The 54,763-nt window shown below is 63.5% G+C and carries 60 protein-coding genes and 1 pseudogene (2 of these 61 running past the window's edge); 33 read left to right on the top strand and 28 right to left on the bottom strand.

Translation table 11 applies throughout. The features are described 5' to 3' along the window. The 3 genes in view from ispE to PSV05_RS15000 are tightly spaced (each overlapping or abutting the next) and all read right to left on the bottom strand, a layout consistent with a single transcriptional unit that may run on beyond the window. Window positions 1-322, bottom strand: the start of a protein-coding gene (gene ispE / locus PSV05_RS15010) for a 4-(cytidine 5'-diphospho)-2-C-methyl-D-erythritol kinase (protein ID WP_300066953.1). 572 nt of this gene lie to the left of the window's left edge; only the first 322 of its 894 coding nucleotides appear in the window; it begins with the start codon at window positions 320-322; its stop codon lies off the left edge, out of view. Next, complete coding sequence (gene lolB / locus PSV05_RS15005; protein ID WP_300066950.1) at window positions 319-978, bottom strand: lipoprotein insertase outer membrane protein LolB; 660 nt, start codon at window positions 976-978, stop codon at window positions 319-321. The genes ispE and lolB overlap by 4 nt, the downstream gene beginning before the upstream one ends. Next, complete coding sequence (locus tag PSV05_RS15000; RefSeq protein WP_300066947.1) at window positions 975-2,654, bottom strand: tetratricopeptide repeat protein; 1,680 nt, start codon at window positions 2,652-2,654, stop codon at window positions 975-977. Before PSV05_RS15000 ends, lolB begins: the two co-directional genes overlap by 4 nt. A gap of 72 nt (window positions 2,655-2,726) precedes the next feature. Here PSV05_RS15000 and hemA point away from each other — a divergent pair, with 72 nt between their 5' ends. The 6 genes from hemA (at window position 2,727) to ppk2 (ending at window position 7,375) form a co-directional block, all read left to right on the top strand. After that, entirely contained in the window at window positions 2,727-4,010 is a 1,284-nt protein-coding gene (gene hemA / locus PSV05_RS14995; protein WP_300066944.1) for a glutamyl-tRNA reductase, read from the top strand. Beyond that, window positions 4,007-5,092: a peptide chain release factor 1 gene (gene prfA / locus PSV05_RS14990; RefSeq protein ID WP_300066941.1), complete on the top strand. Its 1,086-nt coding sequence runs from the start codon at window positions 4,007-4,009 to the stop codon at window positions 5,090-5,092. Before hemA ends, prfA begins: the two co-directional genes overlap by 4 nt. Before the next feature lie 125 nt (window positions 5,093-5,217). Then, the gene (locus PSV05_RS14985; protein ID WP_300066939.1) at window positions 5,218-5,664 is read left to right on the top strand and encodes a GNAT family N-acetyltransferase; all 447 of its coding nucleotides are present in this window, start codon (window positions 5,218-5,220) and stop codon (window positions 5,662-5,664) included. A gap of 72 nt (window positions 5,665-5,736) precedes the next feature. Further along, the gene (gene moaB / locus PSV05_RS14980; protein ID WP_300066936.1) at window positions 5,737-6,255 is read left to right on the top strand and encodes a molybdenum cofactor biosynthesis protein B; all 519 of its coding nucleotides are present in this window, start codon (window positions 5,737-5,739) and stop codon (window positions 6,253-6,255) included. A 2-nt stretch (window positions 6,256-6,257) separates the two neighbouring features. Then, on the top strand, window positions 6,258-6,602 hold the full coding sequence (locus tag PSV05_RS14975) for a helix-turn-helix domain-containing protein (protein WP_300066934.1): 345 nt from the start codon (window positions 6,258-6,260) through the stop codon (window positions 6,600-6,602). Next, entirely contained in the window at window positions 6,599-7,375 is a 777-nt protein-coding gene (gene ppk2 / locus PSV05_RS14970; RefSeq protein WP_300066931.1) for a polyphosphate kinase 2, read from the top strand. Before PSV05_RS14975 ends, ppk2 begins: the two co-directional genes overlap by 4 nt. Here ppk2 and PSV05_RS14965 read toward each other — a convergent pair. The 4 genes from PSV05_RS14965 to PSV05_RS14950 form a co-directional block, all read right to left on the bottom strand. Continuing rightward, on the bottom strand, window positions 7,365-9,191 hold the full coding sequence (locus tag PSV05_RS14965; protein WP_300066928.1) for a tetratricopeptide repeat protein: 1,827 nt from the start codon (window positions 9,189-9,191) through the stop codon (window positions 7,365-7,367). The two genes, ppk2 and PSV05_RS14965, sit on opposite strands and share 11 nt — an antisense overlap. A gap of 79 nt (window positions 9,192-9,270) precedes the next feature. Continuing rightward, complete coding sequence (locus PSV05_RS14960) at window positions 9,271-9,552, bottom strand: acylphosphatase (RefSeq protein WP_300066926.1); 282 nt, start codon at window positions 9,550-9,552, stop codon at window positions 9,271-9,273. A gap of 4 nt (window positions 9,553-9,556) precedes the next feature. Beyond that, entirely contained in the window at window positions 9,557-10,135 is a 579-nt protein-coding gene (locus PSV05_RS14955) for a TlpA disulfide reductase family protein (RefSeq protein WP_300066924.1), read from the bottom strand. A gap of 2 nt (window positions 10,136-10,137) precedes the next feature. Beyond that, window positions 10,138-11,421, bottom strand: a complete 1,284-nt coding sequence (locus PSV05_RS14950) for a YihY family inner membrane protein (RefSeq protein WP_300066921.1) — start codon at window positions 11,419-11,421, stop codon at window positions 10,138-10,140. Window positions 11,422-11,539: 118 nt separating this feature from the next. Between PSV05_RS14950 and wrbA the strand changes: the two genes are divergently transcribed. The 4 genes from wrbA to PSV05_RS14930 are packed head-to-tail and all read left to right on the top strand — an operon-like array spanning window position 11,540 to window position 14,575. After that, window positions 11,540-12,133, top strand: coding sequence for an NAD(P)H:quinone oxidoreductase (gene wrbA, locus PSV05_RS14945; RefSeq protein WP_300066918.1), 594 nt, complete (start codon window positions 11,540-11,542; stop codon window positions 12,131-12,133). Further along, complete coding sequence (locus PSV05_RS14940) at window positions 12,130-12,459, top strand: DUF2069 domain-containing protein (RefSeq protein ID WP_300066915.1); 330 nt, start codon at window positions 12,130-12,132, stop codon at window positions 12,457-12,459. The genes wrbA and PSV05_RS14940 overlap by 4 nt, the downstream gene beginning before the upstream one ends. Then, window positions 12,456-14,039 carry a sulfotransferase gene (locus PSV05_RS14935; protein WP_300066912.1) on the top strand — a complete coding sequence of 528 codons (1,584 nt, stop codon included), beginning with the start codon at window positions 12,456-12,458 and terminating at the stop codon, window positions 14,037-14,039. Before PSV05_RS14940 ends, PSV05_RS14935 begins: the two co-directional genes overlap by 4 nt. Before the next feature lie 47 nt (window positions 14,040-14,086). Further along, entirely contained in the window at window positions 14,087-14,575 is a 489-nt protein-coding gene (locus tag PSV05_RS14930) for an asparaginase domain-containing protein (protein ID WP_300066909.1), read from the top strand. A 179-nt stretch (window positions 14,576-14,754) separates the two neighbouring features. On the opposite strand, the gene PSV05_RS14925 is transcribed toward PSV05_RS14930, so the two are convergent. Together PSV05_RS14925 and sufT are read right to left on the bottom strand one after the other, a co-directional pair. After that, the gene (locus tag PSV05_RS14925) at window positions 14,755-16,968 is read right to left on the bottom strand and encodes a pre-peptidase C-terminal domain-containing protein (protein WP_300066905.1); all 2,214 of its coding nucleotides are present in this window, start codon (window positions 16,966-16,968) and stop codon (window positions 14,755-14,757) included. A 453-nt stretch (window positions 16,969-17,421) separates the two neighbouring features. Further along, window positions 17,422-17,973: a putative Fe-S cluster assembly protein SufT gene (sufT, locus tag PSV05_RS14920; RefSeq protein WP_300066902.1), complete on the bottom strand. Its 552-nt coding sequence runs from the start codon at window positions 17,971-17,973 to the stop codon at window positions 17,422-17,424. Between the two features lie 71 nt (window positions 17,974-18,044). On the opposite strand from sufT, the gene PSV05_RS14915 reads away from it, so the two are divergent. After that, on the top strand, window positions 18,045-18,455 hold the full coding sequence (locus PSV05_RS14915) for a hypothetical protein (RefSeq protein ID WP_300066899.1): 411 nt from the start codon (window positions 18,045-18,047) through the stop codon (window positions 18,453-18,455). A 30-nt stretch (window positions 18,456-18,485) separates the two neighbouring features. On the opposite strand, the gene PSV05_RS14910 is transcribed toward PSV05_RS14915, so the two are convergent. Then, window positions 18,486-19,946, bottom strand: a complete 1,461-nt coding sequence (locus tag PSV05_RS14910; protein ID WP_300066897.1) for an NAD(P)(+) transhydrogenase (Re/Si-specific) subunit beta — start codon at window positions 19,944-19,946, stop codon at window positions 18,486-18,488. Then, on the bottom strand, window positions 19,943-20,257 hold the full coding sequence (locus tag PSV05_RS14905; RefSeq protein ID WP_300066894.1) for an NAD(P) transhydrogenase subunit alpha: 315 nt from the start codon (window positions 20,255-20,257) through the stop codon (window positions 19,943-19,945). The genes PSV05_RS14910 and PSV05_RS14905 overlap by 4 nt, the downstream gene beginning before the upstream one ends. Window positions 20,258-20,423: 166 nt before the next feature. Here PSV05_RS14905 and PSV05_RS14900 point away from each other — a divergent pair, with 166 nt between their 5' ends. From PSV05_RS14900 to PSV05_RS14885, 4 genes are read left to right on the top strand one after another with little or no spacing between them, the layout of a single operon-like run. Beyond that, window positions 20,424-20,681: a hypothetical protein gene (locus tag PSV05_RS14900; protein WP_300066891.1), complete on the top strand. Its 258-nt coding sequence runs from the start codon at window positions 20,424-20,426 to the stop codon at window positions 20,679-20,681. 36 nt (window positions 20,682-20,717) lie between these two features. Next, window positions 20,718-21,275 carry an RNA polymerase sigma factor gene (locus PSV05_RS14895; RefSeq protein ID WP_300066888.1) on the top strand — a complete coding sequence of 186 codons (558 nt, stop codon included), beginning with the start codon at window positions 20,718-20,720 and terminating at the stop codon, window positions 21,273-21,275. Beyond that, a complete protein-coding gene (locus PSV05_RS14890; RefSeq protein WP_300066885.1) occupies window positions 21,272-21,634 on the top strand; it encodes a hypothetical protein in 363 nt (120 codons plus the stop codon). The genes PSV05_RS14895 and PSV05_RS14890 overlap by 4 nt, the downstream gene beginning before the upstream one ends. Window positions 21,635-21,637: 3 nt before the next feature. Beyond that, window positions 21,638-22,084 (top strand): DUF3106 domain-containing protein, encoded by a 447-nt coding sequence (locus PSV05_RS14885; protein WP_300066882.1) that lies wholly within the window; start codon window positions 21,638-21,640, stop codon window positions 22,082-22,084. A gap of 15 nt (window positions 22,085-22,099) precedes the next feature. Here the strand turns inward: PSV05_RS14885 and PSV05_RS14880 are convergent, their stop codons facing one another. After that, window positions 22,100-23,191, bottom strand: a complete 1,092-nt coding sequence (locus tag PSV05_RS14880; protein WP_300066879.1) for an NAD(P) transhydrogenase subunit alpha — start codon at window positions 23,189-23,191, stop codon at window positions 22,100-22,102. A 108-nt stretch (window positions 23,192-23,299) separates the two neighbouring features. Here PSV05_RS14880 and PSV05_RS14875 point away from each other — a divergent pair, with 108 nt between their 5' ends. The 3 genes from PSV05_RS14875 (at window position 23,300) to PSV05_RS14865 (ending at window position 25,459) form a co-directional block, all read left to right on the top strand. Then, window positions 23,300-23,872: a nitroreductase gene (locus PSV05_RS14875; protein ID WP_300067053.1), complete on the top strand. Its 573-nt coding sequence runs from the start codon at window positions 23,300-23,302 to the stop codon at window positions 23,870-23,872. Window positions 23,873-23,895: 23 nt separating this feature from the next. Continuing rightward, complete coding sequence (locus PSV05_RS14870) at window positions 23,896-24,798, top strand: 5'-3' exonuclease H3TH domain-containing protein (protein WP_300066876.1); 903 nt, start codon at window positions 23,896-23,898, stop codon at window positions 24,796-24,798. Window positions 24,799-24,916: 118 nt separating this feature from the next. Next, on the top strand, window positions 24,917-25,459 hold the full coding sequence (locus tag PSV05_RS14865) for an NUDIX hydrolase (RefSeq protein WP_300066873.1): 543 nt from the start codon (window positions 24,917-24,919) through the stop codon (window positions 25,457-25,459). Between the two features lie 36 nt (window positions 25,460-25,495). Here the strand turns inward: PSV05_RS14865 and PSV05_RS14860 are convergent. The 3 genes and pseudogenes from PSV05_RS14860 to prmC all read right to left on the bottom strand — a co-directional run. Beyond that, a pseudogene (locus tag PSV05_RS14860) lies at window positions 25,496-25,714 on the bottom strand (alkylphosphonate utilization protein); the annotation flags it as partial. Window positions 25,715-25,737: 23 nt separating this feature from the next. Next, window positions 25,738-26,682, bottom strand: coding sequence for a prolyl aminopeptidase (gene pip / locus PSV05_RS14855; protein ID WP_300066869.1), 945 nt, complete (start codon window positions 26,680-26,682; stop codon window positions 25,738-25,740). A gap of 88 nt (window positions 26,683-26,770) precedes the next feature. Beyond that, window positions 26,771-27,604 (bottom strand): peptide chain release factor N(5)-glutamine methyltransferase, encoded by an 834-nt coding sequence (gene prmC, locus PSV05_RS14850; protein ID WP_300066866.1) that lies wholly within the window; start codon window positions 27,602-27,604, stop codon window positions 26,771-26,773. A 164-nt stretch (window positions 27,605-27,768) separates the two neighbouring features. On the opposite strand from prmC, the gene ahpC reads away from it, so the two are divergent. The 3 genes from ahpC (at window position 27,769) to oxyR (ending at window position 31,025) form a co-directional block, all read left to right on the top strand. Continuing rightward, window positions 27,769-28,332 carry an alkyl hydroperoxide reductase subunit C gene (gene ahpC / locus PSV05_RS14845; RefSeq protein ID WP_300066863.1) on the top strand — a complete coding sequence of 188 codons (564 nt, stop codon included), beginning with the start codon at window positions 27,769-27,771 and terminating at the stop codon, window positions 28,330-28,332. A gap of 175 nt (window positions 28,333-28,507) precedes the next feature. Continuing rightward, on the top strand, window positions 28,508-30,094 hold the full coding sequence (gene ahpF / locus PSV05_RS14840; RefSeq protein WP_300066860.1) for an alkyl hydroperoxide reductase subunit F: 1,587 nt from the start codon (window positions 28,508-28,510) through the stop codon (window positions 30,092-30,094). Between the two features lie 19 nt (window positions 30,095-30,113). Further along, window positions 30,114-31,025: a DNA-binding transcriptional regulator OxyR gene (oxyR, locus tag PSV05_RS14835; protein ID WP_300066857.1), complete on the top strand. Its 912-nt coding sequence runs from the start codon at window positions 30,114-30,116 to the stop codon at window positions 31,023-31,025. A gap of 112 nt (window positions 31,026-31,137) precedes the next feature. On the opposite strand, the gene PSV05_RS14830 is transcribed toward oxyR, so the two are convergent. Both PSV05_RS14830 and PSV05_RS14825 read right to left on the bottom strand, forming a co-directional pair. Next, the gene (locus PSV05_RS14830; protein WP_300066854.1) at window positions 31,138-33,321 is read right to left on the bottom strand and encodes a GGDEF domain-containing protein; all 2,184 of its coding nucleotides are present in this window, start codon (window positions 33,319-33,321) and stop codon (window positions 31,138-31,140) included. Then, window positions 33,309-33,575 carry a DUF2007 domain-containing protein gene (locus PSV05_RS14825; RefSeq protein WP_300066853.1) on the bottom strand — a complete coding sequence of 89 codons (267 nt, stop codon included), beginning with the start codon at window positions 33,573-33,575 and terminating at the stop codon, window positions 33,309-33,311. Before PSV05_RS14825 ends, PSV05_RS14830 begins: the two co-directional genes overlap by 13 nt. A gap of 154 nt (window positions 33,576-33,729) precedes the next feature. Between PSV05_RS14825 and PSV05_RS14820 the strand changes: the two genes are divergently transcribed. Genes PSV05_RS14820 through rlmM form a run of 3 tightly spaced genes read left to right on the top strand, consistent with a single transcriptional unit; the run spans window position 33,730 to window position 37,125 of the window. Next, the gene (locus PSV05_RS14820; RefSeq protein ID WP_300067051.1) at window positions 33,730-35,490 is read left to right on the top strand and encodes a glutamine--tRNA ligase/YqeY domain fusion protein; all 1,761 of its coding nucleotides are present in this window, start codon (window positions 33,730-33,732) and stop codon (window positions 35,488-35,490) included. Beyond that, window positions 35,490-36,065 (top strand): nucleoside deaminase, encoded by a 576-nt coding sequence (locus tag PSV05_RS14815; RefSeq protein ID WP_300067048.1) that lies wholly within the window; start codon window positions 35,490-35,492, stop codon window positions 36,063-36,065. Before PSV05_RS14820 ends, PSV05_RS14815 begins: the two co-directional genes overlap by 1 nt. Before the next feature lie 10 nt (window positions 36,066-36,075). Next, a complete protein-coding gene (gene rlmM, locus PSV05_RS14810) occupies window positions 36,076-37,125 on the top strand; it encodes a 23S rRNA (cytidine(2498)-2'-O)-methyltransferase RlmM (protein WP_300066850.1) in 1,050 nt (349 codons plus the stop codon). A gap of 27 nt (window positions 37,126-37,152) precedes the next feature. On the opposite strand, the gene PSV05_RS14805 is transcribed toward rlmM, so the two are convergent. After that, a complete protein-coding gene (locus PSV05_RS14805; RefSeq protein ID WP_300066847.1) occupies window positions 37,153-38,367 on the bottom strand; it encodes an FAD-dependent oxidoreductase in 1,215 nt (404 codons plus the stop codon). Further along, complete coding sequence (ubiH, locus tag PSV05_RS14800) at window positions 38,364-39,599, bottom strand: 2-octaprenyl-6-methoxyphenyl hydroxylase (protein ID WP_300066844.1); 1,236 nt, start codon at window positions 39,597-39,599, stop codon at window positions 38,364-38,366. Before ubiH ends, PSV05_RS14805 begins: the two co-directional genes overlap by 4 nt. Before the next feature lie 44 nt (window positions 39,600-39,643). Between ubiH and PSV05_RS14795 the strand changes: the two genes are divergently transcribed. The 9 genes from PSV05_RS14795 to PSV05_RS14755 all read left to right on the top strand — a co-directional run bounded on the left by PSV05_RS14795 (window position 39,644) and on the right by PSV05_RS14755 (window position 48,761). Then, window positions 39,644-40,228 carry a DUF6580 family putative transport protein gene (locus PSV05_RS14795; RefSeq protein ID WP_300066842.1) on the top strand — a complete coding sequence of 195 codons (585 nt, stop codon included), beginning with the start codon at window positions 39,644-39,646 and terminating at the stop codon, window positions 40,226-40,228. A gap of 9 nt (window positions 40,229-40,237) precedes the next feature. Next, entirely contained in the window at window positions 40,238-40,795 is a 558-nt protein-coding gene (locus PSV05_RS14790) for a cob(I)yrinic acid a,c-diamide adenosyltransferase (protein WP_300066840.1), read from the top strand. A gap of 13 nt (window positions 40,796-40,808) precedes the next feature. Beyond that, window positions 40,809-41,720, top strand: a complete 912-nt coding sequence (locus PSV05_RS14785) for a histone deacetylase family protein (RefSeq protein ID WP_300066837.1) — start codon at window positions 40,809-40,811, stop codon at window positions 41,718-41,720. 96 nt (window positions 41,721-41,816) lie between these two features. After that, the gene (gene lptD, locus PSV05_RS14780) at window positions 41,817-44,114 is read left to right on the top strand and encodes an LPS assembly protein LptD (protein WP_300066834.1); all 2,298 of its coding nucleotides are present in this window, start codon (window positions 41,817-41,819) and stop codon (window positions 44,112-44,114) included. After that, window positions 44,111-45,544, top strand: coding sequence for a peptidylprolyl isomerase (locus PSV05_RS14775; protein WP_300066831.1), 1,434 nt, complete (start codon window positions 44,111-44,113; stop codon window positions 45,542-45,544). The genes lptD and PSV05_RS14775 overlap by 4 nt, the downstream gene beginning before the upstream one ends. Window positions 45,545-45,550: 6 nt before the next feature. After that, complete coding sequence (pdxA, locus tag PSV05_RS14770; protein WP_300066828.1) at window positions 45,551-46,525, top strand: 4-hydroxythreonine-4-phosphate dehydrogenase PdxA; 975 nt, start codon at window positions 45,551-45,553, stop codon at window positions 46,523-46,525. A 24-nt stretch (window positions 46,526-46,549) separates the two neighbouring features. After that, entirely contained in the window at window positions 46,550-47,353 is an 804-nt protein-coding gene (rsmA, locus tag PSV05_RS14765) for a 16S rRNA (adenine(1518)-N(6)/adenine(1519)-N(6))-dimethyltransferase RsmA (protein WP_300066825.1), read from the top strand. Window positions 47,354-47,411: 58 nt separating this feature from the next. Continuing rightward, on the top strand, window positions 47,412-47,792 hold the full coding sequence (gene apaG, locus PSV05_RS14760; protein ID WP_300066822.1) for a Co2+/Mg2+ efflux protein ApaG: 381 nt from the start codon (window positions 47,412-47,414) through the stop codon (window positions 47,790-47,792). A gap of 15 nt (window positions 47,793-47,807) precedes the next feature. Further along, window positions 47,808-48,761 (top strand): symmetrical bis(5'-nucleosyl)-tetraphosphatase, encoded by a 954-nt coding sequence (locus PSV05_RS14755; protein ID WP_300066819.1) that lies wholly within the window; start codon window positions 47,808-47,810, stop codon window positions 48,759-48,761. A gap of 98 nt (window positions 48,762-48,859) precedes the next feature. On the opposite strand, the gene PSV05_RS14750 is transcribed toward PSV05_RS14755, so the two are convergent. From PSV05_RS14750 to PSV05_RS14710, 9 genes are all read right to left on the bottom strand, one after another. Next, window positions 48,860-49,351: a dihydrofolate reductase gene (locus tag PSV05_RS14750; RefSeq protein WP_300066816.1), complete on the bottom strand. Its 492-nt coding sequence runs from the start codon at window positions 49,349-49,351 to the stop codon at window positions 48,860-48,862. Window positions 49,352-49,361: 10 nt separating this feature from the next. Further along, window positions 49,362-50,156, bottom strand: a complete 795-nt coding sequence (locus PSV05_RS14745; protein WP_300066813.1) for a thymidylate synthase — start codon at window positions 50,154-50,156, stop codon at window positions 49,362-49,364. Between the two features lie 74 nt (window positions 50,157-50,230). Beyond that, window positions 50,231-51,166 carry a prolipoprotein diacylglyceryl transferase gene (lgt, locus tag PSV05_RS14740; RefSeq protein ID WP_300066810.1) on the bottom strand — a complete coding sequence of 312 codons (936 nt, stop codon included), beginning with the start codon at window positions 51,164-51,166 and terminating at the stop codon, window positions 50,231-50,233. A gap of 55 nt (window positions 51,167-51,221) precedes the next feature. Then, the gene (locus tag PSV05_RS14735; RefSeq protein WP_300066808.1) at window positions 51,222-51,725 is read right to left on the bottom strand and encodes a TPM domain-containing protein; all 504 of its coding nucleotides are present in this window, start codon (window positions 51,723-51,725) and stop codon (window positions 51,222-51,224) included. Then, window positions 51,725-52,603 (bottom strand): TPM domain-containing protein, encoded by an 879-nt coding sequence (locus PSV05_RS14730; RefSeq protein ID WP_300066805.1) that lies wholly within the window; start codon window positions 52,601-52,603, stop codon window positions 51,725-51,727. Before PSV05_RS14730 ends, PSV05_RS14735 begins: the two co-directional genes overlap by 1 nt. A gap of 31 nt (window positions 52,604-52,634) precedes the next feature. Beyond that, window positions 52,635-53,237 (bottom strand): LemA family protein, encoded by a 603-nt coding sequence (locus PSV05_RS14725; protein WP_300066802.1) that lies wholly within the window; start codon window positions 53,235-53,237, stop codon window positions 52,635-52,637. Between the two features lie 87 nt (window positions 53,238-53,324). Continuing rightward, window positions 53,325-54,059, bottom strand: a complete 735-nt coding sequence (locus PSV05_RS14720) for a TerC family protein (protein ID WP_300066799.1) — start codon at window positions 54,057-54,059, stop codon at window positions 53,325-53,327. Window positions 54,060-54,074: 15 nt separating this feature from the next. After that, a complete protein-coding gene (locus tag PSV05_RS14715; protein ID WP_300066796.1) occupies window positions 54,075-54,461 on the bottom strand; it encodes a diacylglycerol kinase in 387 nt (128 codons plus the stop codon). Between the two features lie 136 nt (window positions 54,462-54,597). Continuing rightward, window positions 54,598-54,763 carry the end of an ABC transporter permease gene (locus tag PSV05_RS14710; protein ID WP_300066794.1) on the bottom strand. 1,070 nt of this gene lie beyond the right edge of the window, so 166 of the gene's 1,236 nt are visible here — the last part of the coding sequence; the start codon falls outside the window, past its right edge; the stop codon is at window positions 54,598-54,600.

Genomic DNA, 54,763 nt, shown 5'->3' with positions numbered 1-54,763 from the left:
CCAGACCCGCACCCATCGGAATATGTTTTTCGATGCAGATATCGACACCTTTGCTGCATTTGGCATCCTCTTGCAGGATTTTAGCTGCGCGTACCAGCAAGTCGTCCTGCTCGGACACACCGGCCGCAGCCTCGCCAATTCGGACTATCCGGTCATCGGTACGGAGCCGCAGGCCGATCCTGTCGCCCCAGTCCAGTAACCGGAACACGGTCTGCAGCGTGTGGTAGCCATCGGCACGGCGGCCGGTGATACGCAGGAACAGGTTGAGCTTGGCCGGGGCCGGCCAATAGCTCCAGCCCTCGCCTGCCGGCATCGTGTTCATTGCTTGTCCCAGCGATCCACTACCAGCCGAACCCGGTTGGACGCCTGCTCGGCATTGATGCGGGTCGGCAGTTCCACGCCACTGTCGGGATCTGGCTGCCAGTTGCTGTAGTCGATGACCCAGCCGCCCTGTTCGATTCGCAGCAAGCGAGTGTCGATGCCGAAAACCGAGCTCGCCTCGCCCATGGCGCCTGATTCGGCGGGCGCTCCGCGCAGCCAGCAGCCCAGCGCGGCGACCGGAATTTCCCAACCAGTGGATTGGCGCAACAACTGGCCGGCATCGGTACCACGCAGCGGGCCGCCGGAAACACCTTCCAGCGCCACGCCATCCGCATCTGCCGTCAGCGTCCAGCTCTGCCGGGTCACCGGCGCGGACAGCGTCACTTCGGTGCGACCGGCGCCTTGCGTCCATTCGATTCGTCCGCTGCCGCCATCCTTGCCATTGGACAGGGCGACCCGACCCAACATCGTCCAGGCCGGCGCATCGCAGGCCACTTGGCCCAGACCCAATGCGGCGATGCGGGCCTTCTGCGCCAGCTTGGCTGCCCGCACCTGCGCGTCGCCCACCAGCACATTGGTTGGAGCGGCAGCAGGCGGCATACTCTGGCAGGCCGCCAATAGCAGGCATAGCGCAGCGACGCCAATCCGCTGGATCACGCACCGACCTCGTGCAAGGCGCGCTGCAGTGAACGGTTTTCCGGGTCGATCTTGCGCGCCTCATCGAAATAGCGGCGCGCTTCATCCTTGCGCCCCATCACCCACAGCACCAGGCCAAGATGGCTGGCGATGTCAGGGTCTTTCTGCAACGTATAGGCACGTCGGAGGTGATCCAGTGCTTCGACATTGCGACCGAGCCGGAACAGCACCCAGCCATAGCTGTCGATGATCGCGGCGTTACTGGGCTCGGCCACGCGCGCGCGGTCAATCAGTTCCAGCGCTTCCTTGTAGCGGGTGGTGCGGTCGGCCAGGGTGTAGCCAAGCGCGTTAAGTGTGGTCACGTCATCCGGTGCGGAGACCAGGATGCGACGAAAATCGGCCTCGGCCTTGGCGATGTCGTCGCGGCGCTCCCACAGGATCGCACGCGAATACAGCAGGGCCTGGTCGTCGGCGAAGGCGGCGAGCCCACGCGCGTAGGCATCCAGTTCGCCGGCCGCATCCTTGTCCTTGAGGCGCAATTCGGCTTCCAGCAGGTAGGCGTCACGGCGGGTATCGTCCTGCAGTGCGGCTTCGGACTGCATTACATGCAAGCCATCGAATGCTTCGGCCTTGCGGCCCAGCGTGAACAGGACATTCGCACTGCGCAGCCGGGCGATTGCGCGCGCCTGTTCGCCAGGCACGCTCGCATACCAAGCCAGGGCCTCGTCGTTGCGCTCCAGTACTTCGGCCAGTTGGCCCAGCAGCAGGCGCCGGCTCGGATCCGGGCGGGTCGCCTCGCGCTTGGCTTCCTCGTAGAGCTTGGCCAGCCCGGCCTTGTCCTTGGCCTTGTCAAGCAGGCCTGCGCGCTGTGCATAACTGGACTCGTCCTGCGGGCCGTAGGCCAGCACCGCTGCGGCCTTGGCCGGATCGCCGAGCGCATCGTATTCACCGGCCAACGACCAGCGCAGCGGCATGGACAGCTTGGCGGCATCTTCCAGTCCTGCCAGCAGGCTGCGCGCCTGGTCCGGCTTGCCGTCTTCACGCAGCAGTTGCGCACGCAGCAGCGCAACGCGCGGCTCGCCTGGGAAGCGGGCGACCACCTGTTTGACGATGCGTTCCACCAACGCCGGCTGTTCCAGCCGCTGCGCTAGGCCGCCGAAGCCCAGCCATGGTCCCAGTTTGTTGGGCATGCTGCGGTCGTCGACCAGGTCGCCGAGTACGTCGACAACGAGCTTGGACTGCTGGCCGACCGCGCCGATCAGCGCCGCCAATACCTGCTTCCAGCCGTCATCACCGCTTGCCAGCAAGCTTTTCAGTTCGCGCCGCGCCGCACGTCGTTTGCCGGCGCGCAGATCCAGGGTGGCGGCCACCACTTGTTGGGATGCACTGATCTGCGGCTCCAACGACTTCCACAGGTCAAAACACTGACGCGCCAACCCATCTTCATTGGCGAGCAGGGCAATTCGAGTTGCCCGTTCAGCCAGTACCGGGTCATTGGCGCTGCGTGCTGCCTGCAGATACTGGCGCGCGGCTTCGCCCAAATGACCGGCTTGCAAGGCGAACTCACCTGCCATGCTTGCCTGCAACGGGTCTTCGGGCTTGGGCGACGAAGGTTTGGCCGCGTGCGCCAGACCCATGCAGGCCAGCAATACGGCAGACAACAACAGGCTGGAACGAAGGCGTTGCGGCGTGGGCATAAGGGCGGGCCGGTACACTATGCGGTTGTGCCGGCAGCTTAGCGCAGGCACCTGAATGGAACTGACCACCGCATGAAATTGCACGTCCTCGGCATCAACCACCAGACCGCGCCGGTTGCCCTGCGCGAGACGGTGGCGTTTGCCCCGGAAGCGCTGGGTCCGGCGCTGGCGGCCCTACGTCAAATCCCCGCGGTGCGCGAGGCTGTGCTGCTGTCCACCTGCAATCGCACCGAGATCTACGCGCAAACCGAGGACGACGGCCAGTCGCTGGCCGACTGGCTGACTACGCATCCGCGTACCGGCCATGACCTGCAGGCTTACCTGTACCGGTATCGCGATGCCGAAGCGGTGCGGCACCTGTTCCGGGTCGCGACCGGCCTGGATTCGCTGGTGCTGGGCGAGCCGCAGATCCTTGGGCAGGTGAAGCAGGCCTGGGCCGCATCGCGCGAGGCCGGGGTGCTGGGCGGCCCGCTGGATCGCCTGTTCCAGCAGGCCTTCGCCACCGCCAAGCGAGCGCGCACCGATACCCGCATCGGCGCCAACCCGGTGTCGGTGGCCTCCACTGCGGTGCGCCTGGCGCAAGAATCCTTCGCCCGGTTGAATGAGTCCACCGTGCTGCTGATCGGCGCCGGCGAAACCATCGAACTGGCCGCCCGGCACTTGGTCGAGGCGCGCGTACAGCGCCTGCTGATTGCCAATCGCACCTTGCCCCATGCACAGGATCTGGCCAGTCGCCACGGCGGCATTGCCCTGCCGTTGTCCGAACTCGACCGTCATCTGGATGAGGTGGACATCGTCATCAGCGCCACCGCCAGCCGCGAGCCGGTCCTGCAACGCAAGCAGATCGAGCATGCGATGGCCAAACGTAGACATCGGCCGATGTTGCTGCTCGACCTGGCGGTGCCACGCGACATTGCAGCCGATGTCGCCGGAATGCGCGATGTATTCCTGTACACCGTGGACGATCTGGAACGATCAATCGAGAACAACCGCCGCGGCCGCCGTGCTGCCGCCGAACAGGCCGAAGCAATCATCGAGTTGCAGGTCGCCCGTTTCGTGGAGCAGTTCCAGGCCAGCACGCGCCAGCAACCACTGCTGCACCTGCGTGCGCATGGCGAGCGTGCCCGCGCTGACGCGTTGGCCAAGGCGCGTCAGCAATTGGCCGCGGGCGTGCCCGCCGAGCAGGTGCTGGAGTTCCTCGCCCACACCCTGACCAACCGTCTGCTGCATGCGCCGACCGTGGCCCTGCGCGAAGCCGCGCTGAGCGGCGACGGCGAGCTCAGCCGTGCTGCGGAACGCCTGTTTCCGGATACCCCGACCGGCATCGCCCCCTCGGCGGACGACACATCCAAATGACGCCCGCACTGCGCCGCAAACTCGATGCGCTGGTCGAGCGCCGCGAGGAAATCGAGCGACTGCTGGCCGATCCTTCGGTCGCTGCCGACCAGACCCGCTTCCGGAACCTGTCGCGGGAGTTTTCGACCCTGCAACCGGTGGCCGATGCGCTGGCAGCTGAAGCACTGGCACGCGCCGACCTCGACGCCGCTGAAGCGATGCGCGCCGATCCGGAACTGCGCGAACTGGCCGAAGATGAAATCGCCTCCGCCAACCAGCGCCTGCAACAGCTGGAAGGCGAACTGCTCGCCCAGCTCGTCCCCCGTGATTCCCGCGACGACGGCGGCATCTACCTTGAAGTGCGCGCCGGCACCGGCGGCGACGAGGCGGCGATCTTCGCGGGCGATCTGTTCCGCATGTATTGCCGCTATGCCGAGCGCCATGGCTGGCGGGTCGAAGTGGAATCGGCCAGCCAAGGCGAGCATGGCGGCTACAAGGAAATCGTGGCCCGGGTCGAGGGTGATGGTGCCTACGCCAAACTCAAGTACGAATCCGGCACCCACCGCGTGCAACGGGTACCGGCGACCGAATCGCAGGGCCGCATCCATACCTCGGCGGCAACCGTCGCCATCATCGCGATCGAAGCCGGTGAAACCGAGATCGTCATCAACCCGGCTGACCTCAGGGTCGATACGTACCGATCCTCCGGCGCCGGCGGCCAGCACGTCAACAAGACCGAATCTGCAATCCGCATCACCCACATGCCATCAGGCGTGGTAGTGGAATCGCAGACCGAGCGCAGCCAGCACGCCAACCGCGACAAGGCGATGAAACGCCTGCAATCGATGCTGGTCGAAGCCGAACTGGAGAAACGCGCCGCCGCGACCGCCGCCGACCGCAAGCTGCAGGTGGGCAGCGGCGACCGCAGCCAGCGCATCCGCACATATAGCTTCCCGCAGGGACGCATCACCGATCATCGCGTGGAAGGCCTGACCCTGTACGACCTGCCGAACATCATCGAAGGCGACCTCGATGCATTGGTCCTGCGCCTGCAGCAGGAACAGCAGGCCGAGGAACTCGCGCAGCTGGCTCGCGAAGGCTGATTGTTGCGGTCATCGGGGGATTTCCCAGCCATCATTCCGGCGAATGCCGGGATCCAGCTTTTTGATGCCGCCGCATAGAATTGGTGCATAGGCTCCGGTATTCGCCGGAATGACGAGCAAAGCCCATGGCCATTTCCACCCACCGCGCGGGACCAGCCGACCTGGATGCGCTGGTTCCGCTGTTTGACGCCTATCGCCAGTTCTACGGCCAGCCCCCTGATGTGGAACGCGCGCGCGACTGGCTGCGCAGCCGCCTGCGCTTTGGAGAATCGGTGGTGTTCGTCGCCATGCGCGGCACTGCCATGGTCGGCTTCACCCAGTTGTATCCAATGTATTCCTCGGTACGCACCGCGCGTAGCTGGATCCTGAACGACCTGTTTGTCGACGCGACTGTTCGACGCAGCGGTGTGGGTCATGCGCTGCTCGAGGCGGCGGCGCAATTTGCTCGCGAGGACGGCGCCATGGGCATCTCGCTGGAAACCACACAGGACAATGCCGCGGCACGCGGGTTATACCGCGCCGCTGGCTGGAACGAAGATGCGACCCAGTGGTATTCACTGGCGTTCAAATGAAGTGCCGGGGCGCATCTGCTCGGGAGATGCGACGGGCGTACGATAGATTCAACCCCGCCCTACACTGCAGCCATGACTGCCTCCACTGAATTCAGGCCTCTGTCGCTGTGCGTACTGACCGTGTCGGATTCACGCACGCCGGCCAACGACAGCTCCGGCGACTATCTCTGCAATGCACTGGCCGAAACTGGCCACCACCTGCACGCACGCGCCCTGCTACCGGACGACAAATACCAGCTGCGGGCGCAGGTCAGTGCATGGATCGCCGATGCCGATGTCGATGGCATCGTGGTCACCGGCGGGACGGGATTTACCGGCCGCGACTCCACCCCGGAAGCGCTGCTGCCGCTGCTGGACAAGCAGATGCCAGGATTCGGCGAACTGTTCCGCGCGCTGAGCTTCGAAGAGATCGGCACCAGCACGATGCAGTCGCGCGCATTCGCCGGGCTGGCCAATGCCAGTTTCGTGTTCGCCCTGCCCGGCTCCACCTCGGCCTGTCGCACCGGATGGGAAAAGATCATCCGTGCACAACTCGATGCACGCACCAAACCGTGCAACCTAGTGAACCTCAAGCCAAGACTGAAGGAGTGACGATGTCCATCGACACCACCCTGCGTTTGTTGACCAAGGCCAGCGGCCTGAGCGTCACCGACATCGCCACCGCCATCCCACGTGCCGGGGTGAACACGGTCAGCGCCTGGCTCAAGGGCGACAAACTCCCAGGCAAGGAACAACTGGACGCGCTCGCGCGCGTGTTCGGCGTACCAGCGGGCGCGCTGCTTGGCGAGCTGGCCAGCACTTTGGATCCGGCACGAACCAAGGGCGAACACGAGCTGCTGGCGGCCTACCGCAGACTGAACACCAAGCAGCAGGGCGCATTGCTGGAAGTGGCGCGCAGCATGCGGCCCAAGCCCGCAAGCAAGGCCGCCAGGCGATGAGCAAGCTCAAGCGCAAGGACTACGACACCCTGCTGGAACCGATGCAACTGGAACTGGTGGCGATGTCGCGCTGGTTGCAGCACACCGGCAAGCGCCTGGTGGTGCTGGTCGAGGGCCGCGACACCGCAGGCAAGGGTGGCACGATCGACGCCATCAGCGAACACGTCAACCCACGTCAGTGCCGGGTCGTCGCCTTGCCGAAACCCAACGACCGCGAACAGAGCCAATGGTATTTCCAGCGCTACGTCACGCACCTGCCTGCAGCGGGCGAAATGGTGTTGTTCGACCGCAGCTGGTACAACCGAGCAGGCGTCGAAAAGGTCATGGGCTATGCCAGCGACGCGCAGGTCAAGGCATTCCTGCAACAGGCGCCAGTGTTCGAGAAGCAACTGGTCGATGACGGCATCCTGCTGTTCAAGTACTGGCTGTGCTGCGACCAGGACATGCAGGAAAAACGCTTCGCCGAACGCCGCGAGGATCCGTTGAAGGGCTGGAAGCTGTCGCCGATCGACCTCAAGGCGCGTGAACTGTATGGCGATTACACTCGTGCGCGCGAAGCCATGCTCAAGGCTACCCATACCGATGCCGCGCCATGGACCCTGGTCGACTTCAATGACCAGAAGCTCGGCCGCCTGACCCTGATCCGCGACCTGCTGGACCGGCTGCCGGATACCCATGTCGATGCGCCGTTGGCCGACCTGCCGGCCCTGGCCGGTAAACCGGCGAAGGAACGCTACAGCGTGGTGAAGCCGATCACACCGTTCAAGGCTTAGTCGCCGCTGGAGGTTTGGTAGCTGCAGGCGGAGCAGTGACTGCCGCGGGTGGGCTCGGCAAGCCGACTTCCTTCGCCAGCGCTGCGTAGCGCGGGTCGTCCCGGTAACGCAGCAGTAGTGCGTCGTAGAGCAGGGTCTGCATGCCCGGGTCGCGTGCCTCGCGCGCCTTGCCCAGCCACTCGAACATCCGATCGGGGTCGCCGCGTACCGCATACACCTCAGCGATCTGGAACGCGTAATCACTTGCGTATTTGTCAATGCATTCTTGAAGCAAGGCATCGGCCATCTTGCGGTCAGGCCCGATCTGCGCTGCAAGTGCCAGTGCGAAATCGTGCCAGCCGCCATCCGGTTCCGCCTCGGCCGCAGCCTGCGCCCCGGCGAAGTCCTTCTTCAGCACACTGTTGATCGCCAGCAGGTAGTGGTTATAGACCGCGCTTGGGTGCAGCTCGATGGCCTTGCCGATTGCCTGCGCGGATTCATCAAGTCGCTTCAACGGCATCAGGTAGGTGGCAAGTGCCTGGTACCAGACCTGGTTGAGTGGGTCTTGCTTCAATGCCCGCTTGGTCAGGTCCACTGCTTGCACCAGGTTGCCCTGGCTGGCCCGCACCACGCCTAACTGGTAGAGCGCATCCCCATCATTCGGGGCCAGTTCCACTGCCCGCTTGAACTCGATTTCGGCGCCGCGCCAGTCCAGATCCCGGGACATCAGCAGCCAGCCGCGCGCAATATGGGTCGGGGCCTGGCCGGGGGCATGCTGCATCGCCAACTTGATCGCCGCATCCGCCTGTACATAGGCGTCATCGGCCTCGCGGCCGGACAGCAGGCCACTAGAGACCGCATCGATCAGCACCCGTGCCTTCCACGAATAGGCCAACCCGTAGGCAGGGTCGAGCTTGGTGGCGCGGTCGAACTGCTTGATCGCAGCGCGGGTATCCGCTTCGGTCTGACGTCCACCCAAATCTACGCCTTGCATGTAGGCGTTGTAAGCCTCCAGGTTGCTGCTGGGCGGGCGATCTCCCTGCTGAGAGTGCGCGGGAGGGGGCGGTTTCAGTTGCGCCTTGAGTGCATTGGCCACCTTCCCGGTGATCTGGTCCTGCAGTGCAAACAAGTCCTTGTAGGGCCGGGTGTAGTTCTCAGCCCACAGGGTGCTGCCGTCTGCGGCCTTGATCAAATTGGCACTGATCCGCACGGTGTCGCCGACCCGGCGGACGCTGCCCTCCAGCAGGTGGCTGACGCCGAGCTTGGCTGCGATCGCCTGGCTGTCATCCTTGCTGTCGCGGAACTGGAACGAGGAATTTCGGCCGATCACGCGCACACCCCTGATCCGCGACAGCGCGATGATGAAGCCTTCCGACAACCCGTCCGAAAAATATTGCTGGTCCTTGTCGCCGCTTTCGTTTTCGAGCGGGAGCACCGCGATGGAATTGCCGGCGGCGGCGATCGTGGCCACGCGCGCAGGTTCGTTTCGATCCAGCAGGCGATCGGTCAGCAGCAGCACCACTGCGATTGCCAGCACGCCGATGATGGCCAGGTCGGTACCGCGGTTGGACTTGCGGTCGTTCGGCGTATTCTGCGCGAGCTCACTGTCGAGCTTGAGTCCACTGCTGGTGAGTTCGTAGCGCCAGGAGACTATGAGCCAGATCGGGAAACCGATGCCCGCGGCGATCAGGAACCAGCGGGTGGCCGATTCAGGCGCGCCCAACTCCGGGGCCAACTGGGCGATGCCCTGCGCCAACGCCCACACCGCACCGAGGTACAGCAGTGCTGCACGCGGAACGTTGCGTCGTTTCAGTTCACCAATGAACTTACCGGTCATGCCCCGCCCTGTGCATCTCCTCCATTGATTCTGGCATACGTCAGGAACGCCGCGAACAGGCCAGTCGCAACAAGCGCGTTCAGCGTATTCGGAAGTCCATGGCACCGCGCTCGGCTTTGGCAACGTCACCTGCATCACGACGCTCGACCGCTTCGACCTGCGCCAGCGGCGGGCCGGAATGCAACCAGTTCGCCAGCTGTTCGATCGCATCTGCATCACCCACCGCCAGCACCTCCACGCGACCATCGGCCAGGTTGCTGGCGTAACCACGCAGGCCCAGCCGCACGGCTTCTTCACAGGTGCTGGCACGGAACCACACCCCCTGCACCTTGCCGCTGATCAGGAAGCGCGCGTCCGCCATGGCATCAGCCCGCCTTCGGACCACCGGCAGCGGCAATCGCGGTTTCGATGTCGTGTGCGGTGACCGGTCCCGTAATCGTCTTGACCACCTTGCCATCCGGCCCGACCAGCACGGTCATCGGCAGACCGCGCGGGGTGTCGAAATCCTTCGGCGGGTTGTACACATCCAGCAGTGCGATCGGATAGACCACCGGGTGCTGCTTGAGGAAAGCCTGCATGTCCTCGACGGTGGTGTCCTCATAGGCCAGGCCGACCACCATGATGTGCTCGCGCATCGCATCAAGCGCCGACAGCTCTGGCATTTCCTTCAGGCACGGGCCACACCAGGTCGCCCAGAAATTGACCACGGTCCATTTGCCGCGCTGGTCGGCCAGGTCGAAGGTCTTGCCGTCGATCGTGGCGACCCGCAGCGACGGAATTTTCTTGGCGACGGGCATGTCGGCCTCGGCCGGTTTTGCCGGCGTAGCGACTTTCGCCGCCGGCGCATCGATGGGCGTTGGCAGCGCAGCGGGCTCTGCTTCGCGCTTGCACGCGGAGACTGCAATACACGACAGCAACAGCCATGACACATGACGCAAACGCATGCTTACTCTCCGGGGATATCGGGGGGGATATCGCGATAAATGTTTGCGACGCGCTGCTTGAGCAGCTCGCGCAGGGGCATGCGCAGTCCATCCAGCGCATGCATGACAGCCACCCCCAGCGCATCATCGCGATGCGGCAGGCGGGCTTCGGCCACCGGCACGCGCAGGCGGCCGGCTTCGTACAACTCACCCAGGCTGACATCGTCCAAGTCACGTGAGAGCATCCATTCGCCGCTTTCGGCGCGGCTGACCACGCCGATGTCGCACAACTGCCCCAGCAGTTCCTGTACCAGGTTGTCAGTAAGGATGGGTTCCAGTTTAAGGATCTCGTCGCTGTGCAGGCCACGTCCTTTGGCGCGTGCCAACTGGAAACGACCGAGCATCCGCAGCAATCCGTAAATCTCGAACCCATCCGGCAGGCGCAACTCGGCCGGCTGGTAGCGGAATGCCGACATCGACGATGCCAGCGAGGCGCCAAACAGGATCGAGGTCCAACCCAGGTAGATCCAAAGCATCAGGATCGGCAATAACGCGATAGCACCGTATATTTTCTGGTAGGAATCGAAGCTGCTCAAGTAGGCAGCCAAGCCGAATTTGACGCCCTCGAACAGCATCACCGACAGCGCTGCCCCGGACAGTGCATGTCGCCATTTCACCGTGCGGTGCGGCACCACCTTGAAGATCGCTGCGAAGGCGAACATTTCGATCGCCATGGGCGCCAACCTCAGCATCAAGGATTCCAGCCAGCGTCCCGGCAAGGTTTCGAAGATGGCCAGTGCGAAAAAGCGCGTGGATAGCGCCAGGCTGGTGGCCGCGACCAATGCACCCAGTGTCAGCACCGTCCAATAAACCAGGAAGCGGCTGAACTTGGGCCTCGCCGTGGGCACTCGCCAGATGCGGTTGAAGATGGCTTCCACGCTGGTCAAGGTCACCAGCAGTGACACCACCAAGGCAAATGCACCAGTCGTAGTCAGGGACTTCGTATTCGCTGAAAAGTCACTCAGGTACTTCTCGACTGCGTTGGCAGCATGCGGCACGAAGTTGGAAAAAATATAAGACCTTAGGCTGACGCTCCATTGGTCAAACACCGGGAACGCGGACAGCACCCCGAATACCACCATCGACAGCGGTACCAGCGCGAACACGCTGGTGTAGGACAGCGCGCCAGCCGCTTCGAACAGGCGGTCACCCAGGAACCGCTTCCACACGAAGCGCAGGAACGCGCCGATCCGCGCACGGTCGCGCAGGCGTTCGCCCAGCAGGTTAAGGGAGTCCAACGGTTCCATTGGCCAAGCCTAACCGATGGCGAAAAGGGCACGGGGTGAATTTCTAGCCAAACTTCACCCACCGGCCCGGCAATCTCCATGCGAAACTGCACACAAGCTCCCTTTCACGCGGTCACGCATGCCCGACATCCTGGTCCTGTACTACAGCCGCGGTGGCTCGGTGGCCAGGCTCGCGCGCCAGATCGCACGCGGTATCGGCGAAGTTGATGGCATGCAGGCGCGCCTGCGCACGGTGCCGCCGGTCGCCCCGGTCACCGAAGTCGCCAGCCCACCAGAACCCGAGGATGGCGCGCCCTACGTGGACAAGCAGGACCTGCGCGAATGTGCCGGCTTGTTGATTGGCAGCCCGACCCGGTTCGGCAACATGGCGGCGCCAATGAAGCATTTCATCGATGGCCTGGGCAGCGAATGGGCCAGTGGCACCCTGGTCGGCAAGCCCGCGGCGGCGTTCACCTCGACTGCCACCATGCATGGCGGCCAGGAATCGACTTTGCTGACGATGCTGCTGCCGCTGCTGCACCACGGCTGCGTGATCGCCGGCATTCCGTTTACCGAAGCCACGCTCAACACAACCCGCAGCGGCGGCACGCCGTATGGCGCCAGCCACGTAGCGGGCGCGCATGACCAGCCGGAGCCCACCGACGAGGAAGCGCAACTGGCACGCGCGCTGGGCAAGCGGATTGCGCAGCTGGCCCTGAAGTTGCAGCCATGACGCAGACTCGCCTACTCGCGCTCGCCCTGTTCACCCTGGCAGCGACCGATGCCGCCTGGTTCTGGGATGACCGCCATGCCTTGGCCGCGATGCTCGTCTTCGGCCTCCCACCCTTGCTGCTTGGCGTGGTCGCCTGGCGCGGCTGGACCCGTGCCGGGCTGAGTGCCGGACTGATTGCCCTGCTCTGGTTCAGCCATGGCGTCATGGTGGCGTGGACACGGCCACCGGAGCGTGCGTTCGCCTTCGCTGAAATCCTGCTCGCATTGGCGATCATCTACTTCGCCAGCATGCCTGGCTTGCGTGCGCGTTTCCGCAAGCGTCGATGACCACAACTGCGAGCGTGCGCATGGCTGGTCTTGGGCCGGAGGATGTCGAGGTCCTGCACGCCGCTGCGCGTGCGATCCGCGATCACTCGCCAGCGCAGGCAGAGCGCCTGCTCGGGAAGATACTGGCCCGCCATCCCACGCATGCAGAAGCACTTCGGTTGCTGGCGATCCTGCACTTGAATACCCGTCGCGGCGCCCTTGCGATCCAGACCCTGCAAGCTGCGATCTCGCATCATCCCGGCGACGCGTTGCTACAGTGCGATCTTGGCAATGCACATGCGGCATGTGGCGATCATGCCGGTGCCATCAACGCGTGGGAACACGCCTGCGTCCTGGCGCCAGACCAAGTCACGGCCTGGTTCAACCTCGGCCGCGCGCACCAGCAGCAGGGCGAGAGCCGTGCGGCCATCAATGCCTTGCAACAAGCCTGCGCATTGGCGCCGGACTTGCTGCCGGCAAAGATCCTGCTCGGCGATGCGCTGGTGCACATCGGCCGCTTCGAAGATGCCACCCAGCAGTATCGCGATGCAGTGCGCCTGCACCCGACCTGCGGCGACGCCTGGCGCGGCCTGTCCAGCATCAAGACAGTGGCACTGTCGGATGCCGACGCACTGCTGCTGTCCACGCAGCTGCAGCGGCGCGACACCGCTGACAGTGATCGCATCGCGATGGGCCATGCGCTAGGCAAGCTGCAGGAAGACCGTGGCTGCTATCCGCAGGCGCATGCCGCCCTGGTTGCCGCCAATGCGCTGCAGCGCAAGCTGACCCCGTGGCGTGTGCAGGACTTCACTGACTACATCGAGCAAGTACTAGTGATGACCAGTGAGTTGCCAGCCCCGATCGATCCGGAACTCGGTCGCGAAGCGATCTTCATCGTGGGGCTGCCGCGTTCGGGTTCTACCCTGTTCGAGCAAATCCTGGCCGCACACCCCGATGTCGAGGGAGCAGGCGAATTGCCGGATCTGGGCAACGTGATCCAGCGCGAATCCCGCCGTCGGCAGATGCCATTCCCGGCATGGATCCAGCAGGTCGATGCCGCGGACTGGCATCGCCTGGGCCTTGAATACCTGGAACGCACCGCACGCTGGCGCTCCTCCAAGTCATGCTTCGTCGACAAGATGCCGGAGAACTGGAAGCTGGCCGGCGTGCTGCGCGCGATGCTGCCGGGCGCGACCGTGATCGAGAGCCGGCGTGACCCGCTGGAAACGGCGTGGTCGTGCTTCAAGCAACAGTTCTACAACCAGCCGCATTTCGCCTGCGATGTCGGCGATATCGCCGCATACCTGCATGGCTGCGAACGGGCGATGGACCAGTGGCGCGCCCGTGATCCGGAGCACCTGCACCTGCATCGCTACGAAGATCTGCTGGCCGGTCCCGAGACCGGCATCCGCACACTGCTTGCCGACTGCGGCCTCGAATTCGATCCCGCCTGCCTCGACTTCCACGCCGCCAACAGAAGTGTGCGCACCGCAAGCGCCGCGCAGGTGCGCCAGCCCTTGCGTGGCGACACTGCGCGATCGCCGCACTATGGTGCCCTGCTGGATCCGTTCCGGCATGCATTGGGCCTGCCGGCCAGCTGACCGCTGCTGCTTTTGGCGGAAGCGATATTTTGGCGGACAATGGGTGCATGGACAACCTGCTGATCGTCACCACCGGCGGCACCATCGACAAGGTCTATTTCGACGACAAGTCGGATTTCCAGGTCGGCGAGCCACAGATCGGACGCATCCTCGAAGAACTCGGGGTGGCTTTCCGTTTCAACGTGATTCCCATCTTGCGCAAGGATTCGTTGCACATCGATGCCAGCGACCGCGACCTGCTGCGCGCAACCATCGAAGCGCAGGACGCGCGCCACGTGCTGATCACCCACGGCACCGACAGCATGGTCGATACCGCCCGCGTGCTGGCCAGCATCGAGGGCAAGACGATCGTGTTGACCGGCGCCTTGAACCCGGCACGCTTCCGTGGCTCGGACGCGGAGTTCAACATCGGCACCGCGGTCGGCGCGGTGCAGTCGCTACCGCCTGGCGTCTATATCGCCATGAACGGGCGTATCTGGGATCCGCTCAAGGTACGCAAGAACGTGGCCGCCAATCGCTTCGAACCTGTCAGCTGACCTGCCACGTCACCTGTTGAAACCGGCCCGGCATCGCCGGGCTTTTTCATGCTCACCCTGCGCAGCGCGATGCATGCAGTGGCAAATGCAAAAAAAGACCCCGGCCGAAGCCGGGGTCGATGTTGTCCTACAGCGATCGATGCATCAGGTCGTCGCTCGATCCGATGCCGGGGCCGAACTCAGTTGGTGTCGCCCTTCAGGGTGACGCCGGAGAACGCGGCGTAAGCATTTACCTTGATGTGGTAGGTGGTGGCAGAGGTCGGGGTAAACGTGCAGGTCTCGGAGTTGCCCGAGGCATACGGACGGCAGTCATAGCTGCTGGTGGTCGGCGCGCTGCCGGCCCTGACATACATGTCCGCATCGCCGGTGCCGCCACTGATCGTGAAGATCACGGTATGGCCTGCTGCGATGGCCATGGTGTAGTCCGAGGAGAACGAGCCCTTGGCCACCGATGGCAGGGCCACGCCTACGTTGTCACATAGCACCAGCCCGCCGCAGCTGCCGCCACCGCCGCCGCCCGCCGTATAGCTGCCGGTGATGCTCACGCCCGAGAACGCGCTGTAGCCCTTCACCAGTACGTAGTACGTCCCTGCCTGCGCTGTTGCAATCGTGCAGGTCTCGGCAGTGGTGCCGCCTTCGGACTTGCAGTCGTTGCTGGTGGTGGTCGGTGCGCTGCCGAACTTCGCGTAAAGATCGGAATCGCCGGTACCGCCAGAGGTGACGAACTTCAGGCTGGTGGCGCCGGCCGGAACCACCATCGTGTAGGTCAACGACGCGCCGGCAGCACCAGACTGGCCGGTCTTGGCAACACCATTGGTGAGCACGCCACCACCAGACGGCGGCGGCGGCGTGGTCGCGCAACTCACGCCTACGACGCTGAACGCCGCGGTGACATCGGCCTTGGTGAAGCCGAGGTCGGTGGCTGCAGTCTCCACGCCACACGCGCCCTGGTTGTAGGTGATGCTGGAGGTCCAGTAGTTGGCATTGGCACGTGCGAAGACCTGGAAGGCCTTCTTGGTCGTCCAGCCGGTCTTCTTGGCCAGGGTGCAGAACGCCTTGTTGTACACGCCGGAGGTGTAGTGCACGTCCATGCTGCTGGTGTAGTTGGCCGCGTTGTCGATCGAGCCGCCGTCCTGAGGCGGGTTGCACATGTAGCGCAGCGCACCCGTGGCCTTGAAGATCTCGGTACCGACGTTGAAGTCGTTGGTGCCCTTCCAGAAGTACTCGGTGGCTTCGCCGCCCATGTCGGAGAACGACTCGTTGATGCCACCCGACATGCCGGAGTAGGTCAGGTTGGAGTGCTGCTCGGTGAAGCCGTGCGAAACCTCATGCCCGGACACGTCGGCATTGACCAGCGGATAGAATGTGCTGGCGCCGTCACCGAAGCTCATGGCGGTACCGTTCCAGAACGCATTTTCGTAACCGGTCTTGTAGTGGACCTTCATCACCAGCTGGAACGACAACGCGTTGGCACCGGTGTAGGCGTTGTACATGTTCTGGATCACGGCACCGAAATAGTGGGCGTCGTTCAACGGCGAGTAGGCACCGTTGATGGCCTTCACCGTGTTGCGAGGGCAGGCGTACGTGAACGCGGTGTTGCTGGTGTTGGTGCTGGCGTTGTTGAGGTTCACCGTCTTGACGTTGGTGCTGTTCATCGTGCAAGTCGTGCCGCTCTGCGTCACGTCCAGATAGCCGTAGGTGGTGCCAAACTCATACTGGCCGGTCTTGGCGTTTCCGCCCGGGCCGGTACCGATCAACGAATGTTGCAGGTTTTCCCACTTCTTCAGTACCCGACCGCTGTTGGCATCAATCAGGATCATCGGACGGGTGGGATTCACGTTCGCACCATCGGCGAAATAGCTCACCGCATACGCAAGGTGGCCCTGGCCCTTGTCGTCGACAAAGACCACCAGGTCGGATTTTTCGTTCTCGGTGCGATAGGCAGACAGGCGACTACCGAGGTGGCTGCTCTTGCCGGCGGCGAGCGCGGCGCCCCTGGTGATCTTGGGTGTGGTGGAGGCGATGTCCTGGTCCAGGCCACCGACCATGTTGCCGAACAGCTTGCGAACGTTGCCGGCGCCGTCCTCGCTGACCACGATGCCTTCGCCGAACACCGGGATACCGCGGAAGGTCTGGTCATAGCGGTAGTTGCGCACGCCATGGTCTTCGCTCTTGGCCTTCATCAGCAGGCGCGAGTTCGCGTCCGCACTGATGAACTGCTCATGGCGTGAATGCGCCATCGGAGCGATGCCGTGGTTGGCGGCGATGCTCTGGTATTGCTGCTTGAGCTGGGCAATATTTTTCTGGTTCAGATCACTCCTGCTGGCAGCTTGTGCGCCGGTGGCGACAAGCGAGAGGGTGATGGCGGTAGCAAGGGCACTAAAACGATTCACAGGCGATTCCCCAAAGCGATTTAATGATCTGCCGCGATTGCGGCAGGGATTTAAGACGCATATCAGACGCTTCCCGCAGGGAGATCGGCGAGCCAGTGGGCGACTCGCTAGGTGACGCGGGATCCGTGCCGGGAACCTGAACCATTCCCGACGCGACGGGCGACAGTTGGGTGCTCGGGGGTACGCTGTCAAGCAATTTTTTCCGGCCCGCATCACTGGGGTGGGGACCCCCGGCTGAAATCGTAAGCAATGGCTCTATAACGCCATTCAAACGGACATTGCAGTGCGTCAATCCAAAGCCAGATCGGGTCTCATGGCTTCAATTTGCTGCGTAGCGTCACATTTTTGCGGCGTCGGAGAGCGGCAAAAAGTGACAATTCACGTCTATGCCCTAGGTCATGGGTTCGTGATAAAAATCACAATGAACCTGCCAGAGCATGTCCTCGCCCGGCTTCAGAGCATTCCGGTTTCCAGGCGAGCGACGTCGGACATCATCGTGCGGTTCCACGGTGGGTCGAACACCATCTCCACGTCGGCTTCGGCCACGGTGGGAATCAACTCGATCTTGCTGCGCACATCCTCGACCAGGATGTCGCCCATGCCACAGCCGGGCGCGGTCAGGGTCATGGTGATGTCGACCTTGCGCTGGCCATCTTCACTGGTCGCGACCTGGGCCGAATACACCAGGCCAAGTTCGACGATATTGACCGGGATCTCCGGATCAAAGCAGGTGCGCAACTGGCGCCAGACCAAGGCCTCGACGTCATCGTCGCTCGCCCCATCCGGCAATTCGATCGGTTCCGGCTGTTCCTTGCCGATCGCATCCGCGTCTTCGCCAGCGATGCGCATCAGATTGCCTTCGACAAAGACTGTCCAGCTGCCACCTAGCGACTGGGTGATATAGCCGATCGTACCGGCTGGAAGTGTCACTGCGTCGCCTTGCGGGACCAGTACGGCCGCGCAATCGCGCTCGAAACGGACGGGTTCACTACTGCGGGAATACATGCCTGCTCACGTGACTGCTCAATCCGTACCATTCTAGTCGGTTATGATGCGCAACCGCACCCGGATCCATCATGACTGCAGCCAATCGACCTTCGCTCCTGCGCGTGCTGCTACCGGTCCTGGGTTGCCTCGGCTTCGCTGCGGCCTGGGTCCTGCTGGCCAGGATGCTGCAGTCGCAGGCCAGCTGGTTGGCACCCTTGGCGGCGCTGGATGTGGCCTGGATGCTGCAGCTGGGCCGCATCCAACCGGGCTGGACACGCATTGGCCTGGCCATGGCAACAACCCTGGTGGTGATAGGGCTGGCGAACTGGGGCATCGCAGCGACCGAGATCGGCCGCAGCATGGGCCTGCTGCCATGGGAATCCGCGCTCCGACTCGGCTCGGACTACGCCTGGCAGCTGATCCAGCTCGCCAACACGCGCGCGGATCTGGTCTGGTATGCGCTCGGGCTGGCGTTGGCGGGCGTGTTCGCCCGCCGCTGAGCCTCTTTTACCTGCGGACTGCCGGCGGCTTCAATGCCCGCCGTCGAGCGCTTTCAGTTCGCTGACCAGTGCACTGGCCATTTCGCTGCCATCGCCATACAGCATGCGGGTGTTGTCGGCGTAGAACAGGGCGTTCTCGATGCCGGCAAACCCCGTGCCCTTGCCGCGCTTGATGACGACCGTATTCCTGGAATTGATCACGTCCAGGATCGGCATGCCATAGATCGGCGATGCGGGATCGGTCTTGGCGACCGGATTGACCACGTCATTGGCACCGATCACCAGCGACACATCGGTATTGGCGAACTCGGGATTGATGTCGTCCATGTCGGCGATCAGGTCGTACGGCACACCGGCTTCGGCCAACAACACGTTCATGTGCCCGGGCATGCGTCCGGCGACCGGGTGGATCGCGAACTTCACCTTGACCCCGCGTTCCATCAGGCGCTGGCTCAGCTCCCAGATCTTGTGTTGCGCCTGCGCTACGGCCATGCCGTAGCCGGGGACGATGACCACGCGCTCGGCGTAGGCCATCATCGCAGCAACATCGGCGGCCTCGATCGGCTTCATCGAGCCGCCGATCTCCTGCATTTCCCCGCTGCTGCCACCGAAGTTGGAAAACAGCACATTGCTGATTGATCGATTCATGGCCTTGGCCATCAGCCGCGTCAGCAATATGCCGGCCGCACCGACCATCATGCCTGCGATGATCAGCGCCTCATTACCCAGCACATAGCCTTCGAGCGCCACTGCCAGGCCGGTAAACGCGTTGTACAGCGAGATCACCACCGGCATGTCGGCACCACCGATCGGCAGTGTCATCAGCACGCCATAGGCAAGCGCAAGGCCGAAGAACGCAACGATCACCCAAGGCGCCATTGCGCCGGTTGCCAACAGGTACAGGCAAACCAGCGCCGCTACCAGCACGAGTGCGTTGAACGCCGACTGCCCGGGAAACACGAAGCGCTTGTCCATCAAGCCCTGCAGCTTGGCGTAAGCAATCAGCGAGCCTGAAAACGATATCGACCCGATCAGTGCGCCAACTGCCGCCAGCAAGACAGGTAGCGTGGGCGGCAACTGTTGGTAACTCTGTGTCGTGGCCAGGCCGAAGCCAGAACCCGTTGCCAATGAAACGGAGAACTCGGCATGTGCGGCAAGCGCAAACCCGAACAGTTCGACAGCACCGATGGCCGCTGCCGACCCGCCACCCATGCCGTTGAACAGCGCCACCATTTGCGGCATATCGGTGATCGCGACCTTCTTGCCCCAGAGCCAGTTCAGGCCGACGCCAATCACGATGGCAGCGACCATAAGCGCGATGTTGTGCAGGCCGGGCAGGAAGAATGTCGCAATGGTGGCGATCAGCATGCCTACGCCCGCCCACTGGATGCCGCTGCGCGCGGTCCTGGGCGCGCTCATCCGCTGCAAGCCAAGCAGGAACAGGGTCGCGGCGATGAAATAGCTCAGTTGGACCAGGGTCAGCACGCTCACGACTTGGCCTCCGACTGCTTTTTAGGCGATGGCTTACTCGACTTGAACATGTCCAGCATGCGTTCGGTGACCACGTAACCGCCGGCGGCGTTGCCCGCACCCAGCAGCACCGCGATGAAGCCCAGCGCCTGTTCCAGTGGGGTGTCGGCATGGCCCAGCACCACCATCGCGCCGATCAGGACGATGCCGTGGATGAAGTTGCTGCCTGACATCAGCGGCGTATGCAGGATCACCGGCACCCGCGAAATGATCACGTGCCCGGCGATCGCCGCCAGCATGAAGATGTACAGCGCCACGAAGCCATCGCCCACGGTGTCTCTCCCCTTTTGCCTGTTTACAGCCCGTCCGCATCATAACCATGTCGCAGGCCGGCGCGTGACGCGTCAACCATTGTCGGCGGCGTGCGTTCTCCTTCCTGCAGGCCTGCTCCCTTCCACTCTTTGCAAAATTCGAGGACAACCAATGATGAAGACTTTCATGACCATGTCCCTGCTGCTGGCAGGGCTGGCCGGTGCCGGAAGCGCGCTGGCTGCCGATCATGGTGACCGCGTCGAACGCCGCCTGGACCATCGTGGCGACGTGATTGAAGCCCGTTACGACCACCGCGCCGCGGTAGCCGCCGCACATGGCCACTATGCCCGCGCGGTGCAGCTGGACCGCAAGGGTGATCGCATCGACAGGCACCTGGATCGCGCGGGCGAACGCTATGACCGTCGCTGGGACCGTCGCCATTGAGCGCTCGCATTGGCCATTGACGATTAAGCTGCAAGCGTGAGCTCCGATGCCAGCCAGGACGACACCATCGACCATGCCCCGGCGGCTACGCTGGAAGCATTCCTGGCCGGCATCGACACCCGTGCCTTCCGGTTCGCCGAAATCAGCCTGCGCAACCGCGATGACGCGCTCGACGCGGTGCAGGACACGATGATCAAGATGCTGGGCTATCGGCAACGACCGGCTGGCGAATGGACGCCCTTGTTCTGGAGCATCCTGCGCAACCGCATCGTCGATATGCAAAGGCGCGGCATGTTCCGGCTACGCTGGCTGGCGCCTGCCAACGATCGCGAGGACGGCAGCACGATTGACTGGGCCGATGACAATCTCCCGGATCCCTCGCGCAACCATGACAGCCATGCGGCGTGGACCCGGATCAGCGCGGCACTGGGCACCCTGCCAAGGCGCCAGCGCGAAGCATTCACCCTGCGCGTGCTGGAAGAACTCGACGTGGCCGACACCGCCCGCGTCATGGGCTGCAGCGAAGGCTCGGTAAAAACGCATTTGTCGCGCGCACGCGCGGCATTGCAGCAACAGCTGGAGGAATTTCGATGATCAATGATGAGACGACCCGCTTCGACGATGCCCTGCGCGGCCACCACCGCGCGTCACTGCAGCAGGTTTCGCCACGCGTCCTGGCACAGCTTGCGCAACGCCGGCATTCGGCACTGCGTGGCAGCACGCCACAGCGCAGCCATCGATTGGGTTTTGCGGCTGCCGGCTTCGCCGCGTTGTGCGCGCTGGCGATCGGCGTGCAGTTCCGCAACCCGCCATCACCAGGCCCGATGCCGGTAGTGGCGACCGCGAATGTGACTGCAACCCCGTCCAGCACCGACAGCACCATGCTGGACCAGGACCCCGATTTCTACGCTTGGCTGGCATCGTCCGATGCCATGCAAGTGGCCATGGAGTAACCCATGCAACATCACCGCCTTCTGCTCACCCTCGTGCTGTTGCTTGCACCCCCATTCGCCATGGCCCAGGACAAGCCTGCCAACACGACGCCCTTGCCGGAATGGGATCAGCTGAGCAACGCTCAACGCGATGAACTCATTGCGCCGCTGCGCGATCGCTGGAACAGCAGCCCGGACGAACGCACCCGCCTGTACGAGCGTGCCGAGCGCTGGAAGGCGATGCCTGCCGATGCGCGTCAACGCGCACACCACGGCATGCAGCGCTGGGAAAAAATGTCGCCCGAGCAGCGCCAACATGCGCAGGCGCTGTTCCATGCCATGCGCAAGATGGATAAAGACGAGCGCGAGACGTTCCTCGCGAAATGGCATGCGATGACGCCGCAGCAACGCAACGATTGGGTCGACGCACATCCGGCGCCGCAGCGCCGCCGTGGACCGGATCGGGATTGATCCGCTACATGTGACTCAGGCGGCCGGCGCGCGTTCCGGCCACACGGTTTTCGCCAGCAACTCGTCGTCCCAATCGAACACCAGCGCACCGTCTTTCAGCAGCAGGCTGACGAAGTTGTAGACATTGCGCGCGTACATCTCGCTGGCATGCTGCGCGCCCATCGAGGCCAGGTTGAGCGGCCCGGACACCACGACGCCATTGACATCGATGGTCTCGCCGGGTTGGGTCGCTTCGCAGTTGCCGCCGGTCTCGGCGGCCAGGTCCACGATCACGCTGCCCGGCTTCATGCCGGCCACCATGGCTGCACTGATGATCTTCGGCGCCGGCCGGCCCGGAACGGCAGCGGTGCACACGATGACATCGATATTTTTGAGGTGCTCCGCGAGCCGGCGCTGCTGCTCGGCGCGCTCTTCGTCGGTAAGTGCGCGCGCATAACCGCCTTCGCCCGCCGCGCTGACGCCGAGGTCCAGGAAGCGGCCGCCGAGCGATTCGATCTGCTCGCGGGTTTCCGGACGCACGTCGAAGCCTTCGACCTGCGCGCCCAGGCGCTTGGCGGTGGCAACCGCCTGCAACCCCGCCACGCCGGCGCCGACGATCAGCACCTTGGACGGCCGAATCGTGCCGGCCGCGGTGGTCAGCATCGGAAAGAAGCGCGGCGCCAGTTGCGCGGCGATCAGCACCGCCTTGTAGCCAGCCATGCCAGCCTGTGAACTGAGCACGTCCATCGCCTGCGCACGGGTGGTGCGCGGCAGCTTCTCCAATGGGAACGCGATGATCCCGCGTGCCTGCAACGCCTCGGCGCGCGCGGCATCGGCCTGCGGCTGCAAACTGCCGACCAGCACCGAACCCTGCTTCAGCGAACCAATGGCGTCCGCGGACGGCGGCTGCACGCACAGCACGATGTCGGCGTCGTCGCGCGGATGCGCGGTGACATGCGCCCCGGCATCGACATAGGCCTGGTCGGAGAAATACGCACCATCACCAATACCGGCCTCGATCCGCACCGTTGCGCCTGCGGCCACGAGCTTCTTGCAGGTTTCCGGGGTCAATGCGACCCGCCGTTCGCCCGCTGCGCTCTCGCGTGCCACGCCAATATTCACCGCCATCGCCTGCTCCCGCCCTAGTCTGCTGCATGCATCCTACCCAAAGCCGGGGCTTGCGACGCAGCCGTTACCATGGAGAGTCCCAACCCGATGACTACCCAGAGGATCGCAATGCTCAGCCTCGACGCCCTGGATACCCGCCGTTCGGTGCCGACCCGGCAATTGACCGCACCCGGCCCGGATGCCGCGAGCCAGCAACGGATGCTGGAAACTGCGGTGCGCGTGCCCGACCACGGCAAGCGGGTGCCATTCCGGTTCCTGCGCATCAGCGGCGATGCACGCACTGCGCTGGCCGACGCCGCGGAAGCACGGCTTCGCGAGCGCGAGCCGGATGCGGGCGATGCCGTCATCACCAAGCTGCGCACCCGTTTCACCCTGCCGCCGCTGACAATTGCCGTCGTGGCGAAACTCGGCTTCGACGAGAACATTCCCGCCAGCGAGCGTGCGTCCACCGCATCCTGCACATGTTTGTTGCTGCTGCAGGCCGCGCAGGCCGAGGGTTTTGGTGCGCAATGGCTAACCGGCTGGCCAGCGTACGACCGAGTATTCCTCGAAGGCGTGCTCGGGCTGGACGAAGACGAGCAGCTGGCTGGCACCATTGCCATCGGCACGCCGCAGGTCGAGGCGCCGGAACGCGAGCGACCGGATGTCGCGGCGCTGCTCAGCGATTGGCAACCTGCGTGAGCGTCAGCGAGAACACCAGCGCGATGCCGACCCCAACTCTTGAAACACTCTATCTGGTCGATGCCTCGATGTACGTGTTCCGCGCCTGGCATTCGATGCCGGACGAATTCCACGACGCCGATGGCTGGCCGACCAATGCCGTGCATGGCTTCGCCCGCTTCCTGCTGGATTTGCTCGAACGCGAACGCCCGCAGCACATCGCAATCGCCTTCGACGAGGCGCTGGATTCCTGCTTCCGCAATGTGCTGTACCCGGCGTACAAGGCCAATCGCGACCCAGCGCCGCCGGAATTGCGCCGTCAGTTCGCCTGGTGCAAGGCGCTGTGCCAAGCCCTGGGCATGATCACCCTGGCCCACCAGGACTACGAGGCCGATGATCTGATCGGCACTGCGGCGCATGTCGCCCGCGCGGCGGGTTTCCGCAGCGTCATTGTTTCCGCGGACAAGGACCTTTCGCAATTGCTGGCCGGCCAGGATCAGCAATGGGACTACGCCCGTGGCCTGCGCTGGGGTGCGGATGGGGTCAAGGCACGATATGGCGTACATGCGCACCAGATCGCCGATTACCTTGCATTGACCGGCGATGCGGTCGACAACATCCCCGGCATCACCGGCATCGGCGCCAAGTCTGCTGCAATCCTGCTGGCCCATTTCGGCACACTGGACGCGTTACTTGAGCGCATCGACGAGGTCCCGTTCCTGCGCCTGCGCGGCGCCGCCGGCATGGCAGTGCGCCTGCGCGAGCAACGCGAGCACGCGCTGCTGTGGCGACAACTGACAACGGTGGCACTGGATGCGCCACTGCCTGTTTCCGATTTCGCCCGCACCACCGGCGACGACGCCGAGCTGCAATCGCTGGCGGACTGGATGGGTTTCGGCCCACTTACCCGCAAACGCTTGGCCGAGGCAGCGGGTCTGGTCGCCTAAAGATGCTGCCGACGATGAGATCGTCGGGTGTTTGCGCAGCGGCATTTCGAGCCGCGAAGCGAACGCCCGGCGGTCTCAGCGTCGTACTCGCTACCCCCAACGCGGTTACCATCGAGCCATGGGAAATATCAAACAAACCCTCTACGAAGGCGACTGGCTGCGGCTGGTGAAGATCGGCCATTGGGAATCGTGCGAACGCACGCATGGCCAAGGCATGGCGGTCATTGTGATTGCCGTGACCCCGAACAACGACGTGTTGTTCGTCGAACAATACCGGGTACCGCTGGGCGCACGCACCATCGAGATGCCAGCCGGCCTGGTCGGCGACGACCATGCGCACGACACCCTGCAGGAGGCCGCGCGGCGTGAGTTGATCGAGGAAACCGGCTGGTCGCCGGGCAAGGTCGAAGTCCTGTTGATCGGGCCTACTTCATCCGGCATGAGCAACGAACGCATCGCCTTCGTGCGTGCCCGTGAGCTGACCAAGGTTGGCGAAGGCGGCGGCGTGGACAGCGAGGACATCACCGTGCATATGGTACCGCGCAACGAGGCACCCGCATGGCTGATGCGCAAGCAGGCCGAAGGTTTCGAGCTGGACCTCAAGCTGTGGGCCGGGTTGTGGATGATCGAACACAACCCGGATGGTTCACCTGTCAACTAGGTATCCGGTTTAGAAACCCGGCTTGGCAGAGTCAGTTCAGGCCTTCTTGACGAACTCGGTGCGCAGCACCAGTCCCTTGACCTTGTCGACGTTGCACTCGATCAGGTCTGCATCGTCGGTCATGCGGATGTTCCGGCACAGCGTGCCGCGCTTGAGGGTGACCGAGGTGCCCTTGACCTTGAGGTCCTTGATCACGGTAACGCTATCGCCGTCGGACAGTTGCGTGCCATTGCTGTCCTTGACGACCAGCGTGTCTTCATCACTCATCTCGGCTTCCTTCAATTTGCAAAGCGGTCGGTCACATCCACCAGCGCATCCACCGTTTCGGCTTCGAACACGGCATGGCCGGAGGTCGGGCTGACCAGGAGCTCGGCCTTGGGCCAGGCCTTGTGCAGGTCGAACGCATTCTGGATTGGACAGACCACGTCGTAACGCCCGTGCACGATCACGCCGGGGATGTCCTTGATCCGGTGCGCGTCACGCAGCAATTGGTCGTCGACTTCGAAGAATCCCTTGTTGGTGAAGTAATGGTTTTCGATGCGTGCGAAGGCCAGCGCGAAATGTGCATCACCGTGACTGGTCTTGTAGTCCGGATCGATGAGCAGGTAGCTGGTCGCGCCTTCCCAGGTCGCCCATGCCTGCGCAGCGGCGAGTCGCACGGCTTCGTCCTGTGATGTCAGTCGCTTGTGATACGCGGCGATCATGTCGCCACGCTCGGTCTCGGGAATCAATGCCTCGTATGGCGCCCACGCTTCCGGGAACAGGCGCGATGCACCTTCCTGGTAGAACCATTCCAGTTCCCAACGGCGCAGCATGAAGATGCCGCGCAGGACCAGTTCGGTAACGACGCCGGGATATTTCTCAGCGTAGGCCAGCGCAAGTGTCGAACCCCAGCTGCCGCCGAACACTTGCCAGCGTTCGATGCCGAGCATCTCGCGCAGCTTCTCGATGTCGGCGACCAGGTCCCAGGTGGTGTTGTCGGTCAGGTCCGCATGTGGCGTACTGCGACCCGAACCACGCTGGTCGAACAGCACGATGCGGTACTTGGCCGGATCATGGAACCGCCGCATTTTTTCGCCGCAACCGGCACCGGGGCCGCCATGCAACATCACCACCGGCTTGCCTTCGGGATTGCCGCACTGCTCCCAATACAGGGCGTGGCGGGCGTCCACTTGCAACGTACCGGTCTGGTAGGGCGTGATCTCCGGGTATAGCGTTCGCATTGGAAATATCCGCGATGGGTTCACGCCTATTGTAGAGCGTAGCTTGCTGCGCTGATGTTCTCGGGCTTACAGCGGGGCAAGCCCCGCTCTACAGACGGTGGGCCAACGTCACCCGATCGCGCCCCTCCAGGTCGCGCACGGTTTCGACGTCGATGAAACCGGCATCGGCCAGCATGCCGCGCACGGCATCGCCCTGGTCCCAGCCATGTTCCAACAACAACCAGCCGCCCGCATCCAGATGCGCGCCGGCATGGCCAACAATCGTGCGGATCGCATTCAATCCGTCCGGCCCACAGGAAAGTGCCATCGCCGGTTCGAAACGCAGATCGCCCTTGTCGAGGTGCGGATCACCCTCCGCGATGTAGGGCGGATTGCTGGCGATGATGTCGAAGGTCTCGCTTTGCAGTGGCGCGAACCAGTCACCGCAGCGGAATTCGACATTGGCGATCTCCTGATGAACCGCATTGCGCCGGGCGACCTCCAGTGCAGCCGTGCTGACATCGGTGGCGATGACCCGCGCCTGCGGGCGCTCACTGGCGATGGCGAGCGCAATCGCGCCGCTGCCGGTGCCCAGGTCGGCGATATGCGCCGGCTGCCGTTCCGGAATCCGCGCAAGCGCAAGTTCCACCAGCAATTCGGTTTCCGGCCGCGGGATCAGCGTAGCCGGACCGACTTCCAGGTCCAGGGTCCAGAAACCGTGGCGACCGGTCAGGTAAGCCACCGGTTCGCCGGCAATGCGCCGCTGCAGCATCGACTCGAAGCTGGCCATCAGCTCGGCCGGCACGACGTCCTTGGCGTGCGCGAACAGCCAGCTGCGGTCTTTTCCAAGCGCATGCGCCAGCAAGGTGTCGGCATCAACGCCATCAACCTGGCCACGAGCACGGGCCAGCAGGTCGGCAACATTCATGAAAGGCTTTGGCATCCGTTGATGTTAGCCGGCGGCCTGCCTCGGTTCGCGCATGGAAGGTGTTCATCCACATCATGATAGTTTTTATCTATCAACAGCATTACGACAATCGATTTATATTATCGATTGAGCTTCGCTATTGTCACCTCATCCAATCACCCACCCTAGAGGAAGACCCAATGTCCCTGATCAATACCAAAGTGCAGCCGTTCAAGGCCAACGCGTTCCAGAACGGCAAGTTCATCGAAGTCACCGACCAGGATCTGCAGGGCAAATGGTCGGTGCTGATCTTCATGCCGGCTGCCTTCACCTTCAACTGCCCGACCGAGATCGAGGACGCTGCCGACCATTACGCGGAGTTCCAGAAGGCCGGCGCGCAGGTCTTCATCATCACCACTGACACCCATTTCTCGCACAAGGTCTGGCACGAGACCTCGCCGGCCGTCGGCAAGGCCAAGTTCGCCCTGATCGGCGACCCGACCCACCAGCTGACCCGCGCGTTTGACGTGCACATCGAAGAAGAAGGCCTGGCCCTGCGTGGCACCTTCATCATCAATCCGGAAGGCGTGATCAAGACCATGGAAGTGCATGACAACGCGATTGCCCGCGATGTCACCGAGACCGTGCGCAAGCTAAAGGCCGCCCAGTACGTTGCCAGCCACACCGGCGAAGTCTGCCCGGCGAAGTGGAAAGAAGGCGAGAAGACCATCAAGCCGTCGCTGGACCTGGTCGGCAAGATTTAATTTCGCGCCACGAACCCCGTCTCCTCCGCAATGGAGGGGTCTGGGCGAAACTTGCAGGATGACCGTCGCCCTGCCGGTTCCGCCCAGTCACCTCGACACATGCATCCCACGCATTCCCCGCGCATCGATGCCCGCAACGCTTGCACGTGATGTCCGTAAATCCAAGGAATCCGCCATGCTCGACACAGACCTCAAGACCCAGCTTGCCGCCTACATGGAGAAGCTCCAGCTGCCAATCGAGCTGGTTGCTTCGCTGGACGATAGCGACGCCGCACGCGAGCTTGATGGCCTGCTGGCGGACATTGCCGCGCTGTCGCCGAAGATAAGCCGCGTGGTTGGCGACGATGCACGCAAGCCGTCGTTCCAGATCCGCCGCGTCGACAGCGACATCGCGGTCGGCTTCGCCGGTATTCCTCTCGGCCACGAATTCACCTCGCTGGTGCTGGCATTGCTGCAAGTTGGCGGTCATCCAGTGAAGATCGACGATGCGTTGGCCGATCAGGTGCGTGCACTCGACGGTAGGTATGCATTCGAAACCTTCATGTCACTGCATTGCCAGAGTTGCCCGGACACGGTGCAGGCACTGAACGCGATGAGCGTGCTGAACCCGCGTATCCGCCACGTGGCGATCGATGGCGCATTGTTCCAGGCTGAAGTCGAGGCCAAGGAAATCCTGTCGGTGCCGACGGTCTATCTCAATGGCGTCGAGTTCGACGGCGGCCGCCTGAGCATCGAACAAATCCTCGGGAAGCTCGACACCGGCAGCGCCGCACGTGCCGCCGAAACGCTCAAGGACACCGCACCGTTCGACGTGCTGATTGTCGGCGGCGGCCCGGCCGGCGCTGCAGCCGCAATCTACGCCGCACGCAAAGGCATCCGTACCGGGATTGTTGCCGAGCGCTTTGGCGGCCAGGTGCTGGACACCATGTCGATCGAGAATTTCCCGTCGGTGGAATACACCGAAGGCCCGAAGCTCGTTGCCTCGATGGAAGCGCATGTGCGCAGCTACGGTGTGCAGATCATCAGCAACCAACGCGCCGAGGCGCTGATCCCGGCATCCTTGGCCAGCGGAATGACCGGCATCAAACTCGCAAGCGGCGCAACGCTGCTTGCGAAGACGGTGATCCTCAGTCCCGGCGCGCGCTGGCGCCAGACCGGCGTGCCCGGTGAGGCCGAACTTCGCAACAAGGGCGTGACCTATTGCCCGCACTGCGATGGCCCGCTGTTCAAGGGTAAACGCGTGGCGGTGATCGGCGGTGGCAACTCAGGTATCGAGGCCGCAATCGACCTGGCCGGCGTTGTCGAGCATGTCACCGTGCTCGAATTCGACAGCAAGTTGCGCGCCGATGATGTGCTGCAACGCAAGCTGCGAAGCATGCCGAACACCGTGATCCACGTGAACGCGCAGACCACCGAAATGCTCGGCAAGGACGGCAAGCTGGCCAGCCTGGCCTTCACCGATCGCAGCACCGGCGAGGCGAAGTCGGTCGATGTCGAAGGCTGCTTCGTGCAGATCGGTCTGCTGCCGAATACCGAATGGCTGAAGGGCACGGTCGCGCTGTCCAACCGTGGCGAGATCGAGATCGATGATCGCGGCCACACCAACCTGCCCGGCGTGTTCGCTGCAGGCGATGCGACCACGGTGCCGTTCAAGCAGATTGCCATCGCGATGGGCGCCGGCTCGACCGCTGCACTATCGGCGTTCGACCACCTGATCCGGACCTCGGCGCCTGCTGACGTGGCCCTGGCCGCAGCTGCGTGACACTTGTTGAGAACTCGCGATGAACCTGCGCGATCTGCGCTATCTGGTGGCATTGGCCGACCTGCGTCATTTCGGCAAGGCGGCCGATGCCTGCTTCGTCAGCCAGCCCACGCTATCCACCCAGATCCGCAAGCTGGAAGAAGAACTCGGTGTGACCCTGGTGGAACGCGCGCCGCGCAAGGTGATGGTGACCGCTGCCGGCCAGGACGTGGTGGCGCGTGCGCGCCGGATCGTGGCCGACGTCGAGCAGATGAAGGAATCCGCGCGGCGCAGTCAGGATCCGGAATCCGGCACGCTGCGGCTGGGCGTATTCCCGACCCTCGGCCCGTATCTGTTGCCGCATGTGCTGCCTCAGTTGCAGGTGCGCTTCCCCAAGCTCGAGCTGCTGCTGGTCGAGGAAAAAAGCGATGTGCTGCTGGCCCGACTACGCGAAGGCAAGCTCGATGCAGCGCTGCTGGCATTGCCGGTGCACGATGACCAGTTGCATGCCGAACTGCTGTTCGACGAACCCTTCCTTTTGGCCGCGCCCGCCCAGCATCCATTGGCGTCAAAGACGTCGATAACGATGGACCAGCTAGCCGACGAAACCTTGTTGCTGCTGGAAGACGGCCATTGCCTGCGCGACCAGGCACTGGATGTGTGCAGGCTCTCAGGCGCCAACGAAAAGAACGGCTTCCGCGCAACCAGCCTGGAAACCCTGCGGCAGATGGTCGCCGCCGGCGTCGGCGTGACCTTGTTGCCGGCCTTGTCAGTGCATGCGCCGGTGGTGCAGCCAGCGAATATCCGCTTGGTCAAGTTCAAGGAACCGGTGCCAAGTCGTCAGATCGCACTGGTCTGGCGGAGGAGTTCGGCGCTGGACGGTTTCCTGCATTCTCTCGGCGAAACACTCGGGACGCTGGCACGCGCGCAACTTCCGGAAAATAGCCGATGAATCAGGGCGCCAGACCGCCATTCATGGCTGGCCCGCGACTGACAGGCGACTGACAGATGATCGTGGCGGCCACTGACGGATCGGCCAGCGTCCGTGGGCGACCTGCGCCAGCTCAGCTGAGAACGGCTGGCGCCACGCACACGCGATTGCGGCCTTCATGCTTGGCGGCATACAGGGCCCTGTCCGCCCGCTCCAGCAGGGTCGCTGGCTCGCGGTCGGTCTCGCGCCGTACGGCCAGGCCGATACTGACAGTCAATGGCAATGCCTCGCCCTGCCAATAGATCTGGCTGTCCTCAACAGCATTGCGCAGGCTCTCGGCGATGATGCGTGCAGCAGCGGCATCGCGGCCCGGCAACAACACCAGGAATTCATCGCCACCGTAGCGGCCCATCGCATCGGTCGGCCTCAGCTCGCCGCGCAGGCACGTGGCAATGCTGCGGATGCACAGATCGCCACAGGCGTGCCCCAACCTGTCGTTGACCCCCTTGAACCAATCGATGTCGATGAACAGTACTGCCAACCCGGCATCGCGCGACGCATTTGCCTTGAACTCGCGGGCCAGGGCCTGATCCAGTGATCGCCGGTTCTGGGTACCGGTTAGCGAATCGTGTTCGGCAGTGCGCCGAAGTTGGATCGCGGCGTAGGCTTCGTCTGCCTTTTCCACCGCCTGTCGGGACACATCAGCCAACGCGGAGAGCATGGCCGGCTCGAAACCGGCCTCATCGGGCGCCGGCAGCACCAACGCCGCCCAGGCCGGGGAGACCAACGGCAGCGGAATGATCGCGATCAGCGGTTTTCCTGCGGTGTCATCTGGTCGCGTGCCGCCCAGTCGCACATTGATCGGCTCACGGTCGAGCGCACGGGTACGTAGCAGACCGCGCGCCACCAGCAAGTACTGTGCAAAGCCCGCGGGCTGTCCTTTGGGCTGTACCAGCAGAAGGTCATGACCAAGGTAACCCGCGCCCACCACGACGGCCGCGCTTGCACCCGTCACTTCACGGGCATGTTCGCCCAACAGACGGAATGCGACCGTTGCAACTTCATCCTCAGCCACGCCGCGGAGGTGATCCTGCAAGGATTGTGCAAACCCGGCCTGAGTCCGTTCCTGGCGCAGGCGGGTGTCGCTCTGCAAGCGTGCGCTGGTCTCGTCAGCCAAACGTTCACGTACTTGTCCGATCCGGCTGCTGAGTCCGACAAACATAATCACCGAGACCAGCACCAACACCAGCTGATAGCCATGCCGGCTTAGGATATCGTCCCCAAGCCAGCCGTGCTGCATGGCTTCATGGGCCGCTGCAGCCGCCAATAGCAACAGCAGCGCCACGCTCGCGGCCACAGCCATCTGCACGCCCCGACGTGCGCCATCAATCGTCGCCAGGATGCCTGCCGGCATCGCCAGCAACCACCCTAACTTGGTGAGGGATTGCAGCGAATCGGCTACCACCTGCAGTGGCAGCAGCGGCACCAGGACCAGGACCGCCATCGCCCTCACCACCCAATCCAGCCGTCGTATCCAGGGCAAGTTAGATGCGCGCGTTTCGGCGAAACGGGTCAGGGTCAACAGTGCCACGACATTGAACGTCAGGATCACCAGCCAGAATCCGCGCGCACCCATTGCGCCAAGCACACTTGCGCCGGGCAAGGCATACAGATGCCCGCTCACCGTCGCCACGAACAACAGTGCCGTGGCGAGATAGGCGGAATACAGCAGGAAAATCGGATCGCGCACTGCTGGATACAGCGCCAGCGACGCGATCAACAAGGTCACCAATGAGGCATAGATCGCGCAAGCCAGTGCAAACTCGCGGCTTGCCTCGCGCAGGACTTCCTGTTCGCTGAGGATGCGCGGTGTCGGCGCGCTGCGTACCGCGCCCTGCAACTCCAGGCGCAACCGTTGCTGCCCCATCGAATCGCGTGGAAGCGTAAAGGCATAGCCCACGGGAAGGAGGCCCGCGTCCGCGGCTGGCCTGAAGAAATCTCGGGTTTGGATGCTGCCATCCTGGCCGGTCACGCGCACCACGTTGAAGGGATCGCGCGCCATCAACAGCACCCAGCGCTGGTCGGCCGCCAACGGCAGTTCGAACTGCAGGTCCGCCGTTTGTTGCTGCCAGGTTCCGCCAGCGAACACCAGCCGGCCATCGACGTCGGCACTGGAGTTGTGCTCACCCAGCGCCAGCGAGAGTTTGAGTGCCGGCGGCGGAGCATCGTCCTGTGCCTCCGGCAGGGCCCATGCCCACGTCACTGTCGAAAGCGACAGCAGTAGCAGCAACATGGCGAGCCGCTTCAGGCCGGACATTCCCCGCCCTGTCCTTCGATCGCATCATCCTGCCCGGCGGCCTTCGACCCGAAACCAAGCTCGTCGATGACATCCCGCGCCTGTTCCCAGGCACTGTCCGGCACCGCGACGGAAACCAGTCCGATCGGTGGAAGCTCACCAATGCCGCCAACCAGCGCCTCACCGCGGACAAACGCCGGTATGCCCGCCTGCTCCAGGGCATGGCGCACCAGGTGGGCATCGATCAGATTGGCAGCGTCGTACACGATTCGCATGGAATTCTCCCCCGGCAGTTAGATCAAGCAGGAACCGTGCCAACCATTACAAAAACATGACCCGTAGGGCCTCCGCTACACTGCATCCTGCCCAAAAAGCGCTGCCCACGTGTCCGTATCCAGTCCAAATCCCGCCGTTGATGGCACTCCCCGCATCCCTGCCGACCTCAAGGCATCCGAGAAGCAGGCTTCCGATGCCTTGGCATCGGAGAAAAAAGACTTCATCCGCCAGATCGTCCGCGACGACCTTGCCAGCGGCCGGCATGTAGCGATTCGCACGCGCTTCCCGCCGGAACCCAATGGCTACCTGCACATCGGCCATGCCAAGGCGATCTGCCTGGACTTCGGGATTGCTGCCGAGTTCGGTGGCGACTGCAACCTTCGCCTGGACGACACCAACCCGGCCAAGGAAGACCCCGAGTACGTGCGCGCAATCCAGGACGACGTGCGCTGGCTCGGATTCGACTGGCACGACCTGCGCCATGCCTCGGATTATTTCGAGGTGTTCTACCTGTCCGCGGAGAAACTCATCCGGCAGGGCGACGCCTTCGTCTGCGATCTCAGCGCCGATGAAGTCCGCGAATATCGCGGCAGCCTGACCGAACCGGGTCGCAACTCGCCGTTCAGCGACCGCGGCATCGAGGAGAACCTGGACCTGTTCCGGCGAATGCGTGCAGGCGAATTCGCCGATGGCACGCGCACCCTGCGCGCGAAGATCGACATGACCAGCGGCAACATCAACCTGCGCGACCCGGCGATCTACAGGATCAAGCACGTCGAGCACCAGAACACCGGCAACGCCTGGCCGATCTACCCGATGTACGACTATGCGCATTCGCTCAGCGATGCAGTCGAGGGCATCACCCATTCGCTGTGCACGCTGGAGTTCGAGGACCATCGCCCGCTATACGACTGGTGCGTGGATCGCGTCGACCTCGCCAATTCACCCGAACTGGTCAAATCGCTGACCGACAAGGGCCTGCCGTTCGAAGCCGCCAAACCGCGACAGATCGAATTCTCGCGGCTCAACTTCAACTTCCTGGTGATGAGCAAGCGCAAGCTGCTGGCGATGGTCAACGACAAGCTGGTCGATGGCTGGGACGATCCGCGCATGCCGACCCTGCAGGGCATTCGCCGCCGCGGCTACACACCAAGTGCATTGCGCCTGATGGTGGACCGGGTCGGCATCAGCAAGCAGAACTCGCTGCTGGATATCTCGATCCTGGAAGGCGCGCTGCGTGATGACCTGGACAGTGCCGCGCCGCGGCGAATGGGGGTGATCGAGCCGCTCAAGCTGATACTGACCAATCTTGCCGACGAGCACACCGAAACCCTGCACTTCTCCAACCACCCGAAGGACGAAAGCTTCGGCATGCGCGAGGTCCCGTTTGCGCGCGAACTATGGATCGAGCGCGAGGATTTCGCGGAGATCCCACCTCCGGGTTTCAAGCGTCTGAAGCTGGATGGCGACGTGCGCCTGCGTGGCGCCGGCATCATCCATTGCGATGCCGTGGTGAAGGATGCCGATGGCACCGTCATCGAAGTGCATTGCACGCTGGATCCCGCATCGCGTCCGGGCATGGAGGGCGCCAACCGCAAGATCAAGGGCACGATCCATTGGGTCAGTGCGGCGCACGCCATCGCCACCGAAATCCGTTTGTATGACCGCCTGTTCACCGTCGCTGATCCCGACAACGATGACGATGGCAAGACCTACGTCGACTATCTCAACCCGGATTCGCGCAAAGTGGTCACCGGCTACGTGGAACCGTCCGCAGCCACAGCGACACCGGAGCAATCGCTCCAGTTCGAGCGTGTCGGGTATTTCGTCGCCGACCGTTACGACCACACGCCGGAAGCACCTGTCTTCAACCGCAGCGTGACCCTGCGCGACACGTGGGCGAGCAAAGCCTGATGCTGTATGCGCAAGTCCACCTCACCCTGCCGGCATGGGTTCACGACTTCGTGGACAGCGGGCGCGCGTACGCCAGCGATGCCGACAAGGTCGGGCTGGCGATTGCGTTGTCCGCGCACAATATAGAGGCGCAAACCGGCGGCCCGTTTGGTGCGGTGGTGTTCGGACCAGACCAGCGCATCATCGCGGTCGGCGTCAACCGCGTAGTGCCGCATGCCTGCTCGGTCGCACATGCGGAAATGATGGCTTACATGCTTGCCCAAGGCCGCACGCAGCGCCTGCGCCTGAACCGTGATGAGAACGACAACGTGATTGGACCGGTCACCTTGGCGACCTCTTCGCAGCCATGCTGCCAGTGCTACGGCGCGACCGTCTGGGCCGGCATCGACCGCCTGCTTATTGGTGCGCGCGCCGAGGACGTGATGGCGTTGACCGAATTCGATGAAGGCCCGCTACCGCAGGATTGGGTGGGTGAATTGAACACGCGCGGGATTGAAGTCGTGCGCGATATCGAACGCGATGCCGCCTGCGCGGTATTGCGCACATACGGCGAACAGGATGGACAGCGCTATTGACGCTCCCGCCTTGAACGGCTTGCTTTGCTATTGCCGCGCCGGCTTTGAGCCGGAACTCGCCGGCGAGTTGACCGAACGCGCGGCGCTGGCCGGCTTTGCTGGTTACGCACGCACCGAACGCAATACCGGCCATGTGCTGTTCGTGTGCGACGACGCCGATAGGTTGTCACGTGCATTGCCATGGTCGACGCTGATCTTCGCGCGGCAGAAGCTGCGCCTGTTCGCCGACCTTCAGGGACTCGACCCGCGCGATCGCATCACGCCGATGCTGGCCGCGCTTCCGGAAGACATTCGCTTCGGCGAACTGGTCATGGAGCATCCGGATTCCGATGCGGGTAAACCCATGTCCGGCCTGGCGCGCAGCCTGGGCAATGCATTGCGCCCGGCGCTGCGCAAGGCCGGCGTGCTGACCAAGGAAGACAATCCGCGGCTGCAGCGATTGCATGTCTGCCTGCTGGATGGCGACCACGCCATGCTTGCGAGTAGCGAACCGGAAGACAGCTCGCCATGGCCGCTCGGTATTCCACGTTTACGTGCACAAGCCGATGCGCCGTCGCGTTCGGCGTTGAAGCTGGAAGAAGCACTACTGGTGCTGCTGGACGAACGCGAGCGCACCACGATGTCGCACGATGGCATGCGTGCAGCCGACCTGGGCGCTGCGCCCGGCGGCTGGACCTGGGTGCTGATGCGCAAGGGCCTGCGCGTTCAGGCGATCGACAACGGTCCGATGCAGGGCCAGCTTCTGGACAGCGGCCGCATCGAACACCTCCGCGCGGACGGCTTCACCTGGCAGCCGTCACAGCCGCTGGACTGGATGGTCTGCGACATGGTTGAGCAACCACGCCGCGTCGCCGAACGCATGGCAACCTGGTTCCGCGAGGGCTGGTGCCGACACGCGGTCTTCAACCTGAAACTGCCGATGAAGAAACGCTGGCAGGAAACGCAGCTGTGCCTGGAGTTGTTCGCGCAGCAGGCGGAAAAGCCGCTCACCATCCGCGCCAAGCAGCTGTATCACGACCGCGAAGAAATCACCGTGTTCGCCACCAGCAAGCGCATCTGATCCAGCCGACCCTTCAGGACGGATAATTCAAATCCCGGCAGCATGCCGCCAGAGTGTGCGCGACAGCGGTGGCAGCTTGCCTGCAATGCCAAGTGCATGGCCACGCAGCAGCGTCGGCCATAGGGCATCGTTGCTGTAGGCACGATTGATTGCATCGAACGCATGCGCGGCAATCACGGATTCGCTGCGACGGGTACGCGCCCAGCGCGCAAGCCGCGCCGGCGAGGCAGGATTTGCCTGGCGTTGCGCAGCGTTGCGCAACATCTCGCGCAATGCGGCGACATCGCGCAGGCCCAGGTTCACGCCCTGCCCTGCAAGCGGATGCACGGCATGCGCGGCATCGCCCATCAGAATCACCCGATCCCTGACATAGGTCTCGGCCAATTGGCGCTGCAACCGGAATCCGGCGCGCGGCGACAGCAGCCGCATCGCGCCAAGTTCGCCGCCGAACGCGGCCATCAACTCCGTTTCAAATGTATTGGCATCCGCCGCAAGCAAACGCACAGCTTCGGCCTCCGGCAAGGTCCACACGATCGAACTGATCTGGCCTTGCAGTGCGGCATCGCCATCACCATTGAACGGCAGCACGGCCAGCGGCCCAGTTGCCAGGAAGCGCTGCCAACATGTGTCCTGGTGCGATTGCTCGGGCGCAATGAAAGCGACGACGCCTTTCTGTGCGTAGTCATGCCGCGTGCAGCCGATCCCGGCAAGGTCGCGCAACGCCGACTGCGCACCATCGGCAGCCACCGCGAACCGGGCATGTAACTGCACCCCATCGTCCAGCTGCAGGTGCACGCCGGCATCGTCCTGCTGCAATCCTTCGATCCGCGCCGGGCAATGCAGGCGCACGCCTGCTGCCGGTAATGCCGCCCACAGGCGATCCACCAATAACGCGTTCTCCACGATCCAGCCCAATTGCGGCTGGCCGAGCGTATCCGCGTCGAACACCAGCGCATCGCCACCCGCTGCGTCCCAGACCCGCATGCGCCGATACGGCTGCACGCGCGCGTCGCGCACCGCCGCCCAGACGCCGAGATCTTCCAGCAGGCGCACGTTGTCCGGGGCGAATGCATAGACACGCAGGTCACGTGTCTCCGGCGTCCAAGCATTCGGATGCCGTGGTTCCACCAGCGCGACCGACAGACCTTCGCGGGCCAGCATCAAGGCCGTGGCCGCACCGACCACGCCACCACCGGCGACGACGGCATCCAGCGCACCGCGTCGACTCGAACCATTCGTCATGCGCTGGCTGCCCGTCGGCACAAGCTGGGCACATCGCCGCGATAGCCCATCGCGCCGCCGACCAGCCAGCCTTGCAGCCAAGCCTGCGAATCGCCCATCACCATTCCGGCGCTACGCAGCGGACGCAGCAGCGACGCATCGTTCGCGCTCAAACGGGCTAGCCCATCGGAAAATGCCAGCGTCCGTTCGCGGTCCTGCTGGCGCCGTTGCGCGTACTGCAACAACAGCGCATCCGCGCCCGGATCATCGATATGCGCTGCGATGCATTCGGCCAGCGTCAATGCGTCGCGCAAACCGAGGTTGAAACCCTGTGCGCCGACCGGATGCAGCGACTGCGCCGCATTGCCGACCAGCACCGCACGCGGCGTGGTGAGTTGCTGCGCCACGCAGCCGATGATCGGATACGCGCTGCGCTGACCGCAGCTGAGGAATCGTCCGGCGCGCCAGCCGAAGATCGATTGCACACGTGCCAGGAAACTGGCTTCGTCCAGCGCTGCTACTGCATGTGCCTCGGCGCGTGCCACGCCATGCACCAGCCCGTAATAGCCATCGCCGCGCGGCAACAGCGCGGTCGGACCGTTCGCGGTCAACCGTTCGTAGGCAGTGCCATCGGGCGGGCGCTGGCTGCGCAGGCGGGTGACGAACAGGGTCTGGCCGTAGTCGTGCTCGTCAGCGTCAATGCCAAGTGCGGCACGCACCGTGCTGCGGGCGCCATCGGCAGCGACCAACAGGCGCGCGTGCAAGGTTTGTTCGCCGTCATCGCCTGCGATATGGATTGCGCGGCACCCGTCACGCATCGGCTCCACTGCAATGAAGCGCGCCGGGCGATAGCGGGTCAGTGACGTGAGTTGAAGCAAGCGGGTTTCGAGTGCCTCGCCGAAATCACGCGCCACCACCACTCGACCGAATTCCTCGCGCCGATGCTCGCTCGCATCCAGCTTGATACGCCCGAAATCCCCGACGCGGCTGACATGGATGCGCTGGATGCGGCCAGTCGGATTGCGCAGCAGCGGCATGACGCCCAATGCCGTCAACGCGTTGACGGTGGCCTCGGCGAAACTGAGGTTGCGCTCGTCGAACACCGCCGGCAGCGCGCCGGCCGGGCTGGCCTCGAGCATGCCGACATCCAAACCCAGCCCATCCAGTGCGATCGCCAAGCTGGCACCAACCAATCCGCCCCCGACAATCAGGACATCGTGGCGGCGTGGAGGGAGGGAGTCGCTGATGGGCATTGCGCTATGCTAACGGCTCCGCTGTCGCCTGATCGAACACGCATATGAATCGCCCCCTGCTTTCAGCAAGTACGACGCTGCCCGCTTCCGGCCCACTGACCCTGGCAGTGTTGATTTTCATCGCCGCGTTGAGCCGGGTGCTGCCGCATCCGCCAAATTTCTCGCCGATAGAAGCGGTGGCGCTGTTCGGTGGTGCCTATTTCGCCAAGCGCCATTGGGCGCTGTTGGTGCCGCTGGTCGCGATGTTCCTGTCCGACATGGTGCTGGGCCTGCTACGCGGCGGCATGTATATCGAGTACTTCACCAGCGCTGGCTACCTGCTGGTCTATGCCTGCATCGCACTGTCCACCCTGCTTGGCTTCGGCCTGCGCGGCAAGGTCGGCGCAAGCCGTGTGCTCTCGTACTCGCTGGCGGGCTCGCTGCTGTTCTTCGTGGTCACCAACTTCGGCGCCTGGATGTCCGATCCGGCTTACCCGAAGACCATTGCTGGCCTTACCGCCGCCTACCTGGCAGGGGTTCCGTTCTTCCAGTGGACGGTGCTGGGCACGCTGTTCTACGCCGCGCTGCTGTTCGGCGGCTTCGAACTGCTACGCAGCCGCATTCCGACGCTGCGCGCGCAGACCGCGTAGGCCGCGGCGATGGGCAACCGCCTGTCAAAGATCTACACCCGCACCGGCGATGACGGTACGACGGGCCTTGGCGATGGTTCGCGTGTCGCCAAGGACTCGCTGCGGGTCAATGCCTACGGCACCGTGGACGAAGCCAATTCCTGTATCGGCCTGATGCTCGCCAGCGATGAGATGCTGGACGATATCCGCGATCTGCTATTGCACGTCCAGCACCAGCTGTTCGATCTCGGCGGGGAACTGTGCATCCCCGGCCATGCGGCGATTTTCGATGCCGACATAGAGGCGCTGGAAACGCACCTGGATCACTACAACGACGACCTGCCCGCGCTGAAAGAATTCATCCTGCCCGGCGGTGGCGAGGCGGCGGCACGTTGTCACCTGGCTCGCACCGTGGTGCGTCGTGCCGAACGCGAGACGGTGAGCCTGTCGCGGCAGGAATCCGTTCGTCCGCAAGCGATGCACTACCTGAACCGGTTGTCCGACCTGCTATTCGTGCTGGCGCGGGTGCTGGCACGCAGCAACGGCTATGGCGAAGTAGTGTGGGACCACGTCCGTCGTAAAGCCTGAGCAGCTGTAGCTGATGCGCATTTATTCGCATCCGGCCTGCCTGGCCCACGATACCGGGTCCGCCCATGCCGAGCGCCCCGAGCGCCTGTTGGCGGTGACCAATGCGCTGCACACGGCGTTCCCGCAACTGGATTGGCATGAAGCACCACGTGCCAGCCGTGGCCAGTTGCTGCGCGCGCATACGCCGGGCTTGCTCGAACAAGTGCTGGAAACCCGGCCTGGCGAGCGCATGCTCCTTGATCCCGACACGGTGCTGTCCCCAGCGTCCGCTGAAGCCGCCCTGCGCGCTGCCGGCGCCGTGGTCGCCGCCGTGGACGCCGTGCTCGGTAGACAGACCACGCGCGCGTTCTGCGCGGTGCGGCCACCCGGACATCACGCCACCGCCGACGTGGCGATGGGCTTCTGCCTGTTCAACAACATCGCGGTCGGTGCCCTGCACGCGCTCACCGCGCATGGGCTGGAGCGCGTGGCCATCGTCGATTTCGATGTCCATCACGGCAATGGCACCCAAGCCATCTTCGAACACGACCGGCGCGTGCTGTTCGCAGGCTCGCACCAAAGCCCTCTGTATCCCGGCACCGGCAGTCCCGAAGAGACAGGTGAAGGCAACATCGTCAATGCAACGTTGCCACCGGGTGCCGGCAGCGCCCAATTCCGCACGGCATGGTTGCAACGCCTGTTGCCTGCGGTGAATGCGTTCAAGCCGCAATTGCTGATGATTTCGGCGGGGTTCGATGCGCACCGGCTGGATCCACTGGCGCAATTACAGCTCGATGCCGCGGATTTCGCATGGATCACCGCCGAACTGGTCGCACTGGCCCAGCGCCATTGCGGCGGGCGGGTCGTGTCCACCCTTGAAGGTGGCTATGACTTGACCGCGTTGGCCGAATCCAGCGTGGCCCATGTCGAGGCGCTGCTGGCCTGACTCGCCCGCCCGGGCAAGGCACAATCGTGTCAAGCGTTTGCCCACCCGTCGGCGTTCCGGCAAGCTAGCCGCCGGATTGTGTCTTCTGGAAATATCGTGCGCCCATCCCTGCGTCTGCTGCCGTTGCCGTTGTGCATCGCCTTTTCCCTGCAGGCCTACGCCGCTGACGACAAGCCGCAGAACTGGGGCTTATGCCCGGTACAGGACGTGGTCAAGCCGTTTGCAGATGCGCAGACGCTGCCGGACGGCATCAAGATCGACAATGCCAATGAAGCCACCGATATCGAGGGCGATGCGCTCTCGGGCACCGAAGCGAACCCGGTGTTCAACGGCAACGTGACCCTGCGCCGCGGCGACCAGTTCATGGGTGCCGAGAAGCTCAAATACGACAAATCGAAAGAGCAGTACACCGCCGAAGGCAATATCCGCTACCAGGGCAGTGGCCTGCGCCTGGTGGCTAAACGCGCCGAAGGCGACCAGGCCAAGGACATCCACACCCTGCACGACATCGAGTATCAGTTGCTGTCGCAACGCGGCAATGGCGGTGCCGACAGCATCATGCTCAACGGCGATCTCGGCGCCCTGCATGGCGCCACTTATTCCACTTGCCCACCCGAGAAACGCCAGTGGGAACTTCGCGCACGCGAGATCGATGTGAACACCGAAACCGGCATGGCGGTCGCCCATGGCGCCACCCTGATGGTCGGCAAGGTACCGGTGATCTACCTGCCATGGTTCAAGTTTCCGACCGACGAGCGCCGCCGCACCGGCCTGCTGTTCCCGTCGATCTCCAATTCCAGCCGCAACGGCTTCGACATCCGGCAACCGATCTACCTGAACCTTGCGCCGAACTATGACGCCACCATCAACCCGCGCCTGATGAGCTCGCGTGGCGTGCAACTGGGGGCGCAGTTCCGTTACCTGGTCGAGGGTGGCGCCGGCACGGTTGAAGGCACCTGGATGCCGAATGACGACCTGCGTCATCGAGATCGCGGTCTGTTCCACTACGCCGCGTTCCAGAACGTCAACCAGTATTGGCAAGCACGCGCCAATATCAACTGGATCAGCGATACCCGCTATTTCGAAGATTTCAGCAACAGCATCGATGGCCTGTCGCAATACACCGCATTCAGTTCGGTCGGCATCTATGGACGCGGAAAGGATTGGGACGCGGGCTTCAGCGCCGACCACTGGCAGCTGGCCGACTTTACCCTGACCGAGTCGGTGCTGCCCTACAACCGCATGCCGCGCGGCTATGTGCATTGGGAGCGCAAGATCGGCAGTGGCTTCGTGGCCGGCGTGGAGGCCGAAGCCGTGCGCTTCCAGCACCCGAGTTTCGACGCAGGTTCGCGCTTGGACCTGAAGCCCTGGATCAGCCTGCCATTGGAGGGTGACAGCTGGTTCCTGCGTCCGACTGCCGCATTTCGGCATACCTCCTACCAGCTTGACCATGGCTTGGCCACATCGCTGGGCGGCAACAGCTCGCCTTCACGCAACCAGCCTATCTTCAGCCTGGACGCCGGCGCCTATTTCGACCGCGACACCACGGTCAAGGGCAAGGACTACCTGCAGACCATCGAACCGCGCCTGTTCTACCTGAAGGTTCCCTACACCAACCAGAGCGACATGCCGCTGTTCGATACCCAGCCACTGACCTTCAGCTGGGGCCAGCTGTTCCGCGACAACCGCTATTCCGGTGCCGACCGCCAGGCCGATGCCAACCAGCTCACCCTGGCCATGAGTACGCGGATGATCCGCCAGTCCGATGGCCGCGAGCGTTTCTCCGCCAGCCTCGGCCAGATCCGCTATTTCGACGAGTCGCGCGTGCTGATCCCGGGCGAACCCATCACCGAAAAGGGCAACTCGGCCTGGGTCGCGGACGCCAACTACGCACCGACCGACCGCTGGACCTTCGGTGCCTCCTATCAATGGGACCCGAAATTCAATCACACCGATCTGGCCAGCGTGCGCGCCCGTTACCTGCTGCCGGATGATGGCGTGTTCAATCTCGGTTACCGCTACCGGCGCTCGCTGCTTGAACAGACCGATTTGTCGTTCCTGTATCCGATCAGCCCGGCCTGGAGCATTGTCGGCCGCTATTACTACTCACTGCATGACAACAAGGCACTGGAAACCCTCGCTGGCTTCCAGTGGGACAGCTGTTGTGTCGCCGTTCGGCTTGTGGCCCGCCGCTACGTGCACAATCGCGCTGGCGATCTGAGCAACGCAATCATGTTCGAGATTGAACTCAAGGGACTTGGTTCCGCCGGCCAGGACACCAAGCGCGCCTTGCGCCGGGCCATCCTCGGCTACAATCGCGATGATCTGTACCTGGTGCCGCCGCAGACCGCCACAGGCCAGCCCACCCCGCCGGATACCAACGCCAGACCATGACCGAATCGATTTCACCTATCTTCCGCCGTACCGCCCTGGCCATCCTGCTTGCAGCTCTGTTGCCGGCCGCCCCCGTGGCGCTGGCGCAGAACGCCCCCGTCATCGCGCCGGTAGACCGCATAGCCGCGGTCGTCAATGCAGACGTGATCCTGCGTAGCGAACTCGATCGCGCGCTGGCCAACATCCGTGTCCAATACGCCGACAAGGCCAACCAGTTGCCCCCGGCCGACGTGCTGGAACGGCAAGTGCTTGAGCGCCTGATCCTGATGCGCCTGCAGCTCTCGCGAGCCAAGGATTCCGGCATCACCGCCAGCGACGAGGAGATCGATCGCGCTGTTCAGGGCGTATCCCAGCAAAATAGTATGAACGTCGACCAGTTGCGCGAACGCCTCGCCCGGGAGGGCATGTCGTTCACTGAGTTCCGCAGCAACCTTCGCGACGAAATCATCACCCAGAAGCTTCGCCAGAGCTTTGCCCAGGGCCGGATCAACGTCAGCGAAGCTGAAGTCGATGCCGCGCTTGCAACCGCCGCAGCCACAGGCAGCCAGCAATTCCATCTGGCGCACATCCTTGTCAATGCGCCCGATGGCGCGACGCCCGAGCAATTGGCCATCGCGCAGAAGAAGATCGAGGGCGTGAAGGCTCTGGTTGACAAGGGCGAGATGACGTTCTCCGCTGCCGCCGTGCGCTATTCGGATAGCCCGAATGCACTGGAAGGCGGCGACCTCGGCTGGCGTGGCCAGAACGAGATCCCGCCGGCATTCGCCACTGCTATCCAGCAGATGCAACCTGGCCAGATCATTGGCCCGATTCGCGGACCCAGCGGCTTCCAGCTGCTGCAATTGGTCGATACGCGCACCCAGTCCGCCGCTGCCGGCGAGCAGGTCACGCAGTTCCAGGCCAGGCAGATCCTGATCAAGATCGACGACAAGACCGACGATGCCGCGGCCAAGTCCAAGGTCGAGACCCTGGCCGCACGCCTGGCTGGTGGCGCCGACTTCGCAACGCTGGCGTCAGAATCTTCCGACGACACCACAACCAGGCGCCGTGGTGGCGACTTGGGCTGGCTGACCGGCGATACCTACGGCAATGCCTATGCCATGCAGGTCGCCGCACTGGACGACAAAGCGATCTCCGCTCCATTCAAGACGGACGCCGGCTGGGTGATCCTGCAGCGCACCGGCAGCCGCCAGATCGCAGCTGGTAACGACAATGTGCGTGCAAAGATCCGCGAGACCATCGGCGGCCGCAAGCTGGAAGATGAATGGAACCGCTTCCTGCGCGAAACGCGCGGCGAAGCATATGTCGACGTGCGGGACGCGAATGGTCGATCCACCGCACCGAAGCTGGACGACACCCCGGCGCCGAAGAAAAAGAAGAAGATGACGGTGCCGGAAAATGAGCGCGACAATTCGATCTTCGGCAATTGAACCAGCATGCGCCCACGGCTAGCCTTGGTTCCCGGGGAACCGGCAGGCATTGGCCCAGAGCTTGTGGTACGCGCCGCCCAGCAGGACTGGGAGGCAGAACTTGTGATCCATGGCGATGCGGCGATCCTTCGCCGCGCCGCGAAAGCCTTGCATCTGCCGCTTGAACTGCATCGCGCTGGCGAAATCCCTGTATCGCAGCGCAGCCTGGAAATCGTGGAGATCGCGCATCCGGTTGTCGCGGCATTCGGCACACCCGAGGCAGCCAACGCCACGTCGGTAATCGATGCCCTCATTCTGGCTAGCCAGGCCTGCATCGATGGCCGAATGGACGGGCTGGTTACTGGCCCGGTGCACAAGGCCGCGATCAATGCCGGCGGGATTACCTACACCGGCACCACCGGCCTGCTGGCCGAACAAGCCGGCTGCAAGGTGGTGATGATGCTGGCCAACCGCATCGTCCGCGTTGCATTATTGACTACGCACATCCCATTGCGCGCGGTTGCCGACGCGATCTCGCCCGACGCACTCCGCGACACCCTGCGAATCGTGCATGCCGCCCTACGCAACGACTTCGGCATCGCCGAGCCCACCATCGCCGTGCTTGGGCTGAACCCGCATGCTGGCGAAGCCGGCCACCTTGGCGACGAGGAATTGCGCATCATCGAGCCCACTCTGGATGCGCTTCGCGCGACCGGCATGCGCCTGATCGGCCCACTGCCGGCCGACACCGCCTTCCTGCCGGAGAAGCTGCGCGGGTTCGACGCGGTTCTGGCGATGTACCATGATCAAGGTTTGCCAGTGCTGAAATACAGCGACTTCGCCAATGCGGTGAACATCAGCCTGGGCCTGCCCTATCCGCGAGTCGCGGTCGACCATGGCACCGCGCTGGAACTGGCCGGTACCGGCACTGCTGATCCGTCCAGCCTGTTTGCCGCGATCGACACCTGCACGCAACTGGCGCGTCGTCGGGTGACGGCATAAGCCAGCCTGTATGAGCCTTCTTTCATGAGTGCCTTCACCGAACCCGCCAAGAAGCATCTCGGACAGAATTTCCTGCACGAGCACAGCGTGATCGACAAGATCGTGCTGGCGGTGGATCCACGGCTGGGCGATGTCATCGTCGAAATCGGCCCCGGCCAAGGCGCGCTGACCTTTCCGCTGCTGCGAAAGCATGGTGAACTGACCGCGATCGAGTTCGACCGTGACCTGCATGCACCACTGCAGGCTGCCGCACGTGAACATGGCCAGCTGCACTTGATCGAAGGCGACGTACTGGGCGTGGATTTCACCGCGCTTGCCGCCATGCGTGGCGATGCGAACGGCCAGATTCGCCTGGTCGGCAACCTGCCCTACAACCTCAGCTCGCCGATCCTGTTCCACGCACTGGACCATGCGCCTGCCGTCCGCGACATGCACTTCATGCTGCAAAAGGAAGTGGTCGAGCGCATGGCATCGGGGCCGGGCAACAAGGTCTACGGCCGGCTGAGCGTGATGCTGCAGGCCTATTGCGCGGTGACGCCGCTGTTCACCGTGCCTCCGGGTGCATTCCGGCCGGCGCCGAAGGTGGATTCGGCAGTCGTGCGGCTGGTACCGAAATCCACAGACCAGATCAAGGTCGTGGACCGGCAGGTGTTCGCCAATGTGGTGCGCGCCGCCTTCGGCCAACGCCGCAAGACCCTGCGCAATGCGCTCAATAGCGTGGCTGATAGCGGTCAGATCGAAGCCGCCGGCTTGCGCCCGGATGCACGCGCGGAACAGATCGAAGTCGGTGGCTTCGTGCAGCTGGCCAACCTCCTCGCCCACCGGTGATCGGTGCAAGTGATCGCCGCGTGTGCGGTGATTCACGCGTCGCGGCTACACTAGGCGCATGAGTACCACCGACTATCTTTTCGACATCGACGTCGCTACCTGCTTCCTGGACGACCAGTCCGCGCCGGAGGAAGGCCGCTTCGTATTCGCTTACACCATCCATATCCGCAATGGCGGCAAGGTGCCCGCGCGCCTGCTTGGCCGCCACTGGCTGATCACCGACGGCAACGGCAAGGTGCAGGAAGTGGTCGGCGAAGGCGTGGTCGGCGAGCAACCCTGGCTGCGACCTGGCGAAGGCTTCGAGTACACATCGGGCGCGGTGCTGGAAACCGACATTGGCACCATGCGCGGCAGCTACGACATCCTGGCCGACGACGGCACTCGCTTTGCTGCGCCGATTCCGCTGTTCACGCTGGCCATCCCGCGCACGTTGCACTGAGCGCAGGAGACTACGGTGAGTACGTGGGCAATCGGCGACCTGCAGGGTTGCTACGACGTGACCCAGCGCCTGCTGGAGCGCATCCGCTTCGACCCCGCGGTCGACCGGCTGTGGTTCTGCGGCGACCTGGTCAATCGCGGCGGGCAGTCGATCGAAACCTTGCGGCTGGTGCATTCGCTACGCGAGGTGAGCCACGTGGTGCTGGGCAACCACGATCTGTCGCTGCTGGCGATCGGCGAGCGCTCGCCCGAGGACCAGCGCAAGGTCAACGCCGACCTGCAGGGCGTGCTGTTCGCCGAGGATGCCCCGGAACTACTGGCCTGGCTGCGCAAGCAGAAACTCGCGCATGTTGACCGCGAGCTTGGCTGGATGATGGTGCATGCCGGGCTGGCGCCGAAATGGACGACGCAACTGGCCGAACGCCACGCACGCGAAATTGAAGCCCGCCTGCAGGGCGAAAATTACCGCAAGCTGTTTCGCAACATGTATGGCGATGGCCCGGACTGGTCGCCACGCCTGAGCGGTCCCGAGCGCGACCGCGCGATCATCAACATTTTCACCCGCATGCGCTATTGCAGCCCGCGCGGGCGCATCGCCTTCGACCAAAAGGGCGAACCAGGCAGCCAGCCACCTGGCCTGTATCCGTGGTTCTCGGTACCGGGCCGTGCCCAGCGCGACCTGAAAGTAGTCTGCGGGCACTGGAGTGCACTGGGCCTGTTCGTCGGCCAGGGCGTGCACGCGATCGATACCGGCGCGGTCTGGAGCGGCAAACTCACCGCGCTGCAACTGGACGCCGAAACCCTGCATGTCGTGCAGGTGCCCGGCCGCGACGTGGCCGCACCCACACCGCGCCAGCGCCCGCCAAAGCCGCATCGACCGCAGCATGACCAGCGCCGCCGCGACGGGCGCGAAAAACAGCGCGAAAAATCGCCGGAGAAATTACCTGTCCCCGAGATGGGGTCAGAGTAAATTTTGCTGGTAAAAAGGGGTCAGAGAACATTTCCTCCATGCAGTCGCTGACTCAGCATTCTCAAGCGGAAATGTTCTCTGACCCCTTTTTGTGTCGGCTACTTTTCGTAATCGACGAACTCGAACGCAAACGCATGCCGCGTATCGGCTGCGTGCGGTTCGCGGGAAGTTTCGCGCCACTGGCCAATATCGAAGCACGGGAAGAACGCATCCGCGCCACTGACCTCGGTATTGACCATGGTCAGGTGCAGGTGCGTGGCGATGAGCAGCGTCAGTGCGTAAATCTCACCACCGCCGATTACGCACAACGCATCGGTACCAGTCTCATCCACAATGCAGCGTGCCTCTTCAAGCGAAGCCACCGCCCGCATGCCGTCGAACGGCACCTGGCCACTGCGGGTCAGCACCAGGTTTTGCCGCCCCGGCAAAGCACGACCCAGCGATAGCGCGGTCTTGCGCCCCATCAGGATTGGTTTTCCTACAGTCAACGCCTTGAACCGCTTCAGGTCGTCGGGCAGGTGCCAAGGCAGCGCATTACCCTTGCCGATGGCGAAGTTGCGGTCCATGGCCGCGATCAGCGAAATCTTCATTGCACGACACTCACACCGCAACGGGTGCCTTGATCGCAGGTAGCGGATCGTAACCTTCGATCGCGATGTCGTCGAAGCTGAAACCGAAGATGTCATCGACATCCGGGTTGAGCTTCAGTGTCGGCAACGCGCGCGGCGCGCGTGAAAGCTGTTCGCGAGCCTGTTCGAAATGGTTCGAATACAGGTGCGCATCGCCCAGCGTGTGCACGAAATCGCCAACACCCAGCCCGCACACCTGCGCCACCATCTGGGTGAGCAATGCGTAGCTGGCGATGTTGAATGGCACGCCCAGGAAAATGTCGCCGCTACGCTGGTACAGCTGGCAACTCAGCTTTCCGTCGGCCACATAGAACTGGAACAGTGTGTGGCAGGGCATCAATGCCATGCGTGGCAGGTCGGCCACGTTCCATGCCGACACGATCAGCCGGCGCGAATCCGGGTTGCGCTTGATCTCGTCGACGACCCAACGGATCTGGTCGATCTGGCGCCCATCCGCGTCTTCCCAGCTGCGCCACTGCTTGCCGTAGACCGGGCCAAGCTCGCCCTGCTCATCGGCCCACTCATCCCAGATGCCGACCTTGTTGGCGGTCAGGTAGGCGATATTGGTTTCACCCTGCAGGAACCACAGCAGCTCATGGATGATCGAGCGCAGGTGCAGTTTCTTGGTGGTGACAAGCGGGAAGCCCTGGGCCAGGTCGAAGCGCATCTGCCAGCCGAACACGCTGCGGGTACCGGTGCCGGTGCGGTCGGCCTTTTCGGTGCCGTGTTCCAGCACATGCCTTAGCAGGTCGAGGTATTGCTTCATTTCTTGCCTCCGGCAAGGGGCTTCATTTCTTGCCTCCGGCAAGGGGCTTCATTTCTTGCCTCCGGCAAGTGGCTTCATCGCGCCGCATCCTCATCCACGGGGATTGGCACGGGTTGCAGGGTTGGCGAGCTATGCGACTTCCATAGCCAGAACAGGCCCAGCAGGATCAGCGGCGCGCTCAGCACCTGGCCCATGGTCAACCAGCCGAAGGCCAGGTAGCCAAGTTGCTGGTCAGGTTCGCGCACGAATTCCACCGCGAAACGGAATACGCCGTACAGCAGCGCGAACAGGCCTGAAACGGCATAGCGTGGACGCGGTTTACGTGAATACCAGACCAGCACGCAGAACAGGACCAAGCCTTCCAGCGTGGCCTGGTAAAGCTGCGACGGGTGGCGGGCGAAGCTGTCGAGGATGCCGGCATCGAACTGCGCGCGCAGGGTCGCAGCATTCATCGACGCGAACGGCTCTGGCAGCGAGCGCGGGAACACCACGCCCCAGCTTTCGAATGCGGTGCCTTGCGTCGGCTTGCCCCACAACTCGCCACCGATGTAGTTGCCGATACGGCCAAATCCCAGCCCGGCCGGCACCAGCGGCGCAATGAAATCGACCACGTCGAAATAATGCAGGCGATGCCTGCGCGCCCACCAGCCGATCGCCGCCATTACCCCGAGCAGGCCGCCATGGAAGCTCATGCCGCCTTCCCAGACCTTGAACAGCATCAGCGGATCCTTGAGGAAATCGCCGAAGTTGTAGAAAAGTATGTAGCCGAAGCGGCCGCCCAGCACCACGCCGAGCATGGCGTAGAACATCAGGTCGCCAAAACCATTTTCGTCCACGCCCGGCAACCGCCCCATGCGCACCCGCCGTCGCCCCAGCCACCACGCCACGCCGAAGCCCAGCAGGTACATCAGTCCGTACCAATGGACTTGCGGATGCACGCTGCCAAGGATCGGCAGGGTCCAGGTGCCCAGGTCAAGGGCGATCGGATTGATCTGGTGCAGGATGGGCATGCGTACCGGTGTTCCTTATGATCAGGCGGCTATTGTAGGGCGGGTCTTGACCCGTCTACAGGAACACCGGGCGATCCGGTAGTTCATCCTCATCGACGGTACCGGCAAGTGGCGGGTAATGCTGGGCGAGCAAATCGCTGACCCCGCTGATCGCCGCGATCACGGCATCGGCGTGGTCGCCATTGCGCAGTCGCTCTTCCAGCAACTGGCAGACGCCCTGCCATTGCGCATCGCTGACCAGACCGGACAGGCCGCGATCAGCCACGATCTCGATGTGGTGATCGGCCAGCAACAGGTAAACCAGCACACCATTGTTGGCTGCGGTATCCCACACACGCAGGCGACCGAAGGCGTGCTCCGCCTTGGCTCGCGCCTGAATTCCGCGCAACACCTCCCACCACGGCAGCGTGGATTCCACCGCGAAGCAGATTTCACCACGATGCCGGCGCTCACCTTCCCCTATCGCGGCGGCAATCCGGTCCATGTCCGCAGCGGGAAAACGAGTGCGCGCGTCGGTCTGGCATAAGTGTCGCAGCAGCCGGGTCAGCGTGGCGGCCATCACCAGCTCCCCGAGGCGCCGCCGCCCCCGGACATACCGCCGCCACCAGACCAGCCACCACCCGCGCCGCCGCCACTGCCGCCGAATCCGCCGCCACCGAAACCGCCGCCGCCAAAACCGCCCCAATTACTGTGGCGTGCAAAACGTCCACCGCCACCCGCACTGACGCTGATGATGAAACCGATCACCGCGCCGATCCCACCGACCAGCATCGCCGACGACAGCAACCACGCGATGCCACCGCTGGCCCCGGCTCCGAACAACGCACGCACGCCGCCCGGCATCCTGCTGAAGAATCCGCGCGTAATCTGCCCGACGATCAAGGCCGCAAACAGCGCGAACAACCAATTACCACCGCGGTCGGGCCCGGTCGGGTTGTCGGCGACAGGCTCGGGCAATGGCTCGCCATCGATCAACCTGACCAGTTGCGCAGTGGCGTCCTCGATCGCGCCCGCGTAGTCGCCCTGGCGAAACTTCGGTACCAGGTATTCCTGGATCACACGGCCCGCGGTGATGTCGGGGATCGCGCCTTCCAGTCCATAGCCGACCTCGATCCGAACCTTGCGATCATCCTTGGCGACCACCAGCAACACACCGTCGTCCGTGCCCTTGCGACCAAGCTTGAATTGCTCGAACGCACGCACCGCGTATTGCTCGATGGTCTCCGGCGCTGTGGTTGGCACCATCAACACCTGCAGTTGGCTGCCCTTGCGTTGCTGCAGGTCCAGCGCCTGCTGCTCAAGCTGTTGTTTCGAAGCAGCATCCAGAGTTCCGGTGGTGTCTACCACCGGCGAGTTGAATACCGGGATCATCGCCTGCTGCGCACCCGCCAAACATGGCAGGAACAGCAATAGCAGGACCAGCACTATTCGCGACATGGCGACCTACCCTCTCATTGCCACCGTTCGATCAACTGGCTGGTGCTGGCGGGGATGCAGCAGGCGCGCTGAAATCGACGTTCGGGGCGTTCTGGATTTGCGCCTCGTTTTCAACGGTGAAGTTGGGCTTGGACTTGTAGCCAAATATCTTCGCGACGAGATTTTGCGGGAACGACCGGATATACGTGTTGTAGTCCTGCACCAGCGTGATGTAACGGCCGCGCGCCACCGTGACGCGGTTCTCGGTGCCTTCCAGCTGGGTCTGGAGATTGAGGAACGATGCATCCGCTTTCAGGTCCGGATAGTTCTCGGTCACCATCAGCAAACGACCCAGCGCCTGCGACAAGTCGCCTTGCGCTGCCTGGTAGCTGGCCAGCGATGCCGCATCATCCGCATTCACATTGATCTGGCTGACTTTGGCCCGCGCTTCGGTCACCGCGGTGAGCACCTGAGCTTCGTGCGCGGCATAACCCTTGACCGTACTCACCAGATTCGGAATCAGGTCGGCACGCCGCTTGTACTGATTGAGCACCTCTGACCAGCCGGCCTTGACTGCCTCGTCCTTTTGCTGGATCCGGTTGTATCCGCATCCGGATAGCAGCATGGTCAGCAACAGCAGCAGGACGATACGCATGGTCTTCGCTCCTCAGGTTATGTGCCGGCCTCGGGTCCGGATTGCATCATTGCAGCATCATGGCTGTGAACGTCTCATCGCCACGGTTTATTCGGGCATGCCGCGCAGGCGGGCGTTGCGCTTGGCCCACAGGTTGAAGCACTCCACCAGCGCCGAGAACGCCATCGCGACATAGATGTAGCCCTTGGGCACCTGCAGCCCGAAGCCTTCCAGCACCAGGAAGATACCGACCAGCACGATGAACGCCAACGCCAGCATCTTGATGGTGGGATTTCGGTCGATGAAACGTCCCAGCGGGCCGGACGCCAGCAGCATGACCCCGACCGCAAGCAAGATTGCCATCACCATGATGATCTTCTGGTTGGCTATGCCGACCGCGGCAATCACCGAATCCAGCGAGAACACGATATCGATCACCGCGATCTGGGCGATCACCATCCAGAATGAGTTCATCGGCTTGGTACTGACGTCTTCCTCGTCCGGCTCGCCTACCACCAGGTCGCGAATTTCCATGCTGCCCTTCACCAGCAGGAACACGCCGCCGATGATCAACACCAGGTCGCGCATGGAGATCCCCCTGCCGAACAGGGTGAACAGGGCGTCGGTCAACCCGGCCAGCCAGGCCAGAGTCAGCAGCAGGGCGATGCGAGTGATGCAGGCGACTGCGATACCGAAGCGGCGCGCACGTTCACGGGTCGCGTGCGGCAACTTGCTTACCGCGATCGAGATAAACACGAGGTTGTCGATGCCCAACACGATCTCGATCGCGCTCAGGGTCAACAGGGTGATCCACGCCTGCGGATCGGTCAGCAATTCCATCATCGCGTACGGGTCTCGTCAGTGTGGCAACAGGCGCGGGCCTACGATCAGCGCCCATACCAGGATCACGTTCATCATCAGCACGAACACCGCCGCCGAGCCCATGTCCTTGGCGCGCCCGGCAAGCTCGTGCTGCTCGGCGCCGTAGCGTTCGATCACCGCCTCGATCGCCGAATTCAGCAGTTCGATACTCAATACCAGCAGGCAACTGCCGATCAGCAGCGCACGCTCGACACCGGTCTGGCCGAAGTACCAGCCCAGCGGACCGATGACCAGGAACAGCACGACTTCCAGCCGGAAACTGGATTCATGCAGCCACGCCGCGCGCAGGCCCTGCAAGGACCACTTGGTCGCCAGCATGATGCGCGCAGGGCTGCGAGGCAGGTGGCCGTATTGGTCAGCCATGCACGGGGACGCAGGTGATGGCAAGCGTGCGACGGTGGATTTTTGGCATGAGGGTGTGGCAGTTCCGGTGGGATCGGTTCGATAACACTACTGACCCACCGATTTTGCCACATGGTCCTTACCTGCGCCCGCAAGCCTATTGCTGACGAAGCGCCTCGATCGGATCCAGCATGGAGGCCTTTCGCGCCGGGTAGTAACCAAAGAACAGGCCAGTCGCGATCGAGAACGCCGCCGCCAGCATCACCACTTGCGCGTTCAATTCGACCGGAAGATCACCGAGTTTGCCGACAATCAGCGCCCCG

The sequence above is a fragment of the Thermomonas sp. genome (assembly GCF_029945965.1).
Classification (GTDB): domain Bacteria; phylum Pseudomonadota; class Gammaproteobacteria; order Xanthomonadales; family Xanthomonadaceae; genus Thermomonas.
The sequence above is the reverse complement of the archived record's forward strand: the minus strand, read 5'-3'. Positions and strand labels throughout refer to the sequence as shown.

Bases quoted from the DNA above. Each gene is read 5' to 3' on its own strand.
- PSV05_RS15000 (WP_300066947.1), bottom strand. From the start codon at position 2,654: ATGCCCACGCCGCAACGCCTTCGTTCCAGCCTGTTGTTGTCTGCCGTA.
- hemA (WP_300066944.1), top strand. From the start codon at position 2,727: ATGAAATTGCACGTCCTCGGCATCAACCACCAGACCGCGCCGGTTGCC.
- prfA (WP_300066941.1), top strand. From the start codon at position 4,007: ATGACGCCCGCACTGCGCCGCAAACTCGATGCGCTGGTCGAGCGCCGC.
- PSV05_RS14985 (WP_300066939.1), top strand. From the start codon at position 5,218: ATGGCCATTTCCACCCACCGCGCGGGACCAGCCGACCTGGATGCGCTG.
- moaB (WP_300066936.1), top strand. From the start codon at position 5,737: ATGACTGCCTCCACTGAATTCAGGCCTCTGTCGCTGTGCGTACTGACC.
- PSV05_RS14975 (WP_300066934.1), top strand. From the start codon at position 6,258: ATGTCCATCGACACCACCCTGCGTTTGTTGACCAAGGCCAGCGGCCTG.
- ppk2 (WP_300066931.1), top strand. From the start codon at position 6,599: ATGAGCAAGCTCAAGCGCAAGGACTACGACACCCTGCTGGAACCGATG.
- PSV05_RS14965 (WP_300066928.1), bottom strand. From the start codon at position 9,191: ATGACCGGTAAGTTCATTGGTGAACTGAAACGACGCAACGTTCCGCGT.
- PSV05_RS14960 (WP_300066926.1), bottom strand. From the start codon at position 9,552: ATGGCGGACGCGCGCTTCCTGATCAGCGGCAAGGTGCAGGGGGTGTGG.
- PSV05_RS14955 (WP_300066924.1), bottom strand. From the start codon at position 10,135: ATGCGTTTGCGTCATGTGTCATGGCTGTTGCTGTCGTGTATTGCAGTC.
- PSV05_RS14950 (WP_300066921.1), bottom strand. From the start codon at position 11,421: ATGGAACCGTTGGACTCCCTTAACCTGCTGGGCGAACGCCTGCGCGAC.
- wrbA (WP_300066918.1), top strand. From the start codon at position 11,540: ATGCCCGACATCCTGGTCCTGTACTACAGCCGCGGTGGCTCGGTGGCC.
- PSV05_RS14940 (WP_300066915.1), top strand. From the start codon at position 12,130: ATGACGCAGACTCGCCTACTCGCGCTCGCCCTGTTCACCCTGGCAGCG.
- PSV05_RS14935 (WP_300066912.1), top strand. From the start codon at position 12,456: ATGACCACAACTGCGAGCGTGCGCATGGCTGGTCTTGGGCCGGAGGAT.
- PSV05_RS14930 (WP_300066909.1), top strand. From the start codon at position 14,087: ATGGACAACCTGCTGATCGTCACCACCGGCGGCACCATCGACAAGGTC.
- sufT (WP_300066902.1), bottom strand. From the start codon at position 17,973: ATGTATTCCCGCAGTAGTGAACCCGTCCGTTTCGAGCGCGATTGCGCG.
- PSV05_RS14915 (WP_300066899.1), top strand. From the start codon at position 18,045: ATGACTGCAGCCAATCGACCTTCGCTCCTGCGCGTGCTGCTACCGGTC.
- PSV05_RS14900 (WP_300066891.1), top strand. From the start codon at position 20,424: ATGACCATGTCCCTGCTGCTGGCAGGGCTGGCCGGTGCCGGAAGCGCG.
- PSV05_RS14890 (WP_300066885.1), top strand. From the start codon at position 21,272: ATGATCAATGATGAGACGACCCGCTTCGACGATGCCCTGCGCGGCCAC.
- PSV05_RS14885 (WP_300066882.1), top strand. From the start codon at position 21,638: ATGCAACATCACCGCCTTCTGCTCACCCTCGTGCTGTTGCTTGCACCC.
- PSV05_RS14880 (WP_300066879.1), bottom strand. From the start codon at position 23,191: ATGGCGGTGAATATTGGCGTGGCACGCGAGAGCGCAGCGGGCGAACGG.
- PSV05_RS14875 (WP_300067053.1), top strand. From the start codon at position 23,300: ATGCTCAGCCTCGACGCCCTGGATACCCGCCGTTCGGTGCCGACCCGG.
- PSV05_RS14870 (WP_300066876.1), top strand. From the start codon at position 23,896: ATGCCGACCCCAACTCTTGAAACACTCTATCTGGTCGATGCCTCGATG.
- PSV05_RS14865 (WP_300066873.1), top strand. From the start codon at position 24,917: ATGGGAAATATCAAACAAACCCTCTACGAAGGCGACTGGCTGCGGCTG.
- pip (WP_300066869.1), bottom strand. From the start codon at position 26,682: ATGCGAACGCTATACCCGGAGATCACGCCCTACCAGACCGGTACGTTG.
- prmC (WP_300066866.1), bottom strand. From the start codon at position 27,604: ATGCCAAAGCCTTTCATGAATGTTGCCGACCTGCTGGCCCGTGCTCGT.
- ahpC (WP_300066863.1), top strand. From the start codon at position 27,769: ATGTCCCTGATCAATACCAAAGTGCAGCCGTTCAAGGCCAACGCGTTC.
- ahpF (WP_300066860.1), top strand. From the start codon at position 28,508: ATGCTCGACACAGACCTCAAGACCCAGCTTGCCGCCTACATGGAGAAG.
- oxyR (WP_300066857.1), top strand. From the start codon at position 30,114: ATGAACCTGCGCGATCTGCGCTATCTGGTGGCATTGGCCGACCTGCGT.
- PSV05_RS14830 (WP_300066854.1), bottom strand. From the start codon at position 33,321: ATGTCCGGCCTGAAGCGGCTCGCCATGTTGCTGCTACTGCTGTCGCTT.
- PSV05_RS14825 (WP_300066853.1), bottom strand. From the start codon at position 33,575: ATGCGAATCGTGTACGACGCTGCCAATCTGATCGATGCCCACCTGGTG.
- PSV05_RS14815 (WP_300067048.1), top strand. From the start codon at position 35,490: ATGCTGTATGCGCAAGTCCACCTCACCCTGCCGGCATGGGTTCACGAC.
- PSV05_RS14805 (WP_300066847.1), bottom strand. From the start codon at position 38,367: ATGACGAATGGTTCGAGTCGACGCGGTGCGCTGGATGCCGTCGTCGCC.
- ubiH (WP_300066844.1), bottom strand. From the start codon at position 39,599: ATGCCCATCAGCGACTCCCTCCCTCCACGCCGCCACGATGTCCTGATT.
- PSV05_RS14795 (WP_300066842.1), top strand. From the start codon at position 39,644: ATGAATCGCCCCCTGCTTTCAGCAAGTACGACGCTGCCCGCTTCCGGC.
- PSV05_RS14790 (WP_300066840.1), top strand. From the start codon at position 40,238: ATGGGCAACCGCCTGTCAAAGATCTACACCCGCACCGGCGATGACGGT.
- PSV05_RS14785 (WP_300066837.1), top strand. From the start codon at position 40,809: ATGCGCATTTATTCGCATCCGGCCTGCCTGGCCCACGATACCGGGTCC.
- PSV05_RS14775 (WP_300066831.1), top strand. From the start codon at position 44,111: ATGACCGAATCGATTTCACCTATCTTCCGCCGTACCGCCCTGGCCATC.
- pdxA (WP_300066828.1), top strand. From the start codon at position 45,551: ATGCGCCCACGGCTAGCCTTGGTTCCCGGGGAACCGGCAGGCATTGGC.
- rsmA (WP_300066825.1), top strand. From the start codon at position 46,550: ATGAGTGCCTTCACCGAACCCGCCAAGAAGCATCTCGGACAGAATTTC.
- apaG (WP_300066822.1), top strand. From the start codon at position 47,412: ATGAGTACCACCGACTATCTTTTCGACATCGACGTCGCTACCTGCTTC.
- PSV05_RS14750 (WP_300066816.1), bottom strand. From the start codon at position 49,351: ATGAAGATTTCGCTGATCGCGGCCATGGACCGCAACTTCGCCATCGGC.
- PSV05_RS14745 (WP_300066813.1), bottom strand. From the start codon at position 50,156: ATGAAGCAATACCTCGACCTGCTAAGGCATGTGCTGGAACACGGCACC.
- lgt (WP_300066810.1), bottom strand. From the start codon at position 51,166: ATGCCCATCCTGCACCAGATCAATCCGATCGCCCTTGACCTGGGCACC.
- PSV05_RS14735 (WP_300066808.1), bottom strand. From the start codon at position 51,725: ATGGCCGCCACGCTGACCCGGCTGCTGCGACACTTATGCCAGACCGAC.
- PSV05_RS14730 (WP_300066805.1), bottom strand. From the start codon at position 52,603: ATGTCGCGAATAGTGCTGGTCCTGCTATTGCTGTTCCTGCCATGTTTG.
- PSV05_RS14725 (WP_300066802.1), bottom strand. From the start codon at position 53,237: ATGCGTATCGTCCTGCTGCTGTTGCTGACCATGCTGCTATCCGGATGC.
- PSV05_RS14720 (WP_300066799.1), bottom strand. From the start codon at position 54,059: ATGATGGAATTGCTGACCGATCCGCAGGCGTGGATCACCCTGTTGACC.
- PSV05_RS14715 (WP_300066796.1), bottom strand. From the start codon at position 54,461: ATGGCTGACCAATACGGCCACCTGCCTCGCAGCCCTGCGCGCATCATG.